42 protein-coding genes, 2 tRNA genes and 3 pseudogenes (1 of these 47 running past the window's edge) are annotated in these 57,671 nt (G+C 37.6%); 35 read left to right on the forward strand and 12 right to left on the reverse strand.

Annotated features, from left to right (window positions below):
- The 3 genes and pseudogenes from ACFIKQ_RS03465 to ACFIKQ_RS03475 all read left to right on the forward strand — a co-directional run.
- On the forward strand, positions 1-192 hold a 192-nt coding region (locus ACFIKQ_RS03465; protein WP_375652813.1), incomplete at its 5' end, for a hypothetical protein.
- A gap of 181 nt (positions 193-373) precedes the next feature.
- Entirely contained in the window at positions 374-523 is a 150-nt protein-coding gene (locus tag ACFIKQ_RS03470) for a hypothetical protein (protein ID WP_375635829.1), read from the forward strand.
- 216 nt (positions 524-739) lie between these two features.
- Positions 740-832 (forward strand): annotated as a pseudogene (locus tag ACFIKQ_RS03475) (type II toxin-antitoxin system YafQ family toxin); the annotation flags it as partial.
- Positions 833-975: 143 nt separating this feature from the next.
- Here the strand turns inward: ACFIKQ_RS03475 and ACFIKQ_RS03480 are convergent.
- Positions 976-1,051, reverse strand: a tRNA-Phe gene (locus ACFIKQ_RS03480).
- Positions 1,052-1,447: 396 nt separating this feature from the next.
- Between ACFIKQ_RS03480 and ACFIKQ_RS03485 the strand changes: the two genes are divergently transcribed.
- The 3 genes from ACFIKQ_RS03485 (at position 1,448) to ACFIKQ_RS03495 (ending at position 5,940) form a co-directional block, all read left to right on the forward strand.
- Positions 1,448-2,611 (forward strand): phosphoserine transaminase, encoded by a 1,164-nt coding sequence (locus tag ACFIKQ_RS03485; RefSeq protein ID WP_375635828.1) that lies wholly within the window; start codon positions 1,448-1,450, stop codon positions 2,609-2,611.
- Positions 2,612-2,987: 376 nt separating this feature from the next.
- The gene (locus tag ACFIKQ_RS03490) at positions 2,988-4,277 is read left to right on the forward strand and encodes an adenylosuccinate synthase (protein ID WP_375635827.1); all 1,290 of its coding nucleotides are present in this window, start codon (positions 2,988-2,990) and stop codon (positions 4,275-4,277) included.
- A 241-nt stretch (positions 4,278-4,518) separates the two neighbouring features.
- On the forward strand, positions 4,519-5,940 hold the full coding sequence (locus ACFIKQ_RS03495; RefSeq protein ID WP_375644544.1) for a hypothetical protein: 1,422 nt from the start codon (positions 4,519-4,521) through the stop codon (positions 5,938-5,940).
- Between the two features lie 191 nt (positions 5,941-6,131).
- Here the strand turns inward: ACFIKQ_RS03495 and rpoH are convergent, their stop codons facing one another.
- From rpoH to ACFIKQ_RS03510, 3 genes are all read right to left on the reverse strand, one after another.
- The gene (gene rpoH, locus ACFIKQ_RS03500; RefSeq protein ID WP_375635825.1) at positions 6,132-7,016 is read right to left on the reverse strand and encodes an RNA polymerase sigma factor RpoH; all 885 of its coding nucleotides are present in this window, start codon (positions 7,014-7,016) and stop codon (positions 6,132-6,134) included.
- Between the two features lie 147 nt (positions 7,017-7,163).
- The gene (locus tag ACFIKQ_RS03505) at positions 7,164-8,168 is read right to left on the reverse strand and encodes an RluA family pseudouridine synthase (RefSeq protein ID WP_375644545.1); all 1,005 of its coding nucleotides are present in this window, start codon (positions 8,166-8,168) and stop codon (positions 7,164-7,166) included.
- Positions 8,169-8,197: 29 nt separating this feature from the next.
- A complete protein-coding gene (locus tag ACFIKQ_RS03510; protein WP_375652814.1) occupies positions 8,198-9,628 on the reverse strand; it encodes an aldehyde dehydrogenase family protein in 1,431 nt (476 codons plus the stop codon).
- Between the two features lie 469 nt (positions 9,629-10,097).
- On the opposite strand from ACFIKQ_RS03510, the gene ACFIKQ_RS03515 reads away from it, so the two are divergent.
- Positions 10,098-12,680 (forward strand): DNA translocase FtsK, encoded by a 2,583-nt coding sequence (locus ACFIKQ_RS03515; protein WP_375652815.1) that lies wholly within the window; start codon positions 10,098-10,100, stop codon positions 12,678-12,680.
- A gap of 1,139 nt (positions 12,681-13,819) precedes the next feature.
- Positions 13,820-15,526, forward strand: coding sequence for an ATP-binding protein (locus ACFIKQ_RS03520; protein WP_375655940.1), 1,707 nt, complete (start codon positions 13,820-13,822; stop codon positions 15,524-15,526).
- Positions 15,527-15,544: 18 nt separating this feature from the next.
- On the opposite strand, the gene mscL is transcribed toward ACFIKQ_RS03520, so the two are convergent.
- Positions 15,545-15,952 (reverse strand): large conductance mechanosensitive channel protein MscL, encoded by a 408-nt coding sequence (gene mscL, locus ACFIKQ_RS03525; protein WP_026500234.1) that lies wholly within the window; start codon positions 15,950-15,952, stop codon positions 15,545-15,547.
- Positions 15,953-17,285: 1,333 nt separating this feature from the next.
- Here mscL and ACFIKQ_RS03530 point away from each other — a divergent pair.
- The 15 genes and pseudogenes from ACFIKQ_RS03530 to ACFIKQ_RS03600 all read left to right on the forward strand — a co-directional run bounded on the left by ACFIKQ_RS03530 (position 17,286) and on the right by ACFIKQ_RS03600 (position 31,669).
- Entirely contained in the window at positions 17,286-18,368 is a 1,083-nt protein-coding gene (locus tag ACFIKQ_RS03530) for a quinone-dependent dihydroorotate dehydrogenase (protein ID WP_375635820.1), read from the forward strand.
- A gap of 138 nt (positions 18,369-18,506) precedes the next feature.
- Positions 18,507-18,583: transfer RNA gene (locus ACFIKQ_RS03535), tRNA-His, on the forward strand.
- A gap of 546 nt (positions 18,584-19,129) precedes the next feature.
- The gene (locus ACFIKQ_RS03540) at positions 19,130-19,444 is read left to right on the forward strand and encodes a hypothetical protein (RefSeq protein ID WP_375655942.1); all 315 of its coding nucleotides are present in this window, start codon (positions 19,130-19,132) and stop codon (positions 19,442-19,444) included.
- A gap of 196 nt (positions 19,445-19,640) precedes the next feature.
- Positions 19,641-20,432: a hypothetical protein gene (locus ACFIKQ_RS03545; RefSeq protein WP_375647172.1), complete on the forward strand. Its 792-nt coding sequence runs from the start codon at positions 19,641-19,643 to the stop codon at positions 20,430-20,432.
- A 291-nt stretch (positions 20,433-20,723) separates the two neighbouring features.
- Positions 20,724-21,557, forward strand: a complete 834-nt coding sequence (locus ACFIKQ_RS03550; protein WP_375655944.1) for a hypothetical protein — start codon at positions 20,724-20,726, stop codon at positions 21,555-21,557.
- Complete coding sequence (locus ACFIKQ_RS03555) at positions 21,550-22,437, forward strand: hypothetical protein (protein WP_375655946.1); 888 nt, start codon at positions 21,550-21,552, stop codon at positions 22,435-22,437. Before ACFIKQ_RS03550 ends, ACFIKQ_RS03555 begins: the two co-directional genes overlap by 8 nt.
- Positions 22,438-22,439: 2 nt before the next feature.
- A complete protein-coding gene (locus ACFIKQ_RS03560) occupies positions 22,440-23,354 on the forward strand; it encodes a hypothetical protein (RefSeq protein ID WP_375635815.1) in 915 nt (304 codons plus the stop codon).
- A 272-nt stretch (positions 23,355-23,626) separates the two neighbouring features.
- On the forward strand, positions 23,627-25,129 hold the full coding sequence (locus ACFIKQ_RS03565; protein WP_375655947.1) for a DEAD/DEAH box helicase family protein: 1,503 nt from the start codon (positions 23,627-23,629) through the stop codon (positions 25,127-25,129).
- 896 nt (positions 25,130-26,025) lie between these two features.
- Positions 26,026-26,832 (forward strand): hypothetical protein, encoded by an 807-nt coding sequence (locus ACFIKQ_RS03570; RefSeq protein WP_375656039.1) that lies wholly within the window; start codon positions 26,026-26,028, stop codon positions 26,830-26,832.
- A gap of 558 nt (positions 26,833-27,390) precedes the next feature.
- Complete coding sequence (locus ACFIKQ_RS03575) at positions 27,391-28,650, forward strand: MATE family efflux transporter (RefSeq protein WP_375655949.1); 1,260 nt, start codon at positions 27,391-27,393, stop codon at positions 28,648-28,650.
- The gene (locus ACFIKQ_RS03580) at positions 28,647-28,787 is read left to right on the forward strand and encodes a hypothetical protein (RefSeq protein ID WP_375655951.1); all 141 of its coding nucleotides are present in this window, start codon (positions 28,647-28,649) and stop codon (positions 28,785-28,787) included. Before ACFIKQ_RS03575 ends, ACFIKQ_RS03580 begins: the two co-directional genes overlap by 4 nt.
- Before the next feature lie 385 nt (positions 28,788-29,172).
- Positions 29,173-29,319 carry a hypothetical protein gene (locus tag ACFIKQ_RS03585; protein ID WP_375655953.1) on the forward strand — a complete coding sequence of 49 codons (147 nt, stop codon included), beginning with the start codon at positions 29,173-29,175 and terminating at the stop codon, positions 29,317-29,319.
- A 286-nt stretch (positions 29,320-29,605) separates the two neighbouring features.
- Positions 29,606-30,856 carry an MFS transporter gene (locus ACFIKQ_RS03590; RefSeq protein ID WP_375655955.1) on the forward strand — a complete coding sequence of 417 codons (1,251 nt, stop codon included), beginning with the start codon at positions 29,606-29,608 and terminating at the stop codon, positions 30,854-30,856.
- Positions 30,857-30,993: 137 nt separating this feature from the next.
- Positions 30,994-31,152: a hypothetical protein gene (locus ACFIKQ_RS03595; protein ID WP_375638737.1), complete on the forward strand. Its 159-nt coding sequence runs from the start codon at positions 30,994-30,996 to the stop codon at positions 31,150-31,152.
- Between the two features lie 239 nt (positions 31,153-31,391).
- Positions 31,392-31,669 (forward strand): annotated as a pseudogene (locus ACFIKQ_RS03600) (hypothetical protein).
- Positions 31,670-31,696: 27 nt separating this feature from the next.
- Here ACFIKQ_RS03600 and ACFIKQ_RS03605 read toward each other — a convergent pair.
- Entirely contained in the window at positions 31,697-31,876 is a 180-nt protein-coding gene (locus ACFIKQ_RS03605) for a hypothetical protein (RefSeq protein ID WP_375628256.1), read from the reverse strand.
- Positions 31,877-32,452: 576 nt separating this feature from the next.
- On the opposite strand from ACFIKQ_RS03605, the gene ACFIKQ_RS03610 reads away from it, so the two are divergent.
- The gene (locus tag ACFIKQ_RS03610; RefSeq protein ID WP_274532013.1) at positions 32,453-32,578 is read left to right on the forward strand and encodes a hypothetical protein; all 126 of its coding nucleotides are present in this window, start codon (positions 32,453-32,455) and stop codon (positions 32,576-32,578) included.
- Positions 32,579-32,626: 48 nt separating this feature from the next.
- On the opposite strand, the gene ACFIKQ_RS03615 is transcribed toward ACFIKQ_RS03610, so the two are convergent.
- On the reverse strand, positions 32,627-33,847 hold the full coding sequence (locus tag ACFIKQ_RS03615; protein ID WP_375655957.1) for an MFS transporter: 1,221 nt from the start codon (positions 33,845-33,847) through the stop codon (positions 32,627-32,629).
- A gap of 10 nt (positions 33,848-33,857) precedes the next feature.
- Positions 33,858-35,279 (reverse strand): coproporphyrinogen-III oxidase family protein, encoded by a 1,422-nt coding sequence (locus tag ACFIKQ_RS03620; protein ID WP_375635804.1) that lies wholly within the window; start codon positions 35,277-35,279, stop codon positions 33,858-33,860.
- Positions 35,280-35,617: 338 nt separating this feature from the next.
- On the opposite strand from ACFIKQ_RS03620, the gene ACFIKQ_RS03625 reads away from it, so the two are divergent.
- The 6 genes from ACFIKQ_RS03625 (at position 35,618) to edd (ending at position 44,163) form a co-directional block, all read left to right on the forward strand.
- Positions 35,618-36,313, forward strand: a complete 696-nt coding sequence (locus ACFIKQ_RS03625; RefSeq protein WP_375655959.1) for a hypothetical protein — start codon at positions 35,618-35,620, stop codon at positions 36,311-36,313.
- An 891-nt stretch (positions 36,314-37,204) separates the two neighbouring features.
- Positions 37,205-38,632, forward strand: coding sequence for a glutamine synthetase family protein (locus ACFIKQ_RS03630; protein WP_375635802.1), 1,428 nt, complete (start codon positions 37,205-37,207; stop codon positions 38,630-38,632).
- 11 nt (positions 38,633-38,643) lie between these two features.
- Positions 38,644-39,927, forward strand: a complete 1,284-nt coding sequence (locus ACFIKQ_RS03635) for an NAD(P)/FAD-dependent oxidoreductase (RefSeq protein WP_375656040.1) — start codon at positions 38,644-38,646, stop codon at positions 39,925-39,927.
- Between the two features lie 120 nt (positions 39,928-40,047).
- Positions 40,048-41,520 carry a glucose-6-phosphate dehydrogenase gene (gene zwf, locus ACFIKQ_RS03640; RefSeq protein WP_375655961.1) on the forward strand — a complete coding sequence of 491 codons (1,473 nt, stop codon included), beginning with the start codon at positions 40,048-40,050 and terminating at the stop codon, positions 41,518-41,520.
- A 10-nt stretch (positions 41,521-41,530) separates the two neighbouring features.
- Positions 41,531-42,283 (forward strand): 6-phosphogluconolactonase, encoded by a 753-nt coding sequence (gene pgl / locus ACFIKQ_RS03645; RefSeq protein WP_012754781.1) that lies wholly within the window; start codon positions 41,531-41,533, stop codon positions 42,281-42,283.
- Between the two features lie 56 nt (positions 42,284-42,339).
- On the forward strand, positions 42,340-44,163 hold the full coding sequence (edd, locus tag ACFIKQ_RS03650; RefSeq protein WP_375635800.1) for a phosphogluconate dehydratase: 1,824 nt from the start codon (positions 42,340-42,342) through the stop codon (positions 44,161-44,163).
- A gap of 66 nt (positions 44,164-44,229) precedes the next feature.
- Here the strand turns inward: edd and folD are convergent, their stop codons facing one another.
- Positions 44,230-45,129 (reverse strand): bifunctional methylenetetrahydrofolate dehydrogenase/methenyltetrahydrofolate cyclohydrolase FolD, encoded by a 900-nt coding sequence (gene folD, locus ACFIKQ_RS03655; RefSeq protein WP_375635799.1) that lies wholly within the window; start codon positions 45,127-45,129, stop codon positions 44,230-44,232.
- 316 nt (positions 45,130-45,445) lie between these two features.
- Here folD and ACFIKQ_RS03660 point away from each other — a divergent pair, with 316 nt between their 5' ends.
- Complete coding sequence (locus ACFIKQ_RS03660; protein ID WP_375655963.1) at positions 45,446-47,326, forward strand: AsmA family protein; 1,881 nt, start codon at positions 45,446-45,448, stop codon at positions 47,324-47,326.
- 313 nt (positions 47,327-47,639) lie between these two features.
- Here ACFIKQ_RS03660 and ACFIKQ_RS03665 read toward each other — a convergent pair whose 3' ends face one another.
- Positions 47,640-47,783 (reverse strand): hypothetical protein, encoded by a 144-nt coding sequence (locus tag ACFIKQ_RS03665; RefSeq protein WP_012754785.1) that lies wholly within the window; start codon positions 47,781-47,783, stop codon positions 47,640-47,642.
- 235 nt (positions 47,784-48,018) lie between these two features.
- Here ACFIKQ_RS03665 and ACFIKQ_RS03670 point away from each other — a divergent pair, with 235 nt between their 5' ends.
- Together ACFIKQ_RS03670 and ACFIKQ_RS03675 are read left to right on the forward strand one after the other, a co-directional pair.
- On the forward strand, positions 48,019-48,762 hold the full coding sequence (locus ACFIKQ_RS03670; protein WP_375655965.1) for a 16S rRNA (uracil(1498)-N(3))-methyltransferase: 744 nt from the start codon (positions 48,019-48,021) through the stop codon (positions 48,760-48,762).
- 68 nt (positions 48,763-48,830) lie between these two features.
- Positions 48,831-50,204 (forward strand): glutamate--cysteine ligase, encoded by a 1,374-nt coding sequence (locus ACFIKQ_RS03675; RefSeq protein WP_375655967.1) that lies wholly within the window; start codon positions 48,831-48,833, stop codon positions 50,202-50,204.
- 2,461 nt (positions 50,205-52,665) lie between these two features.
- Here the strand turns inward: ACFIKQ_RS03675 and ACFIKQ_RS03680 are convergent.
- Positions 52,666-53,844, reverse strand: a pseudogene (locus ACFIKQ_RS03680) (type ISP restriction/modification enzyme); the annotation flags it as partial.
- Positions 53,845-54,577: 733 nt separating this feature from the next.
- Here ACFIKQ_RS03680 and ACFIKQ_RS03685 point away from each other — a divergent pair.
- Positions 54,578-55,933, forward strand: a complete 1,356-nt coding sequence (locus ACFIKQ_RS03685) for an L-cystine transporter (RefSeq protein WP_375655969.1) — start codon at positions 54,578-54,580, stop codon at positions 55,931-55,933.
- A gap of 7 nt (positions 55,934-55,940) precedes the next feature.
- On the opposite strand, the gene ACFIKQ_RS03690 is transcribed toward ACFIKQ_RS03685, so the two are convergent.
- Positions 55,941-56,819, reverse strand: coding sequence for a methyltransferase (locus ACFIKQ_RS03690; protein ID WP_375655971.1), 879 nt, complete (start codon positions 56,817-56,819; stop codon positions 55,941-55,943).
- 197 nt (positions 56,820-57,016) lie between these two features.
- Here ACFIKQ_RS03690 and ACFIKQ_RS03695 point away from each other — a divergent pair, with 197 nt between their 5' ends.
- Positions 57,017-57,671, forward strand: the 5' portion of a protein-coding gene (locus ACFIKQ_RS03695) for a ComF family protein (RefSeq protein WP_012754790.1). The gene runs 131 nt beyond the window's last position; 655 of the gene's 786 nt are visible here — the first part of the coding sequence; it begins with the start codon at positions 57,017-57,019; its stop codon lies off the right edge, out of view.

The following is a 57,671-nucleotide window of genomic DNA, read 5'->3' on the forward strand; positions in this document are numbered from 1 at the left end:
AAAGGTCTTACAGAAAAAGAACAACAGCTCCTTCATGAGATGATAGAGACCTATCAAGGCTTAAAGATGATGTCACGCATCATGAAATTGATTGCCTTCATTGTCTTTGTGTTTATTATCGATTTTGCCCGCTTTATGGATACTCTAGAAAGTATCTTCTCACACCTCAAAAAGTGGCTAACAAAAAGTTGAAAAACTTTTTCTTTAAGAAAAGAAATTAATATTAATGATAAGTAACACTATGTTTAACTAAGTTAAATGTTTTAACTAAGCTAAATAATGTTAATCATTAAAATTCTTAAAGAGGAAATATTATGAGTGAAAAAAGTGACTTATAGCAGCTAAAGTAGATATGAATCTAAAAAGCGCATTTATGGCTATAGCTGAAATAAAACACCGTCCAGCATCTCAAATTTTACGTGATCTTATTTGTGTGTACGTTGAAAATAATAAGATACTCAATAAAGAAACGCTTGAAATTTTTCATAAAAGCGATAGCAATGAAGATGTTTTTTTATGCTGAAAATATTGCTGATTTGATTAAGCAACTGGATATCTGATTATGCGTTCAGTGAGTTATTCAGGAAAGTTTAAAAAGGATGTAAAATGAGCAAAAAAGCGTGGAAAAGATATGCGAAAGTTCACAGGAGTGATGCAACTTCTAATTCATAAGAAGCAATTGCTATCTATTTTAAATGATCATACATTACAAGGAAACTAGAAGCCTCGTCGAGATCTTCATATAGAACCCGATTGGTTATTAATTTATATAGTTGATGAAAAGCGTATCCATTTTGATAGGACAGGTACGCATTCAGATTTACTTAATTAAGAAGTTGATTATGCCCTTTAAAAAACTGATTCGCAATAATTGAGAAGCATGTCACAAAATCCTATTCCCTAACCTTTATTTACGAATCCATCATGTTTTAAAAATATAATAAAACAAGATACTAAATAAGGAAAAATAAAAAGTGGTGCCCAGACGCGGATTCGAACCACGGACACGCGGATTTTCAGTCCGCTGCTCTACCAACTGAGCTATCTGGGCATGCTTCATAAAAAATATAAAGCGCTTGCGGTTATAACATTAAAATTTTCTCTGTCCAGTCATCAAAAGAAAAATAATTGATTTTTTAATAAGTTTATCTCCCTATTCTAGAGAGTTATCAATGAATCTTTATCATAAAATAAATTTGATAGGCATATTGGACGTGTTAGTGTATTGTTAGTAGAATAATGTCTTATCGTGGTGATGATACAAAAAATTAAAAGAATCAATCGAGAAGCATGATTAAGAAAGTTTTTTTAATAAAGTTTCAGTGAATTTTAAGCATACGAAATAATAGAAAATATTTTTGACTTTTTTCTAAAAAGATTATTGATTAGTCTTTATAATAATTTGTTTTTCTTTATAAAGAAAAACACATCTAAAAGGGGAGAAATAATGATAATGTTACAAAAACCAAGCAGTCGTCCCAATAATACTAATTTTTCTTCAGGTCCTTGTAGCAAACGGCCTGGTTGGACTCTTGATGTTCTTAAAAATGCATTAGTTGGGCGTTCACATAGATCTAGAGAAGCAGAATTAAAACTTGCTGAAGTTATTAATTTAACCCGTGAGATTCTTGAGGTTCCTTCTGATCATCGTATAGGAATTATGCCAGGTTCAGATACCGGTGCTGTTGAGGCTGCTCTATGGTCTCTATTAGGTGAGCGTGGCATTGATATGGCGGCGTGGGAAAGTTTTGGATTTGGGTGGAATAAAGATGTTGTCGAGCAATTAAAGCTTTCTGATGTGCGTCGTTTTGAAGCTCCTTATGGTGAAATACCAGATTTAACACAACTTGACTTTGATCGTGATGTTGTTTTTACATGGAATGGGACGACTTCTGGTGTGCGTATTCCTAATGCAGATTTCATTCCCCATAAGCGGGCTGGATTGACCATTTGTGATGCAACATCTGCAGCTTTTGCGCAATATCTTGATTTTTCAAAATTAGATGTTGTTACTTTTTCATGGCAGAAAGTTTTGGGAGGTGAGGCTGCGCATGGTATGGTGATTTTAAGTCCTCGTGCTGTTGAGAGGCTTGAGAATTATGTTCCAGCTTGGCCTATGCCTCAACTTTTCTATATGACAAAAAATGGAAAATTGAACGAAGATATTTTTAAAGGAAAGATAATCAATACACCTTCTATGCTTTGTGTTGAGGATTTTCTTGATGGGTTGAAGTGGGCAAAATCTCTAGGAGGTGCAGCGGCATTAAGAGCACGGGTGGAGAAAAACTTTTCTGTACTTGATGCTTTTGTTCGCAAAACACCATGGCTAGAATATTTGGCAAAAGATCCTGAAGTGCGTTCTAACACCGCTATTTGTTTAGATATTGTGGATCCAGTGATTACTGCTTTGGATACGGAAAAGCGAGTATCTTTCATAAAAGCGGTTGTGAAACGTCTTGATGAAGAAGGAGTTGCTTATGATATTGGTTCGTATCGCGATGCTCCTCCGGGGCTTCGAATTTGGGCGGGTATAACAATTGAGGCTTCCGATCTTGAAATTTTAACACAATGGCTTGAGTGGGCGTTCCAATTTGAAAAAGCACAGCTTTAAATAATTACTGGTGATTTTCACAGGGTGTTTTTAAACAGAAAAAGGATACGAGAGATTATGATGATCTTTCGTATTCTTGTATCAGACAAACAGCCTCTAAATATTACATGAATTGTAAAAGATTAAGAGGAGGAATAAATGCTCTGTCAGGTGTTGGATACGCACAAATTAAAATCTCTATTTTTTTACTTTTTGTAGCAAAAATGACAGATTTAAAATATTTTGATATTTGCTTATCGTTAAAATTTGAAAATTTAATAACTTGAAGATTGAGAAAAATCTGAAATGAGGAGTCGCACTTGCTCTAAGGTTTCGTTATAAAGAAGTGTTTGTTTTTGAATGCTGGTTTTTTTGACTAAACACGACGGAGAAAGTTATGGCCAATGTAGTTGTTGTCGGTACACAATGGGGTGATGAAGGCAAAGGTAAAATTGTAGATTGGTTGTCTGAGCGAGCAGATATCGTGGTGAGATATCAGGGGGGGCATAATGCTGGCCACACATTGGTTATTGATGGAGTTAGTTATAAATTATCACTTTTACCATCGGGTCTAGTTCGTGGGAAGTTATCAATTATTGGGAATGGTGTTGTAGTTGATCCCCATCATTTTGTAGCAGAGTTAAAAAAGCTACGTGATCAGGGCGTGAAAATCACACCGGAAATTTTACGTATTGCTGAAAATGCTCCTTTGATTCTTTCTTTGCATCGTGATCTTGATGCAATTCGAGAAAGCGGTTTATCTGGTTTAAAGATTGGTACAACAAAGCGTGGTATTGGACCGGCTTATGAAGATAAGGTGGGACGTCGTGCTATCCGAGTGATGGATTTAGCAGAAAAAGATACACTTATGGCTAAGATTGAGCGGCTTTTGAGGCATCATAATGCTTTGCGTCGTGGGATGGGTGTTGTAGAGATTGATTCTCAAGCGCTTTATGATGAATTGATGCAAGTTGCGGATAAAGTTTTGCCCTTTATGGATTGTACGTGGCGTCTTTTAGATGAAGGTTATCGAGGAGGGAAACACATTCTTTTTGAAGGTGCGCAAGGTGCTTTACTCGATAATGATTTTGGGACTTATCCGTACGTAACATCATCGAATACGGTTGCTGGGCAGGCATGTACAGGTTCAGGGATGGGACCTAGTGCAATTCATTATGTTTTGGGTATTACAAAAGCGTATACCACACGTGTTGGAGAAGGACCTTTTCCTACAGAGCAGATAAATGATATTGGTGAATTTCTGGGAGTGCGTGGGCATGAATTTGGTGTTGTAACGGGTCGAAAGCGTCGATGTGGTTGGTTTGATGCTGTCTTAGTCCGTCAGATGGTAGTAGTTTGCGGTGTTCAAGGTATAGCATTGACAAAACTTGATGTTTTGGATGGTTTGGATGAAATAAAAGTTTGTATTGGTTACGAGCTTGATGGTAGAAGGATTGATTATTTACCTTCTTCCATGGGAGCCCAAGCCCGTGTGAAGCCTATTTATGAAACATTAGAAGGTTGGAAGGAAAAAACAGCCCATGCATTGAGGTGGGAAGATTTACCAATGCAAGCTGTTAAATATATACGCTATATTGAAGAACTGATTAACACAAAAGTGGCTTTATTATCTACGAGTCCAGAACGTGAAGATACTATTCTTATTACAGATCCTTTTGCAAATTGATTATTATTTTTAGGTTTCCATATAGATCTTTTGTTCACTTCTATATCTTTTAACAAAAAGAGTTTTTAAGAGTGCGTGAAAGAAAGGTGTAAAATGACATTGTTTATTTTTCATATTCATTTTACACTATGACAATAGTTGTACCAATATAAATGACAATAAACTTATGAGCCTAAAATAAAGCCGTTTTAGCCTGAGTGCTAGGGTTTCTTTGCTTAGTTTAAGAGAGATTATAGAGGAAATGGTAGATTTCGTTGGAATCTTAAAAAAGGCAATTAATGCACAAAATAATGTTACACCACAAGTGCGTAAGCGGATTTATAAACGGGCTATCGAAACACTAGAATATCAATTTGTAACAGCAAAAATACCACAAGCAATAGCAGATGAACAAAGAAAGATTCTTCAGAGTGCTATTGCAACTGTTGAAGAAGAATATTTAGCAGTTGAAAAGAAGTTGCTTTCTTCAGTTATTGGGTGGGATTCCACAAATATAAATGAAGATAAGAAATATACAAAAAAAACTATATTACAAAAGAATAATGAATTTTCAGTGGTAGACATAAAAAGAAAGCAGGATTTTGTTACACATCCAAAGGATAGCAAGTTATTTGATGAGCCTTGGGTATCAGATATACCAGATGCAGAGCCTGTTAATATGGAGGCTGATGTACCTTCTCAGCATGTTAATAGCTGTGAGTTAAAGATTTCTTCGTCGCAAGAAGATAATCCTCATATTGTTTCGCATATTTTTTCTCAGGCTTTACGTCGTGCTAATAAATCATTGGTGCAAAGGCGTATTGTGATAAGTGCTGTTTCTATTGTTAGTTTTGCTGTTTTTACTATTGGTATTTTTTTTATTGGTGGGCGTGTATTTGTATCAAATGATCATCAAGTGTTAGGAGAAAATCTTCAAGTTTCTCACGAAGTACCAAAGGCACTTTCGGTTAAGAGAAAGTTAACACAACGTTTATTAGAGGATGGGAGTGAAATTGATGTCGGTTTAAAACAAGCGACAGATTCTTCGGATGAAGAAGGAGTTTCAACCGTTGTTTCCAGCAATTTGCAATCGCTTGATAAATTAGGTGAAGCTGTTTTTTATCAAGCACGTACAAATTATGATGCAGAAAAGATAGCAACCGGAAGTGTTCGCTGGACGCTTATAAAGGAGTCTTATGTGAAGGGGGCTCCAGAAGAAACAGCCATACAAGGTGATATAACAATTCCTGATGAAGGGCTATCATTACGGTTAATTTTACGTCGCAATACCGATCGGTCATTTCCTGCTGCATATATTATGGATCTTATTTTTATTCTTTCTGATAAATTCTCAGGTAAAGCTATAAGCAGTGTTCAAGCATTAACCTTTAAAGCAAGTGAACAATCTATTGGGCAGCCTTTAGTAAGAACTATTTCTACAAAAATTAACGATGATTTTTTTCTTGTTGCATTGAGTGGTAATCATCCATTTCTTGATCGAAATTTGCAATTGATGCGAGAATTAGATTGGGTGCGTTTAGTGTTAACGGATAAAAACGGACGTATAAATGAATTAACTTTTGCAAAAGGGCCAACAGGTGAGTCTATTTTCAATAAAGTTATTGGACAATGGCTTGCACAACAAGATAAGTTAACAGTTCTTGATCAGAAAAATAAAACATAGATGCAAATAAAATAAAAGGTTATTTCTCGATATTGATTTTTATTAGTTATATCAAACACGCTCAATAAAATTGTATACTATAACTCAAAGGATTCTACAGACTAATTTACAAGTACAAAGCCAACATACGCTTTTCTCATTTCTACTTTAAAAATGCGCAAACAATTGGCTTCATACCTAATTCTAGAGTCTTATATTTGACTTTGAGATAAAGCGGAATCTCTGATAGAATTTTGCACTTTTTCAAATGCACGCATTTCAATTTGCCTTACTCGTTCTCGACTAATGTTAAATTCACCAGAGAGTTCTTCTAGAGTTAATGGTATATCGTTTAAACGACGTGCTTTGAATATACGTTTTTCACGTTCATTGAGATTGTCCATGGCATTTATAAGCATGGAACGACGATTCTCCAATTCACTTTTTTCAATTAAAACTTGTTCTTGATCGTTAGATTCATCCACCAACCAATCTTGCAACTCGCTGTTTTCCCCTTCTTTTGTACGAAGGGGTGCGTTGAGTGAAGTGTCACCACCAAGTCGGCGGTTCATTGATATAACTTCATCTTCTGAGACATTCAACTGAGTTGCAATTTCTTTTACTTGTTCTGCATTGAGATCACCGTTATCAAGTGCTTGAAGTTTACTTTTTAATTTACGAAGGTTAAAAAACAAGCGCTTTTGATTAGCTGTTGTCCCCATCTTCACCAAACTCCAAGACCGCAATACATATTCTTGGATTGATGCTTTAATCCACCATATTGCATAGGTTGCAAGACGAAAACCACGTTCTGGCTCAAAACGCTTAACAGCTTGCATGAGTCCAACATTGCCTTCTGAAATGACTTCCCCAATGGGGAGTCCATAGCCGCGATATCCCATCGCGATTTTAGCTACAAGACGCAAATGACTGGTTACTAGCCTATGCGCTGCTTTTAAATCATTATGCTCACGGTAACGTTGAGCTAACATATATTCTTCTTTTGGATCAAGCATTGGAAAACGACGTACTTCTTCCAAATAACGGTTTAATCCGCCATCGCTTGTGGTTACTGATAACAAATTCATATGGGCCATAATAGCACCCTCCTTTTGTCTGAATTCCCTGATAAGGCAAATTCTATGTTTCAGATAGTAATACCTGTGCACATTCACTTTAGCATATTTTTCAATTTTGTTCAAAAAAAGATATTTTATTGTGAAATCTTGAGAAGGAGAAAAGTTTCAATTCATTTTTTTAAAATGCTTAATAAGTTTAGCCATATCTTGAGGTAGTGGTGCGGAAAACGACATAACTTTACCGGTAGAAGGGTGTTCAAAAGTGAGACTTGCGGCATGAAGTGCCTGTCTGTTGAATTGATCGATTGCATTTCTAATAGTGGGGTTGAATGCGTTTGATTTTGTTTTAAAAGCGTTTCCATAAACTGTATCGCCTATGAGTGGATGCCCAATATGAGCCATATGAACACGGATTTGATGGGTGCGTCCAGTTTCCAAGCGACATTCCAGAAGGCTAGCAAAAGATGTTGAGTCTGCATGAGAGCCATATTTTTCTAGCAAAGAAAAATGTGTAACAGCATGACGAGCATAAGGGTTTTGCTTATGGATAACAGCTTGCTTTGTTCGGTTGTGGGGCGAACGGCCAAGTGATGCATCAATTGTCCAAACATTGCGGTGAGGTGTCCCCCAAATCAAGGCATGATAGCGTCGGTCTAATGCACAGGTACGTCCATGATCAGAAAATTGAGCACTGAGACTTTTATGAGCCAGATCATTTTTTGCAACAACCATAACACCACTTGTATTTTTATCGAGACGATGGACAATGCCGGGGCGTTTAACACCACCTATACCAGATAAACTATTACCGCAGTGATAGATAAGGGCATTAACCAACGTACCGGTCCAATTTCCATTGCCAGGATGAACAACAAGACCTGCTGGTTTGTTAATAACAATGATATGATCATCTTCAAAAAGGATGTCCAATGCAATAGCTTCAGCACTAGGTTCTGCATCACGAAGGTCAGGCATTGCCAATTCAATTATTTGCTTAGGTCTTAATTTTGTTTTTGGTTCTTTTATGAATTGACCATCAATTTTAAGATAGCCTTCACGGATGAGGGTTTGCAAACGTGAACGTGAGAACACATTATGATATTGTTTTGCTAGCCACTGATCAAGACGTTGCCCAAGAGCACCTTCATCCGTTATTTTTTGTATTACCATACGATTCCTATTAAGTTTTTAATAAGATTTTACCAGTACGAAATTGCTTTACTATCGAGGAATTCTTTAATTCCCCAATGTCCCCCTTCACGGGCGCGTCCAGAAAATTTTACACCTCCAAAATAGCTTCCACTGGGTAATCCATGTCCGTTAACTTCTACCATACCAGAGCGTACTTGTGCCGCAATACGACGACATTTGTTGCGATCTTGTGATTGAATATAGTTTGTAAGACCATACTCAGTGTCATTCGTTAAAGCGACAGCTTCTTCTTCTGTATTAAAAGCAAGAATCGAGAGAACTGGACCAAAGATTTCTTCTTTGAAAATACGCATATGAGGTTTTACATCAGCAAAGACTGTTGGACGGACATAATAACCGCGTTCAATTCCTCTTGGTAAACCAGTTCCGCCTGCAACAAGAGTTGCACCATCATCAATTCCCGATTGGATAAGATCTTGAATTTTATCATATTGTTTTTTTGAAACGACGGGACCAATATGATTTCCTTCTTGGCAATTTGGTCCTACTTTTGTTGTTTCTGCAATATCTTTAGCTATTTTTATGGCTTTGTCATAGATGCTTTGTTCCACAAGCATACGAGTCGGTGCATTACAGCTTTGTCCACTATTATAAAAGCAATGTCGCACACCACGTTGAATAGCATCTGAGTCGGCATCAGAAAAGATAATATTCGCTCCTTTTCCCCCAAGTTCTAGACAGACTCTTTTTAAAGTAGCGCTAGCATTTTTAGAAATATCTTTTCCTGCTCTAGTTGAACCAGTAAAGCTAATCATTTCTAGATCTGGATGTGCTGAGAGGTAAGAGCCGACAGTTTCACCATCACCATTGATTAAATTAAAAACACCGGCAGGGAGCGCGGCTTCATCTAAAAATTCAGCAAAAAGCATAGCAGAAAGAGGCGCAATTTCAGAGGGCTTTAATACCATGGTACAGCCAGCCAAGAGAGCAGGGATAACTTTAAGAGTTACTTGATTCATGGGCCAATTCCATGGCGTAATTAATCCTACGACGCCGATAGGGTCGTAGTGAAGAATTGCTTGCTCATTTCCCTTTATTAAAGTTTCTTGGAACGAGAACTCTTTATAAGCTTCGATAAAATTGCGAATGTGGGAACTGCCAGTTGCGGTTTGCGCATTAAGTGCCATATCAATCGGTGCTCCCATTTCCATTGAAATGGTTTTTGCCATGTCTTTAGAACGTTTTTCATAGATATTTAGAATTTTTTCAACGAACCCAAGACGCTCACTTGGTGACGTTGTTTTCCATTTTTGAAACGCTTCTTTAGCCGCGTTAATTGCTTTATCGGCATCTTCTGTACTTCCAAGGCTAATGACAGCACAAGCCTCTTCTGTTGATGGATTAATGACGTCAAAATCGTGAGGAGTGCTTGGGTCATCCCATAGACCATTGATATAAAATTTCCGTTTATTAAACATAATTCACTCCCTTTTTTTTATTTGTGTTTATTTAATTATGATTATCTTAGTCTAAGCCGTTTTAAACGAGGATAACAAGGGTAATCTTATAAAAACGCGAGAAATTAGATTGTATCATGATAATTGAGCATGGAGAATTCAACAGAGCAATGCTTATATACCCATTTGTATTATTGGGACTAATTGCTTTTATGAAATGGGAGAGAAAGAGAGCTATAGACAATTTTCTTGAAGCTTTTTTATCATGAAGTTTTCTTTAAAACAAATGAAATACGAGCTCTATGACACCATAAACTAGGCAATTTATATCGTAAATACGCAGAAGGGAGATTATGAATATGCATTATGGCATTATTTTTTTCATTAAAAAGTAACCATCAGCAAAAGGTTATTAACCTTCGTATGATAGTTTCTACGAATTCTTTTTGAAAAGGTTATTTTTCTCATTGCTATAAATTTGTTGGGTGCCATGCATAATTCGAAAACAAAATCTATTTCTACGTCTTCTTTTTCTGATGATGGTACGAAAGGTGCATCAAGAGAAGATTTATCTGTTAAGATTACTGAGATATTTCCTTATCCGGAAGTATGGAAAAAGGCATTTACCCTCGGAAAAAATGTCCGTTTCACGCGAACCCCAGAAGTTGAGATTTTGCGTCGTCGTATAGAAACAGATCCAGTTTTTGCAAAGCAGTTTAAAATTTTTACGAAGCAAGATCAAAAAAAAATTACAGATACAGATACAGATATTGTACGTTGTAACAAGAAAACAACAAGCGTTTCATCGACAAAAAAAGTCATTAATCCTCAATCAATAGAAAATAAAACGTCGGTTTGTCATTCAACAGTTTTGAAGCAGTTGTCACGACAAGTTACTCGTATACCATCAGAAAATATCCCTCTTGAGGAGGGTAAACAAGAGCATAAATTACAAGTAGAAAATGTGCTACAAAAAATGAATCCTGCTTGGCATCTTTCCGATGATGCATTTTTTGAATGCGTATCTTTGATATTTGAACATATGGATACTCAAACTTCAAAAGAGGATCAAACATCGATTGACACGACAAATAAAATTACATCCGATATTCCTTCTGTCTTTGATGAGTCAATAACTGCTCTTTACCGTGTTCTCGAATACCGCTTTCCGCAACTCTATGATTCCATTACATCGGAATCTCCAGCGGAAAGGATGCGAGGCGTTGAGCAAATTTCTGATTTAATGCATACAAATAATGATATTACTAAAGAATGTCATTCTAAGCTTTCTGTTGAAGATTCCGCTCATACGTTAAGTAATGCAAGGGCGTTAAACGATATTGAGGCACTAAGCGACGCTGAATCTAGTATAGAGACGAAAAAAACCAATAATATTGTCGATTGCATAACAAAGAATGTCACACCAAATTTAAAAGATTTGTCTGTGATGCAAGCAAACGGTAAAACGAAAATATTGCAATCTGCCCGCGTGCCATTAAGCAATTATGATTCTGCTTTTATGCAAAATATTCAATCTATTTACAGTGATGCTTATGAGTTTCCTCCGATCAATTTATTACAGGAACCTGTTTTTCATGAAGGTACGATGATTCCTCAGGAAACATTGGAACGCGGTGCTGGGTTTTTGGAAAGTGTTTTGGAAGATTTTGGCATTAAGGGTGAAGTTATCCATGTACATCCAGGGCCAGTGGTTACAATGTATGAATTTGAGCCTGCTGCGGGTGTAAAGTCATCGCGCGTTATTAATCTTTCTGATGATATTGCGCGTTCTATGTCTGCTATTTCTACACGCGTTGCTGTTATTCCTGGACGGAATGTTATAGGGATTGAGTTACCCAATGCGGTTCGTGAAACCGTTTATCTACGGGAATTAATTCAAACACGTTCTTTTCGTGAAAGTGAATTTAAACTTGCTCTTGCTTTGGGGAAAGGGATTAGTGGTGAGCCGGTCATTGTAGAATTAGCAAAAATGCCTCATTTATTGGTTGCAGGAACAACAGGATCAGGCAAGTCTGTAGCAATTAATACAATGATTTTGTCGATTCTTTATCGTATGACACCAAAACAGTGTCGTTTGATCATGGTTGATCCTAAAATGCTAGAGCTCTCTGTTTATGATGGCATTCCACATCTTTTAACACCTGTTGTAACAGATCCTAAAAAAGCGGTAACAGCTTTAAAATGGGCGGTTCGTGAAATGGAAGAGCGTTATCGCAAAATGGCTAAGTTAGGTGTACGTAATATCGATGGTTTTAATGCACGCGTTGCACTTGCGGCTCAAAAAGGTGAAACGATCATGTGTACTGTACAGTCGGGTTTTGATAAGGAAACAGGGGAAATGCTTTATCATGAAGAAGCCATGGATCTTACGCAGCTTCCTTATATTGTTGTGATTGTTGATGAGATGGCTGATCTCATGATGGTGGCAGGGAAAGAAATAGAGAATGCCATTCAGCGCTTAGCACAAATGGCGCGTGCGGCTGGTATTCATCTTATTATGGCAACGCAGCGCCCTTCTGTTGATGTTATCACAGGGACAATTAAAGCGAACTTTCCTACCCGCATTTCTTTTCAAGTGACATCAAAAATTGACAGTCGTACGATCCTAGGTGAACAAGGTGCTGAAACGCTTTTAGGTCAAGGAGATATGCTTCATATGGCAGGTGGGGGGCGTATTGTACGCGTTCATGGACCTTTTGTCTCTGATGAAGAAGTTGAATCCATTGTTGCACATCTTAAACTGCAAGGAAAACCTGATTATTTAGCCACCGTCACGGATAATGAAGACGATAACAAAGAGGATGCTTCTGCCGATTCAACGGTTGAAGTTTCTGAGGAAGAAAATTTTGATGAAGAGGGAGAGGAGCTTTATAATCAAGCTGTAAAGATTGTTATGCGTGATAAAAAATGTTCAACATCTTATATTCAGCGCCGACTTTCAATCGGCTATAATAAAGCAGCTTCTCTTGTTGAACGGATGGAAGAAAAAGGCATTGTTGGAGCCGCTAATCATGTGGGAAAACGTGAAATTTTACTCAATGCAGGGAAATAAAAAAGCACATTAAAATGTGCGATTTAAAATATGCGATTTTTAAAATGTTTGACAGTTATTATTTAAATAGCGAATGCTTGTTTTATTTTTTCAAAGCAGATGTGACCATGTATTTATTTTTATAATAATATTAAAAAATTGAGTGGAGAGTAATAAAGCAAAAGCGATCTTTTGACTGCTGATACCAAAAGGGGAGATATTTTTAACATTTCTAGATGATCTGGAATGTAAAGAAATTAAACAAATCTTTATATGAGAACAGATAATTTTTGTTTTCTCTTCTATAGCGGTTCTGATGAAAGAAAGGTCTTTTGGGAATTATGGAGAGCATCATAAGAAGAGTATCCAATATGCAAGTTCTGTTGCATTGGGTGCTTTAAAGCACTATACTAAATTTGTCATCATTTGATATTATTGGCACAAGAAAGGTGTTCTTACGAGAAACTTTATGTGAAAAAGAAATTTTTATTTCTATTTTTATAATGCAATTTATTGATTTATAATGATAATTTATCATTGTAAATATTGAATAAAAATTTCAAATATCGTAAATTTTTTTCATTTCAAATCTGTTTCTGTTGAAACAAATAAAACGATTTTCTTGCGTATCATAATAATGTAGGGGTAAAAAAGTAAAAAAAGAAATAAAAATGCCGCTTATGAACGCCTTCAAATGCCAAGAACTATTGGTAACAACATTAGGGGTTAAAATTAGTATAATGATGGTTTTAACCAGCTATTTTATAAGCATAAAAATGTAATGTACAATGCCTTGCTATCTGTTATGGGGGACTTTACATTATACCATTTACGGATGCCGTCGTAAAATAAGCTTGGGGAGCTTGGGAGATATCTTTTTAAAACAGGCACATGAATGCGCAAAATAAGTGTATTCTTTTTGAGTACTATTTATGCGAGGGAGATGTTACCATTATTGTAACAAGATTTGTTACAATAATGGGTGAATAAGCAACAGGAGTTGGAGGATTCTTTTTATTCTTGTTTTGTTGATGAAACAGTCAAAATTTTGCTACAGACAATTGATATGAGATATCAAGTTATTTTAACCAGAACAGGTAATTGTAAACAAATTAGCATTATTCATTTGAGAGTAAATCCAACACTTTTTATTTTTAGTTATGCCATTAAAAGCAGATGAATTGAAGTTAAATACAAATGAATTAAAATGTCAGCAAGAAGCTTTTCGTTTTACACCAGAGCTTTTGCCTCGGCCTTTTACGTGGGAAATCGATCATAATGGTTTATTTTGTGAAGTCTCAAAAGAGCTAGCTGAAGTTGTTGGTCCTCTCTCTTCCTCTATTTTAGGATGTAGCTTTCGTGAGCTTGCTCATCAATTTAATGATGATCGATATCTGGTTCTCAGTCATTTTATTGAAGCTGCTATGCCTTGGAGTAAAGAGATTGTTCAATGGCCTGTTGATGGTTGCTTACAATGGCTTGATGTTGAGTTGTCGGCTTTGCCAATTTTTGATGTTAAAAAGCAGCTTAAGGGGTTTCGTGGCTTTGGTATTTTAAAAATACGAAAAAAAGTCCAAGAAAAAAGAGATGAAAAGCTGGAAACAGAAATGCCATGTCTTACGGAGATAGAACGTTCAGCTTTTCATGAAATTGCAGAGAAATTACGTGATGAATTGAATTCATCGGTAAAAGAAAAAAAATTAGTTGAAGAAACAGCTATTCAGTTACCATATACACAAACATTGCCGGTAAATGCTATAGAACAAGCTCTCGTAAAAGAGCCCGCAGCAGTTTTATCATTGTTGGATACAGCAACAGATGGTGTTTTATGGTTGGATGAAGAGGGCTTTATTCAATCAGCAAGTAGGGCAGCCTTAGCATTGATGGGTTATGAAATAAATGAACTACGAGGACAGCCACTCTCTTCATTATTTACTTTGCAAAGCCGATTTTTCGTTGAAAAATATTTTAAATCAATCCGTGTGGAGGGGAAAAATCAGGTTTTAAATCGCAGAGAAACAGCTGATTTAATGACGAAAAATCATAAAAATATAACCGTTTTGATAACGATTGTATTTTTGGCACAGCAAGGCAATTATGCTGTTATGTTGCGGGATAGGACACAAACAGTTCCATCAGGAGGAAAAAAAGCAGAAGAGGATAAAATTGTTGGGGTTGTTCATGAAATACGAACACCTTTGAATGCTCTTATTGGTTTTGCAGAAATTATGAGAGAAGGCCGTTTTGGTTCGATAGAAAATGAGCGCTATCGTGGATATTTACGCGATATTATTTCCTCTGGAAAACATATATTATTGCTGATTAATCAATTACTAGAGTGCTCGAAGATAAATTATTCTGGTTCCAATAACCAGATTGATTCTTCCATTATTTCTGAAACATTTGATGTGATATCTTGTTTACGTGCGACGATAGCTTTTCTTGAAACTCAAGCCAATCAGAACGGCATTATCATGCGTATTGTTGCTCCACCTCATGTTCCATTTATTCCTGTATCACAACAAGTGTTTCGCCAGATTATATGGAATCTTCTTTCCAATGCTATTCGTTTTACACCTTTGGGTGGACAGATCATTGTTCACGTTTCTTATAGAAAAGAACGTGTAAAAATTTCAGTGAGTGATAATGGTATAGGGATGAACGAAGAAGAGATTGTACAGGCACTGAAACCTTATGGTCAAGTAGAGCGCAAAGATGGCCGATCTGGTGATAGCGCTTTTATAGGAACAGGCTTAGGCCTCCCAATGTGTAAAGCAATGGTGGAAGAAAGAGGAGGACAATTTTTATTGTTCTCAAAACCCAATCATGGAACAACTGTGGAAATGTTTTTTCCTCGTGTTCCATGATGTAAATCTTTCATAAAATTATTTTTTCTTAGCCAAAAGATCTCTAATTTCTGTTAAAAGTTGTTCTTCTGAAGACGTTTTTTTGGGGCTTTCTTCTTCTTTTCTACGGATTTTATTCATAGCTTTAACGAATAAAAAAAGAACCCAAGCAATAATGAGAAAATTGATAAGTAAAGTAATAAAGTGTCCATAGCTAATGGTTGCTCCAGCTGCTTTGGCGGCACTCAATGTTGCTTGTTTTTCGCCAGCAAGTTGAATAAACATATTAGAAAAATCAATTCCACCTGTAATCAGTCCAATGATTGGCATAAAAATATCATTGACAATTGAGTTGACCAAGCTACCAAAAGCGCCCCCTATAATCACACCGATAGCAAGATCAATCATATTACCTTTTAGGGCAAATTCTTTGAATTCTTTCAGCATTGCGTTTTCCCCTTTATGTAAGCGATATACGGTAATTTACTTACCGCTTTTGATGAAAAAGGAAAGGGCAGATTTTATTTTTAGGATTATATTACAATATTAATATTATTTTCAAAGAACTTTATAAGGCTTAATAAAGAGCATTAGGGCTCTATTTGAATGTACATAGAACATTTCTGAGAGAAAAGCTTTTTTGATAAAAACTATATCTGCTTTTTTCAACAGAAAGTAGAAAACCGTAGCTTAATTTATATAATTGCCTCAAGATTTTTATGATAATATTAAAAAGAAAGATTTTTACAGAATACCACAAAATGAGCAGCGTTGAAAGTTGAGCTATCAGGACGCTTCTCAGATGAAGTGCATATATTGGTATAACGTATTGTTATAAAAAGAGAATTTGGAAATAAAAAATATATTTCAGCACTGATGGAAGAAATAGATAGATGAGGCAGGAGAAAACTTATAATTTAATTCCTCTTAATTCAGTAAGCGATAATAGCAATTAGGAGGAGGGCATTATGGCTTATCTAAAAGCTATTTTTACTGGGGTGCACGAGCTAAAATGGCGATAATTCTGATGGAAGAAACACATTTCATCTACTGGAAGATTGTATTAGTTTATAAATAGCAGAGCTCTAGGGTTTGCAAGATCATTTTGGTTTGGAAATCGTTGGTATGATAGGTGGGAGTTCAATGATCAACTGTCATTACTTAAACTATATTTTAGACAGAGCACTTATAGATGCAAAATTGTATTTAGCGCATCAGAAATGGCAAAGCAAACAATGCAGTTTCTTCAAAAATTTATCAATAGAGTACAAATGATTGAATATCCTGTTGCTAATAAATAGCGCAACAATAGTATGAATTTAGATAATTTTATGAACCATGTATTCTATAAATGCTAGGAAAAAATAGCTTTATAGAGCAAGCTCTGTTTCTATTGGAAACAATATTACACAAAGGAACTTTGGGAATAGGGATAATTTGCGTGCATTTTTAAGAGAATTATGAGCTTGTCTGCATGAGATGTCACAAAACCATGGCTATAGTGAAGAGCCATTGATGTTTCAATTCATGCTGCATTTTATAAGATTAGGATTCACGTTTTAATCTTTGAAAAATGCCGAAAAAGAGAAACGTTTTTTGAGAATAAAAAGTTTTTTACACAGTATACATTAATATAAACATGTATGGCTATTATGTGATGAATTTTCTTCTAGAAGGGGAATATTATTTGGATAATATGCTCTCTTTGATTGGTGATCTTTTGTGTTAAAAGATATAGGTGAGGTGCGATGGATTATTTTTATGTTGTGGAGAAGGATTGATGAGTTTGTTTCGTTGTATTGGCCGTTCTGCCTTATTTATGTTGGATCCAGAGCAAGCACACTGTTTAGCGATTCTCGGGCTGAAAAGTGGATTAAATGGCTGTCAAAAGGTTATCGATAAACGTTTGTGTGTAACTGTTGCTGGGCTTGAGTTTGAAAATTTTATTGGTCTCGCAGCGGGGTTTGATAAAAATGCAGAGGTTGTGGATGGTATTTTTCGTTTAGGATTTGGTTTTACTGAAATTGGGACAGTGACACCAAAGCCTCAGATTGGAAATCCTAAACCACGGCTTTTTCGTTTAAAAGAAGATGAAGCGATTATTAATAGAATGGGCTTTAATAATGACGGACATCAAGTTGTTTACAACAGATTGCGCGCGTGTAAAAAAACTGGTGTTGTAGGAGTTAACATTGGAGCTAATAAGGATACGGTCGATAAGATTGATGATTATACTGTTGGTATTGCTCATTTTTATGATGTTGCTGATTATTTTACGGTTAATATTTCTTCTCCTAATACACCAGGTTTACGTGATTTACAGTCCCGTGACAGTTTGCATCTTTTGTTGAGTGCAGTTTCGCAAGCGCGAAAGGAGCAAGAGAAAAAGCATGGATTTTCCATTCCCATTTTTTTAAAAATTGCTCCAGATTTATCAGAGAAAGAATTGGATGATATTGCAGAAGAAATAAAACTTTCTGATTTTGATGGACTGATTGTTTCCAATACAACTCTTTCACGCCAAGGTCTTAGCAATAGTCACCTCAGTAATGAAGAGGGGGGGCTTTCTGGACGTCCACTTTTTGAGCGTTCTACTATTGTGCTTGCAAAAATGCGTCAAAAATTAGGGAAGGAGATTGCAATTATTGGTGTTGGCGGTGTAAAGGACGCACAAACCGCTTTGGAAAAAGTAAAAGCTGGTGCAGATTTAATTCAATTATATAGTGGGATGGTTTATGAAGGTCCAAATCTTGCTATAACTATTCTGCAAGAGATTTTGCAGATGATGCAACAAGACGGTGTTGATAACATAAAAGGCTATCGTGATCACAGTCTTGAGCGTTGGGCAAAATTTCCTTTGTAAAAACGCTTTTTTCTTCACAAAAAATTGCGAGATTTTTTTAAAGGGGCTTGCAAACTTTGTTGATTTTCCTTATGTCACATAAGCATAAGAATAAATGTTTACGAAATCGTGAACAGTTATGATACATTTTCTTTTTATGCGGTTGTAGCTCAGTTGGTTAGAGCGCTGGTTTGTGGCACCAGAGGTCGTAGGTTCAAATCCCACCAACCGTACCATTTATCTTGTTACAACTTTTCTAATTCTTATTTTTGGCGTTTTGTGAGGCGGTTAAAAGCCGTGCTTGGCGGGCTTTTTTGCGTGTGAGCCGTCACGGAGCAGAGACCTTGCGCGGATGATTTTCCTCAAATTTTGCCCAAAACGGAATGATACGATCAATAATCGCTTGAAATATAAACGGGTTAACTAAATCTATAATTCTGATTGCAATTGCAACAATAAATATCTCTATCAGTATATTTATATACTTCTAGTATATTTTGTAAACTAAGAGAATCTTATTCGACTTTCATTATTATTGCTCATAATATAAACCATTAAGTTTAAACACATAAAATAAGTAAGCAATAAATTTACTAAAATATGCCATATTTTTGACACAGTTCCCTTGATTTTGTCAACTATATATTATAAATGCGAACTTGCATGAAAATGCATTCATATCTCCAGGGGTGTTTCGGTGGTTAATTATGGGTAAGCCATTTTGGCGCGGGGACATAAGTAACCTTGGGGGATTTATTTATACACTAAATTGGAGAAAATAAATGGGAAGTTCAAGTCGTTCGCACGATTATTGCAGTGCCGATAATTTTAGTAGCAAATATAACTCTGGTACTGCGTTTGGTAGCAAGCATGGTGGTAAGGTTGGCTTTCTGGGTGGTCTTGCCTTAGGAGCAGGGGTTGGGCGTAATCCTTATGCTGCCATGACCTCAGCAAGCTTTGGGCAAATTGTAGGCAATGAATTCGGAGGCACCATAGGTGGTTATCTTGGTTATGGTGTGGCTGCTGCCCAGTGTGGCACACAGTTTTTGGGTCAATCTTTTGCTAATTCAGGTGGTGGGATGTTGATGCACTTTTGATGTAGTTCTTTGGGTTATCCTAAAGCCTAGAATGGTGGTACTGTAAAAGGTGCCGCCTTTATGTTTGGAATATTACACAGGAGGAGCTATGGGCGCGTTTGGTTTAGTGCTCGCTTATTTTTGTCTGTGGTTTGGCATGTATCTATTCTTCAAAACTATTGCTATTAATGGAAAAAGCATGTTATACAAAGGGAGCATGGTTGCATTCATAGTGGCGGCATTGGTTGTTCCTCCCATCATATATATCTTTGAGTATATAGACGATGTGTCGATAACATCTTCTCATGTTGCTATAATTATGTTCTTTCTTTCTTTTTGCATTGAATTTATACCCAATATAGTAAACAATATAAAATGCTTTAGTTTGGCCATTATCGCAAGTTGCCCCATTTTTTTCATCGCAGCTGGTTTTATTGTTGTGAGTGATGACCTTCTGTTAGATTTTTTTGATCTGCAGCTTTCGAGCTATATTTATCTGCTTTTCATTATTCCGTTGATGATAGGGGGGGCTCGCTATGTCCTAATTGCTAAAGCTTTGAAGGAAAAATCTATGTCAGTGCTAGATTTAAGCATTTGCATTGGCTGTGGGTTTGCCATAGGCGTCTTTTTTGTGTCATCACTGCTTTTATCAGACCTTCGAGAAATCTATCAACAGATAGGTTTTGCAAACAGGGAGGCAGTGAAAAAAATGTTTGATTATGCGGTGTTTGGTTTTGCTATTCTAACGGGCCAAGTTTTTTTGACATTTTTGATGGTTCTCTTTGTTACTACAAAGAAATATTATTGGTTGGTCCTTGATGTTCTTGCAGAGCTGTTTTTTAGCCTCTTTGTTTCTTATTATGTAGCGTTTGTTCATACAGATGATGACTATAGAATGGTTAGAAATTGGATTTGTTTGATGTTTGTTGTTTATGTGTACGCGCGTTACATTAAATCAAAGAATGTGAAGCTTAGCGTGATTAACCCGTTTAAAAAGAAAACTGAGTGAGAAGACAGGAGGCTATAGTTCTTTGGGTTATCCTAAAGCCTAGAGCAGCCAACCCAGGAGGGGCAGTTTCTGGAGCAATAGTAGGCGGGGTCCCGTGGCGCAGCCGCGGGTATTGCTAAAGCTGGTTGGGATTGTGCTCGCTCTAAGTGGTGAAATTGTTGTTTGACTTGGCTTTTTTAACAAGGTAAAGGCCTTGCTAAGGGGTACACTATCAGCCTCTTAGCAGGGAGTTTTTCTCCCGCAATAATATCTTGGTATGCTTGGGAGGGCAAGGCGCTTTAAGGAAATTATATGTCTGACTTAATTTTTGGAATGCTGCTTAGTTTTGGGATAAGTTCCAGCCCTCGTCTCCTTAAAAACAATGGCTTGTTGGGCGAGCGCGTCATTTTGGGGGGGCTAGCTGGCCTTTCCTGCGCTATCATCTTCGCTTATCCACATAGTGAAAGTGGGCTTACAGACTTATCTTTGCTTTTGGTATGTTATCTTGGCATGCTTTTAATTCTGTACGAGCACTACTTATATAAATATTTAGTTCTTGGATTCTGTGGTGCAGTTGCTGCCTTGTGTATTGGGGCAGGTTTTGTATATTTGAGCTCTTTGTTGCCATTGCCTGCTTTGTCTGCTGCTAATAATAGCCAGCAGCAGGTGGTGCATTACACGAGTTTGGTTGCTGCAAACTATCCCTTTTTTATCCTTTTGATATCAGTTTTAACTGCGGAGCTTTTGCGTTTGTGGTTGCTTCGCGTATATAAGTCAGAATTAGCTGCGCGTGAGGTCCTTTATTTTGGGCTGGGCTGGGGTGTTCTAGACTTATGCTATAAGACCCTCCCAGCTCTTTTTCTTTACTTGAATTACCGTGTTGATAGGGCGCCACAAATGGTGGGCTATGTCGCATTTGAATCTTGTCCACAAGCGATCAGCTATCTTATTGCCGCGGGCATGATTGTATTGATGCATGTTGTAAATACGCGTTTTATGTATCTTGGTTTCCAAGATAAGCGCAAGGTCTATTCCTATCTGCCTTTTGTAATTCATTTTGCGGTTGGTCTTTTGTTTATGTTTGACATTTCTTCAGGCTATGCAATATTAATAAATTCTATTTTTGAGGCTTGCAATAATGCTTGACAAATTGACATTATCTGTTATTGGCGCCGTTTTTTGTCTGGTGCTGATTATTTTCCCTTTGATGAAGAAAAAAACATTGGTTGAACATTTGGTTTTCTTGCTCGTTGTTTTGTGTCTTGTTTTTCTTTATGTTTATGGCGCTACGAGTTATTTTCCTTATTATGTTTTGGCGCTTTCGCTTATATTGGGGTACCGCTGGTTACTCTCTTTGGTTAAAATGTTTAAAGGCACGAAGGCGATTATTGGGGCAAGCGCTGGTTGTTATGTGCTTTTGATTTTTTTTCTATACGGCTTTATGCGTATGATAGGCAGTTTGATTTTTGATTTTTCTGCTTATAGTACGCCTAATATTGTTTTTGCTGTTGGTCTATTCCCTATAGGCATGGCGATTATGCAGTTTTTTTTGCTCTCTCATTGGGTGGCAGAAGATAATGGCAATGGTGTAGAGGCAGCACTGGGCGTGGGAATGGGGATTTGGGGGGCTGCTATAGGGCTTGCACTGCTTACATCTCTACCAGAAGCTGTGAAAATCCTAAAAGGGGCTTTTAGTCTTGATAGGGACGCCTTACTTTCTTTACTTGAGACGGTAATATATTATACGTTTATTATAGGTCTGAATCTTTTATCAACTTTTTTAATGCTTGTGGTTTGCCTTGACAAGAAATGGCGTTTTTTTGTTCTTATCCTGCTTTTACAATGCTTGGCGGCTTGGGCGCGCTTTTCATGGCGGGCCGCTGAGCCAGAACTTCTTGCAATTGGGCATTATACAATCGCTACTATTCTTATGTTTGCTCTTATGCGGCAAATTTATGATTTTGTGCAAGACAGATTATCCATGAAGAAAAATAGCAGTTACGCTTTAGTAAATGAGGGGGCATAATAATGTTGGTTTTATTTATTACTTCGCTTCTCGCAGGCCTTATTTATGGCGCTGTCATTTATAATTTTTTTCGCTCTACATTTAGTTGGATAAATGTGCTGTTGAGCGGCATAGTTTTTGGGGTGATTGTTCTGTTAGTATGGCGTTACTCGGAAACAGAACATAAACTTGATGCCTTACGTTTACTGCAAGTGCTTGGCGTTGTTTTTCTTCTATGTGTGTTTCATCATTTTCTGAAGTTCAAATTGGTTGTCGCTGGTGCTGTGGGATGGTTTGTTGCTAGCTGCATTGCTGGCGGGTTTATTGCTTTTTGGGAGCAATCTGTAATAAAAACGCTTTATATGATGAGTATTGTTGAAACCAAGAGTCGTGCAGAGCAGGGGCTGGCGCTTGTTTTTTTATTTTTAACATTTTCGGTTTTTTTTGTTGTAGCAGAAGAAGCTATGCGTCGTTGGTTAGTTACTAAGTTTTATCGGTGCTCGCCTAGTTTGTTGTGGCGTTTGCCGCTGAATATTGGCATAGGCTGGGGTTTATGCGAATTAGTTCATAAGGCGCTAGGGCCTTTCCTTGTTTATAATGGTTGGCCTATTCGATCTAGCTTATTAGCCAATGAGTATGTAATTTTTTATTCCTGGACGCAAGCGAGTATTTTTTTGTGTGCTTTGATAAGCGTCATACTCATGCATATTTTCAATACATGCTTGGCGTATCGTGGTGTTGTTACGCGCTCTAAATTTTATGCGTGTGCGCCTTTTTTTGTCCACGCTATTGTTAACTGTTTCGGTGCAACAGTGCTGGTTACAGAGAAGGTTTGGTTTAATGTTGGGGGCAGCTTGTTTATTCTACTTTGTGTGATGTTGTTCGTATATTTTGAAAGCAAAAATCCTTTAATACAAAACATAAAATTGCGCGCTTAAAGTGTTGTAGAGTGATGAATAACTTTGCGTACTCTAAGTATGGCTAGAGAGCCTGATACGCGCTTTCTGTTCTGCAAAAAAATAGAGAAGGTTAGCACCGACGTAACGCGTCCAGTACCAAGAGCGACGTCATTTCTGCACTAATTGGGGGGAGGGTGTGCCACTGGCCACGCGCATATGGGAGTTTGCAAATATGCTATCATGTAACTTTCTAGTGTTCTCCTTTCTATTATCCTCCATGAGATTGAAGATGGGAATCTTGAGGCGGCGATATGAAACTTAAATTTAAACAACAAGAATTTCAAAATGATGCGGTTAAAAGCGTCATTGATTTGTTTAAAGGCCAACCACAACGGAATTCTTCTATTTTCTTGCATTCAGAACAAGGACAATTAGCGTTAAATGAATTTGGTTATGGTAATCAATTATTAATTAGTGATGAAAGCATATTAGCAAATTTACAAGAGGTGCAACAGAACAATAAACTCTTGGCGAGTAAGACGCTAGAGCAAAAGCAGTTTTCTATTGAGATGGAAACGGGAACAGGCAAAACTTATGTTTACAGCAAGACGATTTTTGAGTTAAATCAACGCTATGGCTTTACCAAATTTATTATTGTCGTACCAAGTGTTGCTATTCGCGAAGGGGTATATAAATCACTTCAGGTAACAAGGGAGCATTTTCAAGCAGAGTTTGATAATCTGCCCTATCGTTATTTTATTTATAATTCAAAAGATCTTTCGCAAATTCGCCAATTTGCAAGCTCTACCAATATTGAAATTATGATTATCAATATTGATGCATTTAAAAAAGCAGAAAATATTATCAACCTTCCGCAAGATAGACTGAATGGCGAAAGTGCTATGCGCTATATCCAAGACACAAATCCGATTGTGATCATAGATGAACCGCAATCGGTGGATAATACAGCAAAAGCGAAGGAGGCTATTGCAAGCCTTAACCCGCTTTGTGTTTTTCGCTATAGTGCCACGCATAAAGATGAGATTAATCTTTTATATCGTTTAACACCTGTTGATGCTTATCAAAAAGGACTGGTAAAGCAAATTTGTGTCTCTTCTAATCAGATAGAGCAAGATTTTAACCGTCCCTATATTGCCTTGAAATCCGTATCACACAAACATGGCTTTAAGGCGCGCTTAGAGTTGGATATTGCGGGAAAGAATGGCACTGTGAGCCGCAAAACAGTTACAGTGAGACAAGGCGATGATCTGTATCGTGTTACGGGCGGGCGTGAGTTTTATAGGGGTTATATTGTTTCGGGTATCAATTGCATGGCGGGGGATGAAGCCGTTGAGTTTTCTGATACTGAAATTGTTAAATTTGGCCACGCGCTTGGTGATGTGAATACAATAGAGCTTAAACGCGCGCAAATTTATCGCACTATAGAAACACATTTAGATAAAGAATTGCGGCTTGTGCCTTTAGGGATTAAAGTTTTATCACTTTTTTTATTGATGAGGTGGCTAAATATCGTAGCAATGATGAAGAGCCAGCACTTTATGAGCGTATGTTTGAAGAATGTTATGAAGAGCTGTTGGCGAAAAAGAAATATGCCTTCTTGCGAACTAAGTTTGCGCAAAATGTTCGAAACGTGCACGGCGGTTATTTCTCGCAAGACAAGAAAGGCGTGTATAAGGATACAAAGGGCGACAGCCAAGCTGATGATGACACTTATAACACGATTATGCGCGATAAGGAGTGGTTATTATCTTTTGCATGCCCCTTGCGTTTTATCTTTTCGCATTCGGCCTTGAGAGAAGGCTGGGATAATCCGAATGTGTTTCAAGTGTGTATGTTGATTGAGCAAAAATCGAATTTTACTGCACGGCAAAAGATTGGTCGCGGTTTGCGTTTGTGCGTAAATCAACAAGGTGAACAGGTAGAAGATAAAGATATAAATGTGCTGCATGTCATGGTGAATGAAAGCTTTGCTGAGTTTGTGAGTACATTGCAAAAAGAATTAGAGGCGGATATTGGTTATAAACTTGGTACATTGCAGATGGAGCAGTTGGTTGGCCGTATTTATGAAGATGTAAAATATGTAGCCGCTAAAGTGGAAGTGCCACAAGCACAAAAAATTGTTAAAATACTTGTTGCAAAAGATTTTATTGATGAGGCGGGTGTCATTAAAGTAGATCAGGATTTAGTGGCGAGCGAATTTGAAGCTATAGGGGCGGAGGAAATGCCACGCGAATTGCGTCAAGAAATTGTGAAAAAAACTGATGCGGGCGCGCTTATTAATGTTGAGACGCTGCAAGATCTGATTTATATGACAGCTGTGACGGAAACAAAGATTCTGTCTTCGCAAGAGGCTGCTGATATATTGGTTGAGTTGCGTGAAAAAGCCTTGCTTACATCAGCAGGAAAAATCACAGATACATTAAAAGCGCAATGGGCGACTGGGGCGTTGGGTTTAAGTGAACGTTTTAGTAAAGGGCAAAAGCAGGCTGTGCTGCAGGCGCTAGAGGCGATCCAAGCCATGCCGATTATTCTTAATGCTGCGCGCGAGGTGCGGGTTAAGCTTAAAAAGCAAACAGTGGCTTCACCCGAGTTTTTGTCCTTGTGGGAGAAGATCAATAAAAAAACCACTTATCGTGCAAAGCTTGATCGTACAGAGTTTGTTGCCAAAGCAGTGGATGCAGTGAAAAAAATGGCGCCAGTTGCGCCCGCGCATTTGGTTTATCAGACAGCAGAGATAGAACTGGATAGTGCTGGTGTGACCTATGAAGAGCAGTTATTAAAGCAGAGTACGCTTGATTATAGTTTGTGTGCACTGCCGAACATTGTACATTATCTGACCTTAAAGTTGAAATTAACCGCAAAGACAATTATTGGTATTTTGACAAAGAGTGGTCGTGAGCATGAGTTTGTGAAAAATCCACAAGCTTTTTTAGAGCGCATAGAAGAAATACTCAATAAAACCCATGTTAATCTTACAATTGATGGCATTAAATATTTAAAGCTGGTCGGGAAAGAATATAGTGTGCAAGAGCTTTTTACCAGTGAAGAACTTGTGGCAAATTTAGAGCGTACAGCTGTTGTGAGTGAGAAGAGTGTGTATGATCATGTGGTTTATGAAAGCAGTGTGGAGAAAGAGTTTGCACAAAGTCTTGAAAAAGATCCTGAAGTCAGATTGTTTTTTAAACTGCCAAGAAGTTTTAAAATAGCCACTCCCATTGGTTCTTATACGCCTGATTGGGCGGTCTTTTTAGAGCGGGATGGCGAACAAAAGCTTTACTTCGTGCTGGAAACAAAAGGGGCAAACAGCGAGTTTGATTTGCGCCTTAAAGAAATGCTGAAAATTAAATGCGGCAAAGCGCATTTTGCTGCACTGCAAACGAGCGTTGCATTTAACGACCAGCCGGTGACAAGTTGGCGTGAATGTAAGCGTGGGATGTCGGCGACGGAAGGGGGTGGCAAGGGCGCCAAAAGTACTGAACTCGTTGCCGCGGAATGAAGTGGGGAGAATAAGTGGCCTGTGGCTAATGCGTTATATTTTTTTGAAATAAATTTTACGAATTTAAAAGTGTGAAGGACTTGATAGGATCTATTTTAAAAGCAACAAAAAGCAATAATAAGATAGATTAATATTCGTGGAGAGTGTTTATGGAAGTTGCAATTACCTAAGCTTTGTTGTCTGACGCGTCAGAAATCAGCCCTTTTCTGGTTGAGACTTGGCATGATATTTATGATGCGGTGCTTGGGGGCATAATGTTGTACAAAAAATGCATGGCATGAAGTCCAAAAAACGAACAAAGGTGCATTGCGCTTCTCCTTTAAGAACTGGGCATCTCCTCTTAGCTTAATGAGTTCTCATTATGCATCCTTTACACAAGATTTGCGGTGGAAAGACTTGACGGAAAAAATCAATCAGTTTTGTTTAAAAGATCTAGGCTTAATACGCCCTTCAATATGGAAGGGTATTTCCCAATGTTTGTTGTGATGAAGCAATTGCTCTCTCTTGGCATGCCACTGGCTGTTGGGTTTATCTCTCAAATGATGATTTCCTTCACAGATGCAGCCGCTTGTAGCACATTTAGGCGTTCAAGCCTTGAGTGGTACAATGTTGGCTCTGAGTATGTTTAGTTTTGTTATGTTGTTGGGACTAGGGATTATTACCGCGGTTACACCAAAACTTGCGGAAAGCTTTCGCAAACAAGATAGATATGCATTGAAGGCATGGTTTGATCAAGGAATATGGCTTTCCCTTTTGATTGGAATGGTGAGTGCTATTATTTTACTCAATACGAGGAATATTTTGTGTCTTCTTGGTCAAGATGAGGCAATTGCTCATATAGCGCAGGAATATAACAGGGGCGCTGCGATAGGAGTGGTGTTTTTTTATCTTTATGTGAATAGCCGCGGATTATTGTCCGCAATTGGTAATCCCAAGCCCTTAACTTGGATTATGCTTACTGCTATCCTCGTGAATTTTCTTATCTCTTGGCTGCTTATTTTTGGTATAGGTCCTGAAAGCGGCTTCGGTGTCTTTGGTGCTGGAATTGCGAGTAGTTTGATCCGTATTTTGATTGTTATTGCAGTGGCAATAATTCTATCTCGCAATTCTACTTTTCATTCCTTCCACTTTAATTATTTGAGACCAAAGTTAGAGATTTCACGAATAATACAATTGCTGCGCGTAGGGCTCCCCATTGGTGTACGTATTTTTATTGCGGAAGGCTTTCCTTCGGTCATTGCCTTCATGATTACGGCTTATGGGGTTCAAGCTTTGGCTGCTCATACGATAGGAATGCGTCTCGATATGCTTATTTCTGTGGTAGCTTTGGGAATTTCCAGCGCAGCCGCAACAATAGCAGCGTGGTATAGAGCAGATGGGAATCATATGACTCTAAAACATTTGCGTATGAGTGTTACAGTTTTTACTGTCGCTTATGTTTTGTTTTTATCAGGGGTTGTTTATTTCTCTTATGAATTTATTCTTACAACCATCTTTGATATTTCTTCAGTCCGCGTTATTGTTTTTTCTTGGGAGTTGCTTCCGTTTGTTTTATTGTCTTTTGCTTTTGGCACTTTAGGAGCTATGCTCAATGGCATACTTGTGGGCTTGCTTGATACGTTTTGGTCAACCATTGTTGTAACAATAAGTTATTGGGGGATAGGCTTATTTGGGGGCGCGCTCATGGCACATTTTTTAAAATATGGCTTTATTGGTTATTGGTTTGGCATGATTAGTGCCAGCTTAATTGTTTCTATCTTTAATTATATGCGTGTGGGTTATTTAATAAAACGCAACCCTATGTTTGGGGCGGAGTGAGTGTTATAAAAGCACTGCAATGTCAAGTTGCTTCGGCTAAAGATGATTTTGAGGATGAATTCCATACATGGAGACTTAACAGCAAAGATGTACAGGCTCGTTGTGAATGTCTTGCTGATGGAATGTATAGATTTTAAATAATAAGGGTGTAGAATATGATCAAAGATGATAGGAAATACCGTTTCGTGTAGGTTGAGTGAGCGGCTGGATTTATTACCGAAGCCACTGCATATTTTTCGTGTTTTTGGCTCTAATGCAGAGGATAAAATAATCGCTGAATGTGCGCATCGTAATAAGATTGATTCCACATCTGTAAAATTATGTCGGAAAAAGCAAACAAATGGCTTGCGGTAGTCAACGAGAAAAGTGTTTATGATCATGTGATTTGTGAGAATCGTATTGAGAAAGAGTTTGTGCAAAATCTCGATAATGACCCTGATGTAAGATTATTTTTTAATTGCCAAGGAGTTTTAAAATTGCAACGCTAATTGGCTCTTACACCAGATTGGGCGGTATTAGAGCATGAGAGCGAACAAAACGCATTTTGCGACGCTTGAAATGGGTTTTGAGTGTGGTGCACAGCCAGTGACAAATTGGCGTGAATATAAGCGTACTTTGCCCGAAGCGGCGCATGAGTTTCCAAGTGCTGCGGTGGTTGTTGCAGAATGATTGGTGCATGAAATACTTAACGTGAGCGCGGGGAGGACAGCCAAACTTTTTATATCAAGATAATAAATTGACAAAAGGTGGCTACAATCCACACTTCTAATATAGGAGGTAAAGTTATGAAAACTAAAAATATGTATAAACAACTGAAAAAATCAAATTAAGCGGGGTGATGTTACTGTGCTCAAAGCCGGAGCAAGTGAGCAGAAAATGGCTGCTCGAAGCTCCCTTCTGAATTGAGGTTTTAGAATATATAAAGCTGGCAGCTTTATAGCCTTTGGATATATTAATGACGATAAATTATGAAGTTAAAAAGTTGCTCTATGGCTGTGCGGCAATGAGTGGGGTTCGGCTGATTACAGGTTCCTTCCATGCTTTTTTTTTCTTGTCTATGGGCGTTAGCATAACACAGTTAGCTTTATTGCAAATTGTGTTTAGCGTAGCTATTTGTATTTTTGAAGTGCCTTGTGGGATTTTAGGAGATAAAATCGGCGTTAAACAAAATGTTATCTTATCATGTTTCTTTTTTTCGCTCTTCTTCTTTTTATGTATCTACGCGCCTAATCTTTCTGTCTTAATTCCGGCAGAAATTATTTATGCTTTAGGCTTTGCTTTATGTTCTGGCGCTGATAGCACATGGATTAAAGGCTTAATCGACGGCGGTGGTTACAAGGGTCGTTTGATTTACCACCAAGTAAACGCCTATAAGCGGGAACTAACGGCATTCATGAATACGGTTGCTGGTGCGCTAGGTGTTCTTATTGTTTTGTGTATGGATAATTATCAGTCGGCATATTATTTTTGTTCTTTCGGATTTCTCGTACTTGTATTCTTGTTTAGTCGGGTGACGGGGATAGGTATTGCATCCGTTTCGGATAGTCAGCCAATAGACTCAGGTTCTTTGTTGCATGCAACAGAAGCTTTTGCTTATTTAGTTACCTCAAAAATCGGGTTATATTATATATTGATATGTGGTTTTATTGTTGCCGCATTGCAGCCAATATTTCATTTTTGGCAACCTTTTATTTTGGGACAAACAGGAGTATTAGACAATGCAACAGGAAAGACTAAAATTCTTATTCTTGGCCTGTGCTTTGTGTCTTATACTCTCGTAAAATACTTATTTAATCGCTTTGTAATTAAATATCTTATGCAAAAATACGCTCCTATGGCGATAACTTTGTACTCACTAGTCCTGAGTGCTGTTGTTATGCTTGCTCTGCTTCTCGTTGCAAACAGTTGGGCCCCCATTATTTTATTCACCGTATTTCACAGTTTTTTTTCTGTCCCCGTAACGCAGTTTGAAGCAGAATTTTTTAAACATATTCAACAAAAGAATGCAAATACGGTTTTATCCATTGTTAGTTTTCTTGCACGTATTTTTGGTATTTTAGCGCTTGTGCTGATTGGTTGGTTGGCGAACAATGTTTGTATAGAAGCAGCTTTTTGTTTCACCTTGCTTTGTATATGTTTAATTATCCCGCTTAATTTGGCCTGGCTTTATGCTGATAAAAAGTTAATAAAAGACGAGAAGGTTTGAAAGTGAAGATACTGTTAAATAGGGACTTGCCTATGACTTACATAAAGACACAGGAAAAAATAGTGTGTGGGTCATCTTATATGGATTGAGTCGAAATTAATAGCTGTCCATCGTTTTTAGTAGAGATGCTTACCGATTTGAATGCGCCAAATGATTGTGCGGCTATTAGCCAGAAATATCGCGAACGAGCATATCAAGAAGCTTGTGATATTGATGTTTTGCTAAATAGTGGGCGCGTATTAGATTTTGCAAAAAACGCAAGCTTTTTTAGAGTGCGCGGAGGAAATCCTCGATAAAGCGTATGTCAATTTTACTATTGCTGGTATTAAATATTTAAAACTAGCTGGCCAAGACTATAGTGTGCAAGAATGTTTTGCAAGTAGCTAACTTTTGGCGAATTTAGAGCGTACAGCTCTGGTGAGTGAGAAGAGTGTAATGATCATGTGGTTTATAATTGAGAAAGAATTTGCGCAAAATTAATGATAATGCCTCCGAAGTAAAATTATTTTTTTAATTGCCAAGGAGCTTTAAAATCATGACGCTCATAGGCTCTTACACGCCGGATTTTGGGGTGTTTAAGAGTGAGAAGGCGCGCAAAAGCTTTATTTTGTACTGGAAACAAAAGGAACGAATAGCGAGTTTGATTTGTGCCTTAAAGAAATGCTGAAGATTAAATGCGGCAAGGCGCATTTTATCGCCCTTGAGACTGGTGTGGTGTTTGACGAGGCTCTGGTAATGAGTTGGCGCGATTCTAAGCGGGGGATGGTGGTAGAGAAAGTGGGGGGCTGTGGTAGGAGCGGGCGGCACGAATGACGCTGTCTTTAGTTGCGTACCGCCAAGCTAATTTTGTGCTTTGCGAAATTCGCCAAGGCTTTTGGACGTACCCCGTTTACCGCGTAATAAAATCTTATGAATATCATGCAGAAGGCGCGCAGAAATGGGTGATTGCGTGTCTAGCTTCCCAATGCCGTAATTAAGTACAGCCACATAATGAGATAGCTCTTCAATATCATCAGTCACACTGATACTTTTTCTTTATTTTCAAACAATAATAGGTCAGATGGTAACGATTATGTCCTTTCTATCTGAGAAAAGAGTAGCACCGCTTGCGTATATGCACGAGTAAAAGTCAATCAACATTGGTCTGAGGTAAAACCGCCAATTATTTCTAATACACCTAAGGATTTCATAGCTTGCTCTAACGGTTTATATAAAGCCGCCCTTTTAAAAGGTGAATTGGGTGGTAAATTTATTGGGATATAGGCTTTATGAATCTCTTGAACTAAGCTTTCTACTATGCAGGTCCTAAGGCGTGATTGCATATATGGTCGCATCTGTTGCTGCGTTTTGTAGACAGAGATCTTAAATTAGGAAAGGAGGGCTGCTCTTTTAATTACAAAGGAAGAATACGGCGCGTAAGTGCAGCAAAATGTATTTTGAGGAGCAGTAAAGGGGTGAGGCATTTGATGTCCAGCGGGTGACAGATTAATTGGAGTATAAGTGGGTATTGCTAGGGCGGAGTTTTTAGTTAAGAATTGTGCTCCGTACGCTATAAGCTCTCTGCATCCTTCATATAGGCGTTGAGATCATCGCCCAATGCAACGTAAAAGGGGCTATTTTGCCTTTAACGCTTGTTTAGCTGCTTCCATTATTGCCTCTGGCTCTATTAGCCATTACGGTTATAATTTCCTCGTCCAAAGAACAGGTCAATCGATTGCGTAATAGGGTATGTGTGCCTTTTTTGACCGTGTCTTTTTTAAAAGGCAGCTGTTACCTCGTGGCAGGGTTGGGTGTGTCTATATGATCAGCCTGCCAAAGAAATGGAAGCGTTATCGCGATAGCCACCAATAGTAGTCCAGCGATAAAGGCGGCAGCAAACTGCAATGATATAAAAGAACCAAAGACGCCGACCAAAAAGCTTCCGACCGGCATTCCAGCATAGCCGATCACCCGAAAAGCAGAATTAGCTCGCCCGAGAAGTTGTTTTGGTGTGAGGCGCTGCCTGAAGGCGGTAACACCAATAAACCATAAGCTTGCTCCAACGCCAGCGATAAAGGTGACGCCCCATACGACGACAGCACTTTTTGAAAAGGCTGGAACCAGCAGCAAGATAACCGTCCCTAAACCGTCAGTGAGAACAGCTAGGCGCACCGGTGCATAGCGTATATGTGGTGCAAATAGGGCACCTGCCATTGTACCAAGCGCGTAGGCTGCAAACATCACGCCATATTGGCTGCTATGTAGGCCCAGATACCGACCGTCGGTAACGAAGAAGATGAACGAGGTTAGGAATGCTCCAAATACTACCGATAGAAAGAATGTGAGTAATGTAAGGGAGGTAAGATGCCGATTTGAAAAAATAAAACGAAAGCCGGCAATGATATAACGAAAAGTGATGTTTTCTTTATCAGGTGTTGGCGATGTCGGAACAGTATGGCGAGCGGTAAAAATCAATGTGATAAAAAGCACGATTAACAGGCCAAGAAATAGCAGTGTGCTATGCGCTAAAATGCTGCTTGTTATGACAGGGGCAAGAAAATAGGAGACCCCGAAATCTAAAAACAAGACAATTGAGTAGAAGGTCATCAATCGCTCTCCCTCCATGATAAGTGGTGGAATCGTCATTATATAAGCTTCGGCAGAAACGACGATGAATCCAGCAATGGTTGCATAGAAGAAAATTTGTTCGGCTGGAGCAATCTGTATCATGAGCAGTACGAACAGTACAATATGCAGTAGCATGAAGATGAGGAGAGCCGAGGTGGCAAGTTTTATTTTGTCGCAGCGATCAAGTAAAGTGCCTGCAAGGATTCCGAAAATTGGCCACGCTAATGAGAAGAGACCTTGCGCCCAACTTACTCCGACTACGCCATATCCAGATTGTCTTGCTAATAGCGGGATGGCAGTGCGCAAAGCACCGCTGAGTAAGGCGAGCAGACTAACGGTTAGGCAAAAATAGCGTATGTTCTTATTGGCAAAAGGAGTGAACATTCTTTTCTCCTTAAGATGCCACACAGATTTCCGCAGGTCCATCAAGTACGGCGGTTGTATTCAGCATGTTTGAGACATAGCCGTCCAAGATATTCCCATCTGCCTGAGGTAGAAGAAAATACATAAGGTTGGAATACCATTGCCAACCACGCTGAGTCAGCTGGAGATTGTTATCACTTTCTGCGATGAGACCTGCACCTATGAGCTGTTGTAGGTTATTGTAAACGAAAGAGGGGAGTGCGGTCCAGTCAATTCTTTCTTTTTTGGCATAACCGTTATAAGGTAGCCGCATACACAAAGCCTTGGAGGCTTGTTGCTCCGCTGATACCCAATTGTAGTATACTTTGGATTTGCCTTTAAGTTGTATGTCGGTAATGTATCCGCTTCGACAGGGATTGGTTCGTGTGACGAGTGAGCCGAGAACCGACAGTGCTGACGCCCCGAAGCCAACCACATAATCGTCATGATAACCATGCAAATATTTGTGATAGCGGAAATAATTAGCTGAACTCGTTTTAGCGAGCGTTAGAGGAGTGTTATTGGCAATTTTGATATAGGAATGCCCATTACACGGCGCATAGCTGCAGCTGCGCATAACGATGTCGCTAAATAAGCGAAGCATCTGTCGATGCTGTAGGCTGGATGGCTTTAGCCCTTTTTGTGCGTAAGACTTATGCAGTTGCGACGTGATAGCCAGATTGTTGATTGCATAGAGGTTGATTGTTTCAGGATGAATCTCGCTGGCTTGCTTCAAATCGTATAATAGTTTTTCGGCTTGCTGGCTGTGCATGCCATATAGTAGGTCGAAACCGACATGTCCAATGATCTCTTGTGACCAAGCCACGGTATTGTTGATTTGTTCACGTGTTGAGGTGAGGTTAAACAATGATCGGAAACGCTCAATGAAACTCTGTATACCGAAGCTGATCCGGTTAACGCCGATCTCACGGGCAGCATAAAGTTTATCACGTGTGACGCTCTTCGGTTCGCTTTCCAGTGTAAACTCGGTTAAGGAAGAGAGCTCAAATTCGCCATGCAATACTTTTCCGATGTGTCGGATATTATCTGCGGACAAAAGCGACGGTGTGCCGCCCCCTATATAGATGCTGCGGATGGGCCCTCTAAGCGAGCGAATGAAATTTCCTTTGGTTCTGATCTCTGTGGTAAGCGCTGACATATAAGATTCGATTTGCTTAACGTGCTTGTAGGCCCCTTTCTGAAAGGGACAGAAGGAACAGATGGTTTCGCAAAAGGGAATATGCAAATAAAGAGAAATGGTACGCGCTTGTGGAATCTGCTTACTTTGCGCTAGTTTATTAAAGTCTATGTAATCGTAAAATTCATTTAAAATAGTGCGAAATAACGGATATGTGAAGTCGTAAATCGGCTTGAGTTGATCGAACTTCACAAAAGGATGATCCACGAGTTGCATAGCTTACCTCCCCCAATTTCTTAACTTGCACTATATTATTGACGGGCGACTGGTGATCCAATCACCCGAGTGTATTACCAAAGATTTTCACGGAACATAATGAATCCTCCTTTTGTAGAAGTTATATGTATAATACATATAACTTATTATATGAACAGGCTCGCTTGTTTAAGAGGCAATCTAAAGATAAAAATATAAAAGAACTTTCTCTTGCAGCCTTATGGTCTGATATTGTAATTGGTATCCTGTTTTACGTGGTCGGGCTATGAATGCCTAGGGCGAGAAAAAGCAGGGTATTTTAATGGACGTGCGGGGCATCATTGTTATGTTGCTGGGACTTGGAATTTGCGTCTGATTATGAAATATCATTAGCGCAAAAAGATGGTTTTAAAGGTAGAGATATATTTTTTAATACCCCTGTAAAACTTCGAGAAGAGATAGAATTATCTATTAGAAAACATATAAATGTCCAGTGTGATAATATTATCGAATTACATGACATCATCACTCTTGCCCGCCATTTTGACATATTGCCTAAAATCTCATTGAGATTGTGCCATGTACTGGCAAACGGGGATAGATTGCGTTTTGGTATGACTGCGGCGGAGTTACTTGCCGCATTATCTTTGCTAGAATCCAATAGGATTAGGCTTAATGGGGTGCCTTTGCATGTGGGCTCTCATTTGAATTCGACTGAGTTAATAGTATCCACCTTAACTAAGGCTGGAAAGGATATTTACGCATTGAAGGATCAAAAAAGTTTTATCAGTCTAGGCGGGGGATATCCGACTTCCACAGCGTTCTGCGATGCCGTGACGGTCAATGACGAATACCCTCGTAAAATTTATGAGGCATTATCACAATTGGGTTGTGATTTATATAAGCTTACGGTAATTATTGAACCTAGGCGTATTATATCTGAAGATCATGGTTATTTATTTTCAAATATTAGCTCTATAAAAGAGCAGAATGGTACGAACTTAATTACAATCTGGGCTCTGGGGATGTGTACTCAATCTACACAGTATCACTAGATCATAAGTCAAAGTATGTGAAAGCAACTGATACAAAAAAGATTTTACGATGGTGGAAGATCGACGATGAAAGACGTTAGTTCAAAGGAACTTGATATTATTGTGTTCTCATATCCTGATTTTTTGGCTTTTTAGATATAAATAACAAACCTCCTAGTGGGCTGGAGACTATCAAATGTTGGATCCCGCATGGCGCAATTAGCAAAAAATCCTATCTATTGGATTTGGTATGCTCTACTGTATTTTCAGCCCTAAATATTGTGTGCGAAGTGCAATGTCAAGCGGTGGGAATTGATATAAGTGCAGAGTCTATAAGTATCCGCTCAGAACAAGGTTGATAGCTCTATTATGCAGGGGATGGTTAAGTTTCATGTCGGAAATGCTAAGCGTATGTCTTGTCCTGAAAATACATTTACGCATATTACGGCGGGGTGAGTGTTTGTAAGCACTAGCTGTAAAGGCTACTCACCATCCTAGGGTGTTTACTTCTATGTGGATAACAATAGAGTTACAAAACTTGCTTCATATTAAAAGAAAAGTTTCTTTTCTTTTAATTAAGCATTACTACAACCAAAAGGAAATTAAATATCTCGCCTTTATTATTCTCGCCAATGTTTGCTTATATATGATTATTTGAATCGGAATTAGGTTACGTACAATATGGTATTTCTCGCTGTTTTATATAAGAAGAAGGTTCGCACCGATGTATCGCGTGCAATATCAACTTTTTCACTATGGTGATAGGATAGCTTGTTGAGCGTAAAGTTCTTTTACCTTGATAGATCTTATAGTATTCTTCAAAAATATCAGTTGATAATTTTTTTTCGTGTCGTTTATGCAGGGGCTGATACTATAAGAATAGAACTTGATTGTTTGTAAAGTTGGTATGTTATGGCTGTAAAAAATGGTAAACAAACGAAAAGTAAAAATTTTAAACCTGTCTCTCGTTTTCTCAAAAGTTTACGTGGTGTGCGCAATTGGGAACAAGTTTCACAATGGCTTGCTTTCCGTAAGGTAGAGGATATTGAATGTATTACGCCTGATCAAGCAGGGGTACCACGGGGCAAGATGATGCTTTCTAAAAAATTTACATCGGAAACATCATTGGCATTGCCTTCAGCAGTTTTTATGGCAACAATTTCAGGGGATTATCCTGAAGATGGTCATGGTTTTGAATATCCTAAAGCAGATGGTGATTTACGCCTTGAGCCTGATCTTTCTACGTTAAGCATTGTTCCATGGGAAGATGCTCCCACAGCACAGGTGATTTGTGATCTTGTGTATCAAAATGGTCAGGTTGTGGATTACACACCACGCAATGTTTTACGAACGGTAGTTCATTTTTACACAAAAATGGGTTTAAGCCCTGTTGTTTCACCAGAAATTGAGTTTTATTTGGTACAAAAAAATCCCGATCCTGATTATCCGTTAGTTCCACCGGTTGGTCGTTCTGGGCGTTCAATTGGTGGTGGACAGGGGTATTCCATTGCCGGTGTGAATGAATTTGATGATTTGATTGATGATATTTATCATTTTTCAGAGGCACAAGGATTGGAAATTGATACCCTCATTCATGAAGAAGGAGCAGGTCAGTTTGAAATCAATTTACGTCATGGTGATCCTATTGAATTAGCGGATCAAGTTTTTATGTTTAAACGAACAATTCGTGAAGCTGCACTAAAACATAATATGTATGCAACTTTTATGGCAAAACCCATTCAAGGGCAGCCGGGTTCTGCTATGCATATTCACCAATCGGTTGTTGATAAGAAAACCGGTATGAATATTTTTACACAGGAAAATGGTGAAGAAAGTATCTGTTTTCGCCATTTTATTGGTGGATTGCAAAAACATATGCCAGGGGTACTTGTGATGCTTGCGCCTTATGTGAATTCTTATCGACGTCTTGTCCCTGATAATTCGGCTCCTGTTAATTTGAGATGGGGATATGATAATCGTACTACAGCTTTTCGAGTTCCCCGTTCTGCTCCTCAAGCGCGGCGTGTTGAGAATAGACTTCCTTCATCAGATGCGAATCCCTATTTAGCCCTTGCAGCTTCTCTAGCGTGTGGTCTTATTGGTTTGCAACAAAAAATTGAGCCGGATGAGCCAGCAACAAATAATGTAAACGCTGATAATATTGAGTTACCGCGTGGACTCATTGAGGCAGTCAATTTGTTTGAACAAGATACAGCGATACGTGCTATTTTAGGGGATGTGTTTGTCAGTACTTATGCTGCAATCAAACGACAAGAGTTTGAAACTTTCATGGAAGTAATTAGTCCGTGGGAGCGTGAATATCTTCTGCTGAATGTTTAAATTTTATGACGATGATTGATTATAATTCAATTTCTCCAGGAATTTCTTGGTATGAAGATACTTTAAAAGAACGTCCCTCTTATCCTTCTTTTTGTGAAAACAGACAGTGTGATGTGGTCATTATTGGAGGCGGATTTACGGGTCTGTCGGCTGCTTATCATTTAGTCAAGGCTGGAGTAGATGTTGTTTTATTTGAAGCATCACGTTTTGGTGATGGTGCTTCAGGGCGCAATGGTGGACAGCTGGGAACAGGGCAACGGCAATGGGTAGAAACATTAGAAAAAAAGTATGGTTTTGAGCGAAGTAAGGCTCTGTTTGATTTAGCAGAAGAAGCTAAAAGAGATATTTTATCTTTATGCGCGATGCCTAATTGTTCGTGTGATTTGATAGGAGGACAGCTTTCTGTGACACATAAAAGGCGTGAGCTTCTCTCTTATCAACGGCATATTGAGGTGATGCAGCGTTATGGCTATCATGCGCTTACTTTTATGGATAGGGCAGAAACATCTAGGCGACTTGGATCGTCTTTTTATTGTGGTGGTATTTATGATGCGGATACCGGCCATATAAATCCCTTAAAATTGATTATTGGATTGGCAAAAAAAGCTAAAGATGTTGGTGCTAAGCTTTATGAGAAGTCACAAGTAACGACCGTAAGGCGCACGGGAGCCCATTGGAAAGTGATAACAGAAAAAGGCAGTGTAACAGCAGAGCATGTGTTACTTGCAACAAATGGGTATAAACTTGGTCTGGAGCGTTTTATTGAAAAAAATATTGTTTCTATTCGTTCTTATATTGGAGCAACGGACCCATTACCAAAGCACAGTTCAATTCTCGCAGGCGGGGAATCGGTTGATGATTCCCGTTTTATGGTTCGCTATTTTCGCAAAAGCGTTGATAATCGTCTCTTATTTGGTGGCGTAGAAAGTTATGATAATAAACATCCTTTAAATTTAGATGAACGTATAAAACGGCAAATTGCTGAAGTTTATCCTCAATTACACTCTATCAATTTAAGCCATTGTTGGGGAGCAACGGTTGCCATTACAATTGAGCGCATGCCCTATGTTCGACAACTTTTCTCAAGGATGACTTATTGTGGTGGTTATTCAGGGCATGGCGTTATGCTGGCTCCTTTCATAGGAAAATTATACGCAGAATGGTTGACTGGAAAATATGAACGTTTTTCCTATTTCCAAGACTTGAAGATTTCATCTTTTCCGGGGGGAAGAGTTTTGCGTTATCCGCTTATATTTTTAGCAATGCGTTGGTTTTCTTTAATGGATCGTTTTTGATGGAAACATTGCTTGAAATGAAGCAAATTAATGGCTTCTTTAGTATCTGTTTGCTTTAATGAGCGAAGCTTTTATAAGTGATATGGGATTTCATAATCGAATAGAAAAATAAACAAGTTCATGGTACATAAAATTATTCCAGTTTCTTCTTTTGATTGTATTGTTTTTGGTGGCAATGGTGATTTGGCGTCGCGCAAGCTTTTGCCGGCTTTGTATCATTGTCAGTGTGTTGGTCAATTCAGTGAGCCAACACGTATTATTGGGGCTTCCCGCACTCCCTTAAGTCATGAAGAATATCAAAATTTTGTCCGCACTTCTTTAGAAAAACATATCCATCCAAAAGATCTCAATTCAACAGAACTCAATCGTTTTCTTGCACGTTTAAGCTATGTTTCTGTTGATGCTTCCTCAAATCGAGGGTGGGAGGATTTAGCTCTCCTTCTGTCACGAGATTCAGCGAATATTCGAGCTTTTTATTTGGCTGTTAGTTCGTCACTTTTTGCTGATATTGCGATGAAGTTGGGAAAAAATGATTTGGTGACACCACAAACACGGATTATCATTGAAAAACCAATTGGTTGCGATGTAAAAACAGCTGTTTCACTTAATGATGCATTTGCAAGCGTCTTTAATGAAGAGCAGATCTTTCGTATTGATCATTATCTTGGGAAGGAAACTGTTCAAAATTTAATGGCATTGCGGTTTGTTAATACACTTTATGAACCGCTATGGAACTCCAACTATATTGATCATGTTCAAATAACCGTTGCTGAATCTTTAGGGTTAGAGGGGCGTACAGAATATTATGAAAGCACTGGTGCTCTACGGGATATGGTCCAAAACCATATGCTGCAATTACTTTGTTTGGTTGCGATGGAAATACCATTTACCAACAGTGCTAATGCTGTGCGCGATGAAAAACTTAAAATTTTACATTCTTTAACACCGCTTGATGTACATAATGTAAGACAGCATACTGTACGTGGGCAGTATCTTTCTGGTCTATCAAATGGTATATCTGTAGAGTCTTATTTCGATGATCTGGGAAGAGTGAGTAAGAGTGAAACATTTGTAGCGCTTAAGGTTAAGATTGATAACTGGCGTTGGGCTAATACGCCTTTTTATTTACGAACAGGTAAGCGCATGTTCACGCGAATGTCTGAAATTGTTGTGGTTTTTAAACCTATTCCTCATAATATTTTTAATGTGGATTTAGATGAAATTTTTTCTAATCGGCTTGTGATTCGTCTCCAACCTGATGAGGGTGTGAAACAATGGTTGATGATTAAGGATCCAAGTTACGGCGGTATGCGGTTTCGTCACATTCCATTAGATATGAGTTTTGCTTCCGCATTTTCTGAACGTAATCCTGATGCTTATGAACGTTTATTAATGGATGTTATTCGTGGAGATCAAACGCTGTTTATGCGTCGTGATGAAGTTGAGGCTGCTTGGCGTTGGATTGATCCAATCATTAAGGGATGGGAAGCAATAAAACAGCCGTTTCACAGTTATAGCGCTGGTTCGTGGGGGCCATCTGCTTCGACGATTCTCATGGAACGTGATGGGCGTATATGGAACAATTTAGTTTAGAGCAATAAGTATGTATAGAATGAATATTGACCGTTTAGATTTTGAAACCCCTCAGACTTTAGCCTTGGCATTAGCAGATCGAGTAGCCGCAGAACTTAGTGTATCTGTTCTTGAGCGTAAGAGAGCAGTTTTAGCGGTGTCTGGTGGTAAAACACCAGAATTGTTTTTTCATTATTTGTCAAAAGCGGATATTGATTGGCAAAATATCATTATCACTTTGGTCGATGAACGTTTCGTTCCTACACACGATGAACGTTCAAATGAGCATATGGTACGGTGTCATTTGTTACAAAATTTTGCCGAAAAAGCGCGTTTTGTAGGGCTTTATCATAAAGCGATTACTGCTGAACTTGCTGCTTTTTCAGCGGCGAGTCGTATTAATACTTTGCCTAAACCCTTTGATGTTGTTGTTTTAGGAATGGGGGGTGATGGACATACGGCTTCTTTTTTTCCTGATGCTGATCGTTTAAAGCAAGCGCTTGATCTGCGAACACAAGCACTTGTTCTGCCCCTTCATGCTAAGAGTGCTGTTGAGCCAAGACTCTCACTAACTTTGCCAGTTATTATGCAGTCTCGTTGTATTATTCTCCATATCGAAGGTTTTCAGAAACGCGATTGTTTTGAAAAAGCTTGTCAGGATGGATCTGAAATAGAAATGCCTATTCGGGCAGTTTTGCGTAATTCCCCTCATCTTGTGCAGGTTTATTGGTCGCCTGCAGATAATGAAATAAGTGAATTAGAATATGAGAGACAAGGTGAATAAAAACGTAATCTCTCTCAATGAATGAGGGGAAGCAACAATGAAAGAGGGAGGGGAATATGGCACTTTCCAAGACAATTGCCACAGTTACACGAAGGATTTATGAACGTTCTCGATCAACACGAGAAATTTACTTAGATCGTATTACGAAAGCACAAGTTCATCGCCCCAAACGAAGTTTTTTAGGATGTGCCAATCAGGCTCATGGTTTTGCTGCTTGTGGTGCAATAGATAAAGAGCGTTTGAAGGGAAATATCGTTGGGAATATTGGCATTATCACGGCATATAACGATTTACTTTCAGCTCATCAACCTTTTGAAAAATTTCCTCACTTAATTAAAGAGTCGGCCCGTATGGTTGGTGGTGTTGCACAGGTTGCAGGTGGTGTTCCCGCGATGTGCGATGGTGTTACGCAGGGAAATGCGGGGATGGAGCTTTCCCTTTTTTCGCGTGAAGTAATTGCAATGGCGACAGCTATAAGCTTATCACACGATGTCTTTGATGCAGCATTGTATCTTGGGGTGTGTGATAAAATTGTACCAGGTTTATTGATTGGTGCACTAACATTTGGTCATTTACCAGGAATTTTTATACCAGCTGGTCCTATGACAAGTGGTCAAGGTAATGATGAAAAAGCGAAGATACGTCAACTTTACGCGGAAAATAAAATAGATCGCCAAACACTTCTAGCATCAGAAGCACGTTCTTATCATGGACCAGGAACATGTACATTTTATGGAACAGCTAACTCTAATCAGGTGATACTGGAGATGATGGGGCTTCATATGCCGGGAGCTTCTTTTGTTAATGCGAATACACCGTTGCGTGATGCTTTAACAAAAGAAGCCACGAAACGTGTACTTGAAATGACAGATCTTGGTGATCATTATAGGCCACTTGGTATGATCATTGATGAGCGTTCTTTTGTAAATGCCATTGTAGGATTAAATGCAACAGGAGGTTCTACCAATCATACGATTCATTTGATTGCTATAGCTGCTGTTTGCGGTATTAAATTGACATGGCATGATATTGCAGAAATTTCATCCGCTGTGCCTCTTTTAGCGCGCATTTATCCTAATGGTTTAGCGGATATCAATCATTTTTATGCTGCTGGGGGGATGGGATTTATTATTCGCGAGCTTATCGAGGCAGGTTTAGTACATGAAGATGTTTCTACGGTTTTTGGTAAAGATCTCACTGCTTATGCAATTGAAGCAAAGCTTTCTGCTGATGGTCATGTGGTGCGTGAAGCGGCTCTCAAGGAAAGTGGTGATCATAAGGTGTTAGCAGGGTGGAGAAAGCCATTTCAGCCTGACGGTGGTCTTCGTGTTTTATCGGGAGATTTGGGAACAGCTATTATAAAAGTTTCCTCTGTTAAACCAGAGTATTGGCAGATTAAAGCACCAGTCTTTGTTTTTAATGATCAAGAGGAACTACAAAAATCTTTTAAATCTGGAGTGTTGTATGATAAAGATTTTATCGCCGTCATTCGCTATCAAGGACCAAAAGCCAATGGTATGCCAGAGCTTCATAAATTAACGACCATTTTAGGCGTTTTACAAGATCGCGGTCAAAAGGTAGCATTGATAACCGATGGGCGTATGTCAGGGGCGTCAGGAAAAATTCCTGCTGCCATTCATGTGACACCGGAAGCAATGGATAATGGCCCCATTGCACGTTTGCAGGATGGTGATATTGTTTTTCTTGATGCTCATGAGGGTAAACTAACTCTTTTGGAGGATTTAGCAAAATTTAACGCGCGAAAAATCATACCTCCTGATCTTTCAAAAAACGAACATGGTGTTGGACGCGAACTTTTTCATGTTTTTCGTCAATCCGTTAATCGTGCAGATCAAGGGGCATCTGTTTTTATGACATGAAAAATGCAAAAATAAACAAGCTTAATCATGTACAATAAAACCATATACAAGGAATTGTTACAATTCTTAGAATTTTGGTATAGGCAGATTGTGTGATCGCGCGGCGGCTTTGAGTGTATTAACCATAAGCATGGCAATTGTCATTGGTCCAACGCCTCCTGGAACAGGGGTAATCGCAGCAGCTTTTTCTTTTACGTTTTCAAAATCGACATCACCAACAAGACGTGTTTTCCCTACACCTTTTTCTGGTGCAGCAACGCGGTTAATACCAACATCAATAACAATTGCACCATTTTTTATCCAGTCTTTTTTAATCATTTGTGGGCGGCCTACAGCTGCGACTAAAATATCAGCGCTTCGACACACATCATCAAGGTCACGGGTACGACTATGGGCAATTGTCACAGTGGCATTGGCTGCTGTTAAAAGGGCAGCCATAGGTTTTCCAACAATATTAGAGCGTCCAACAACGACAGCATCAAGTCCAGATAAATCTTGCCCACAGTGTCGTTCAATCATCATCATGGCACCAGCTGGTGTGCAGGGAATAATCGCATCTTCAAGTGCATTTGCCGCGAGTTTTCCTACATTAATATAATGAAAACCATCAACATCTTTTTGGAAAGCAACGGCTTGTGTTATGCGATTTGTATTCATATGAGCAGGGAGAGGCAACTGTACCAAAATACCATGAATTTTTGGATCAGAATTTAATGTTGCAATAAGTTGAAGGAGTTCTTTTTCTTGCGTTTCTTTAGAAACGACATGTTTGATTGAAAGAAACCCACATTCTTCGGCTTTTTTATTTTTTGAGGTGACATATACTTGACTTGCGGGATCATCTCCAACGATAATAACAGCGATACTAGGTTGTATATTATAGTGATGGCGGAGCTTTATTGTTTCGGCCTTAACTTTCGCAATAATCTCTTCAGCAAGTTTTTTTCCATCGATAATATTATTCATTCAGAGATCCTTTCGGTAAGGCTGTTTGTTTTTTTGTAAAGCATTTTCTAATAATACGATAGAGTTTTATAGCAATATTCATGTGAGAACAGTAAGAATGGTTTTATAATGTTGTGGATTTATAGTTTTGAAGACTTTTAAATAATTGCTTTATAAAGAAGCAGCAACATTGCTGTTTGAATAAATTTTGGATAAAGAACAAAAATAATGAAGATACAAAGTGGATATAGTGAATTATAGGGTTATAAAAACTTTTTATAATCATTTAAGTTTGTTTTTAATCTGTTATAGGGGGGGATAAATATAGAGGGATATTGTGCGCATCAGAATAATAAAATTTTTGAGCGGAATTTTTATTACAATTATCTTTTTATTTGGAGTGGGGATTCTCGTTTTACCTTATCTTATCTCTACAGATGCGATTCGTATTCGTTTAGCGCAGGATTTGAGTGTATGGACCGGTTACAATGTGCAATTGCGTGATCCACCGCGGTTACATCTTTTCCCTTATCCTAAAGCATTTCTTTCTGGCGTTACTTTAACATCAAAAATGGATGATGTTGCGCCATTAATGGAAGCTGAATCAATAGAAGTTGATCTTTCTGTCGTCGATCTTCTTTGGGGACATGTTTCTTTTTCAGAGACGCGGATTATGCGTCCTCAATTTGTTATGGAAAAGCCTGTTAAAACAATAGCAGATTTTTTTGATCGGTTTTCTCGCTCACAAGGTGCATTAGGGTTGGCAATACGCAATACGCGTGAAATATTAAAACATAATCCTGAACATCCAGAGATAGAGCACCTTTTAAAACAACCTTTTGGGCGGATTGTCATTAAAAATGGTGTTCTTGTGTATCACGATAGTTTTTCGGGGATGGCAGAAAAAATAACAGGATTAAATGCGACTTTACATTGGCCGGAATCGACTCAGGAAGTACGGTTACGTGCAGATGCGCGTTGGCGCGGAGAATTTACAAAGTTATCAATTGATGCTTCTCAAGCATTGCTGCTTCTTGCAGGAGGAAAAAGTCATATTAGGGCAAGTCTCAATTCTGTACGTGGGGGAATAACTTTTACAGGAAAGGCTCGGTTATCTGAATATTATATTTTTGACGGAAAAGTATCGATGCGTTCTCCGGGATGGAATCAGACATTGTCTTGGGTTGGTGGAAATCAGTTTTGGGGACATAAATTTAAAATACCCATTGTATGGGAATCTCATTTTTTAGCGCAGCCAATGCATATTCAAATGAACAATGTTACATTTACGATGGGGAAAGCCAATGCGCGAGGAGCTTTAAAACTCGATTTTCAAGATTATGTACCAAATGTTATGGGCTCGTTAGCCTTTGATAACCTAGATCTTAGCCTCTTGGGTTCAATGTTTTTTTCAGGTAAAAAGAAAAATTCCTTCTTTGATATGACAATTTTTGATCGTATTGGCGTGGATATACGACTTTCTGCGCCACAAGCTAAAATAGGAAATATTTCCCTCACAAATTTAGCTGCTGCAATACAAATAAGAAATGGGCATGGTATTTTTGATCTTGGACATGCGAATATTTTTGGTGGATCCGTGCAAAGTAATATTGAAGTTACGCCAGCTGGACAGAAAGTGCGTATAGGAGGAAATATTTCAGGTGCTTCTATTGATATGCAGGAGACTTTAGAAACCTTGGGATTGATTCCATTTATACAAAGCAAAACGAATTTTACTGCAACGATACGAACACTTGCTAATTCTTGGCGAGAAATTTTTACGCAAATGCAGGGTGAATTAACACTGAAGATGTCTTCTGGTCGGCTCTTAGGATATGATTTGAATGAATTACAAACAAGACTTTTAAATAAACAACAATTTCTTTTAATGACTAATGATACTTTTTCAACAACATTTGATCACTGGGATATTCAGACAAGCTTTTCAGAAGGTATGATGAAGGTGACAGAGTCATTAATGCGTACAGCAGACTTGAGCTTATCCATTCAAGGAACCGTTGCAACTGATATCGCGCAAGGGAAGCAGAATGAATTGATATTACAGGCACAACTACGCAAAAACTATAGATCAGAAACTTTATGTAAAGATGTCCAATGTCTCGCTAATAGCCTTGCATGGCCTTTTACATTTTCTCTACGCTCTAAAGGGCAAAACCATGGTAATTTTTGGGTTACAAAAGACATTGACGCAGATTGAGAATTGTTTTTTATCTATATAGCACTCTATCTTATAATAGTAATTCGTCTTTTTGCAACTTAAAATTGTCTTTTAATTTAAATCAGAGGTCCCACTCTATCGGAAGATTTTCTCATTTTAAATCCGTTCGTGGTGAAGCAGTAAAAATCGTTCTCTCCGTCATAAGTGTGGTTGATATAGATAAATGATTGAAGAGAGGAATAAAAATCCTTCTTATGGAATCTTTCAAATACAAGAAATTCATAATATTGATGCAAATCTTATAAAAATTTCTAAAAAACATTAAATTTTTAAGGGGGATGTCGGCCAGTGCTTACTGAATCCCAGAAGAAATACCATAACCATCTTTGGTAATTGTATGCTTCCCATCTGCTCCAACAGAACCAATTCCCACTGTAATCAAAATAAAGGCTAAGAGGGTTGTAATCGTAATAATTGTAGCTTTTTTAGCAGACATATTTTTCCTCCACGGATGCATCAATGACTGAATGCAAAGATGAATGGTGCATTATTTAAACTTTTATGAAAGTAGAATCACTTAAGGATCTATAAGTTCCTATTATTATCTCATAAAGCTAAAAAAACTCTATATTTCTTTAATATATTATAGTTCTATAGATATAATTTTTTCTTTTTGCTATATATTTTTCTTTATTTTTTCGATGACGATAGTGAGCATTGGCAAAATTTTTATGCGCATAAATTATAAACTTAAAAGATTATTTATACGACAGATATTGGCTTTGAATGAAGAAATAAAGATAGAGGGGGCACAAGCTTCTTATCTTGTGCACGTTCTGCGTATGAAAGAAGGAGCAGAAATTTTACTTTTTAATGGACAGGATGGTGAGTGGCTTGCTAAACTTATCATTGTTAAGAAAAAATTTGTTGTGGTTCAACTTATCCATCAAGAAAGATTACAAACGACGCATTCCAATCTTATTTATTGCTTTGCTCCACTCAAAAACGCTCGGTTGGATTATATGGTGCAGAAAGCTGTTGAAATGGGGGTATCGACTTTGCAGCCTGTTATAACGCATCATACGCAGGTTACGCGTATCAATATGGCGCGTATGGAAGCCAATGTTATTGAAGCTTCTGAACAGTGTGGCATTTTATCTCTCCCTGAATGCGTATCTGCTCTATCATTAGCAGAACTTTTAGTACGGTGGGATGAGACACAGCCTTTATTTTTTTGTGATGAAGAGCATAAATCGCATAATCCATTACCTTCTTTTAAAAAGCGTGACGTTACAACACCTGGTATTCTTATTGGACCAGAAGGTGGCTTTAGTGAAGAAGAGCGGAGCTTTTTAAAAAAACATCCTTTTGTGGTTCCAATATCATTAGGTCCGCGTATTTTACGCGCTGACACTGCCGCTGTTGCTGCTTTGGCTCTTCTTAATGCTACCGTGGGGGATTGGGCAATGGATTGAGAAATCTGTAAAATCATTCTAAACAGTTCATTTAAGATGATGATACCAATGATAGGATACGATAAGTTATGGCGCTTGATATAACTGATGAAAGTGAAATTTATAACTTAGATTCCTTGGTTAGCTATTTCCAAGGGGGGTATAAAGCAGAAGATGATTGGCGTATCGGTACAGAACATGAAAAGTTTCCGTTTTATAAAGATGGTTTTCACCCTGTTCCTTATGAAGGAGAGAGGGGAATCCAAGCGCTTTTAGAGAGGATGCAAAGCGCCTTAGGATGGAAACCTATTTTAGATGAAGAGAATATTATTGGGCTTGTAGGATCAGTTGATCAGGGAGCCATTTCTTTGGAACCTGGAGGACAATTTGAATTATCTGGTGCACCATTAAAATCAGTAGGCCATACATATCACGAGTTGATGGAGCATTTAACTCTTCTCAAAAAAATTGCAGAACCATTGGGTATAGGTTTTCTAGGTCTTGGAGCTAGTCCAAAGTGGACTTTAGCTGAAACGCCGCGAATGCCTAAATCACGTTATCAGATTATGACTGATTATATGCCTAAAGTGGGGCATAATGGTCTTAATATGATGTATCGCACATCAACAGTTCAGGTTAATCTTGATTTTTCATCTGAAAGTGATATGCGGCGAAAAATGCAAGTATCTATGAAGTTACAGTCCATTGCAACAGCATTATTTGCAAGTTCACCTTTTACAGAAGGACGCCCAAATGGCTTTTTGTCGTGGCGTTCTGAAATTTGGCGTAATACGGATAATCAGAGGACAGGCGTTCTTCCCTTTATATTTTCTGAGCGTTTTGGTTTTGCTGATTATGTTGAATGGGCTCTTGATGTTCCAATGTATTTTGTTGTGCGTGATGGTCGTTATTATGATTGTACACATATAACATTTCGTCAGTTTATGAATGGAGCATTAAAAGGACAAGTTGCAAATTCAATTCCAAACATGGGAGATTGGATTAATCACTTATCAACGTTATTTCCTGAAGTCCGCTTAAAAAGATTTTTAGAAATGAGAGGAGCTGATTGCGGTTCTTGGAAGCGCATTTGTGCGTTGTCGGCTTTTTGGGTCGGGCTTCTTTATGATAGGGAAGCACTTAATGAGGCAGAAGCTTTGACAAAAGATTGGTGTTTTGAAGAAGTTTTAGATGTGCGCCAACGCGTTCCTAAAGAAGGGTTAAAAACTCCTTTTCGTCAAACTATTCTTTTAGAGTTAGCACGACAAGCTCTTTCTATTGCCCGCAAAGGCTTAAAAAATCGCAAACAGTATGATACGAATGGTTTTGATGAAACAAATTTTCTTAATCCTTTAGAAGAGGTTGTTGCAATGGGACAAACAGATGCTGAAAAATTTTTGTCTTATTACTATTCTATTTGGAATGAATCTGTAGAACCTTTATTTTTAGAATGTGCCTATTAAATTTGAAGAAAAGAGACTTCCTACTTTTTAAAAAATGCATATCACCGTGGTGGCTCATTCACTCATTTGCTCTAGAGAGCATATCCTGCCTTTCTTTTAACATTTCTCATAAAGGGTACAATACAAAAATCTCTTGGGCAGTGTGATTTTTATACCCAATAATATCACGATATTTCCGTAATCTTAATGTTGTACCTTTGTGCTAAAGATAGCTCATAAAAGATATACTTAAGCTTATTATCAAACATTTTTTATTCACATAGCTCATCCCACTTATGAATAGGTCTGAAAATAATATTTTTCACTTTTAAAAGGGATAAAAAATATAATTTGCGTTTAATAGTCCGTTATTATAATTCAATGTACGATGCTTATATGAAAGAGCATTTTATTATACAAAAATTACGATATCAATCGTTCAGTAAGCTAAAAAGACAGTAGAAAAAATGCCGATAGATCTGTGTATGTATAACTCAAATTTATTTTTATATAAAAAAGAAATATATTATGTAAAGAGATAGAAATAGAGATTATAATATATAGAATTAAGGTGTTAATTACATCATTAAATATTAATAAATTGAATTTTTATGCATGAGAAAAACAGCATTTGAGATATTTTTCTTTACAGTTATTATTCTCACTCCATGTATTTGATTATATTATATCAATATGTGTTATTCTGTTGTTACAAGAGTAAAGTATGGAATAAAAATAAAAAGTTTCAGTTTTTGCAGAGTCGGGCAACAAAAACTTTTTTGTTAGCTAAACATATCTAGTGCGCTTTTAAATTTTTCTTCTTCCATTTTTTAGTAGCTAGATCTCAAGGGGATTCTTATACCTTTTTGTACCATTATACGATATAGTTATACAGTCAGCATGAAGGCAATAGATGTATTTCTAAAACGGGTAGGAAAATTACAGGGTATCATTTTCTCTATACAGATAATTTATTCTTTTGCTATTTCCTTTTTGTAGCGATATTCTGAATTTCTATAGTTGTTATTTGAGGTATGACTGATAAAGTTCGTTGTACGGATTCAGATCATTCACTTTGGTATATCCAAGTGATATTAATACAGCAAACAAAATGATCAATAGAGAAGATAAAACAATAAATGTTACGGTACGTTTCATGAGTGATTTAACTCCTTATCTTCGATAAATAGGCCGGTATTGAATAGGGGCTATTACGACGGTTGATATCATTTAATTTGGTTATATCAATGGTATATGTGATATTTTTGTTGGTATTGTGTTTCAAATTATATTGAATGATATGTAGATTACGAGTGGCGTTGCATTTCCCATAAAAGGGTATTGTATGGCATAGCTACACCCGACAAAGTACTCATATACTAACAAAAGCATAAAAGACAATCAGTATTTTAAAGGTATGGAAAAGGCTTTTTCGTAACATATAAACTAATATATCTAGAATTTATGTAACACGATACGTATTTATTGTAAATAAATATTTTACAATTTTATATTTTTTAAATATATTATGTGTAAATATTGTTTATATGCTTATTACTTGATTATTTTTTATTATGTATTTTAAAGATATATTGCGGAATTTATTAAACAATTGCGTTATTTATTATCTATAACATTAATAATATTTATAAACGCTCTCATCATGCGTATTTTTAGCTTTATAACGTATCAGTTTTTTACTAAATGATTTTAATGATTTTTGTAGATTTTGTTTATAAGGGGCTCTAATTTGAACAACTTTAATAGGCACCGCGCTCTTTATAACCAACGCGTTCATTTGCATTGTGATTATGAAAACTTGCTTTTTTCACGCATGCTCTATAGCTATTATATTTTTATAGTCATGGCACCATTTTTCATTTTCATAAGATAAATGATAAAGATGATAAAGATGATAATGCGCTTTATTGCCTTTTATAAAAACATCTAAAGAGAGACTGATAATTATAGAGGTCAGCAAACTCCCTTTTAATAGACTTTTGTCATTTTTGTCAGTTTTCTGTCAGTAAATTGAACCGACAAAATAGATCATTTTAGTGAGTGATTAAATCTTATGAAAAGCATGTGATTCTTTAAAGCCATTTCAAAAGATAGGTTCTAGTCATAAAAAATGCTATTAAGACCATTATGGTTATTAGTTTTGAGATTTTTGAAGATTTTTAGGATTTTAGACACCTTCAAAATCTATAAGTAAAATGAATACATAAAGCTCTTTTTCAACAGAGTTTTTCAAAACAATAAAGCTATCATTTTAGATTACGATATAATCTTTTAAAAGCAATCCAAATAACAGTGTTTAAAAGTGCAAAGCTTCTTTTTTAGAATAACGCATGATAAGCTATCCTTTTAAGATTGTAGGTAATAAACTTAATAAGATGATTAAAGTTATAGACTGCCGTTTTAAAGCAATACACAAGAGACCTTTATGAGGTGTGTTAACCTCATAAGTCTATTCGGTTTCTCACACTTCTAATTTTGGTAGTTTCTTAATAATTTTCATTGTTTCTAAATTTATAGTATGATCCTTTGAAACAACTCTAATGGATAAGCAGGGTTACTAATGGTTCCAAGAGCATAGCGATTGGCATCATTAACAATGCCACTCTTTTTATCTGTCTTTACACATTGACGCTCCATAACCCATTCAAGAGTGGGGTTGCCATTAACGATATACTCATAAGCTTCAAGAAGGATGTCTGTCATGATGATATTGCTGTTGTAAATAAAGTAGATTTATCCTTTTCCTTACTATTTTTAATTTTTGCGAATTTCATTTCTGTCACGTAATAAAACTTTTCGGGATTAGAGATGTCAGTCAGTTTTGGATTACCCTTTTTTAAAGGTCACAAGATAAGGCTCCACACTTTCATAATTCATGTGCAAGTGATCAAATTCACACTCTGTTGTCACAATATCCAGAAATCTTCAGCGCTTTTTACACAAGGGATACGAGGCAATTCTTTGCATAAATTTTTCATAAATTATGAGCATAGCGAGTACGGTAATCTTTTGAATGCAATAATCCGTAAGCGTAATAGAATAGATCATCTTTAGTTATGGTCTCACTAGGATAAGCAGCTTTAAATGCGCTAATCCTTTATCAGTGATGGCATCACGCCTCTGTAAACCAGATGTTTTTCTTTCCTTTATTGAATTTGTAAACAAATGGGATTGTTTCTCATCATGATCAGTTATAGAAGATTCAACATTTTTATAAAGATACCGTGGAAAGCATTGGCCTGTATCTATTGCATCTAGATTAGGTAAATTCTTAGCTATTAACACAGAAAAACCGCTTCGTGCTCCTATGCTTGTAATTTCTATGACTCTATTTTCTACTGCTTGCCCCATAGGGAATACATGTGGTATCTGATAAACTCCGTCATTGAAGATACGATTATAATAAAGCCATAGTCGTGTAAAAGAACGATACGAATTTTGCATGAGGCATGTCTTTTCAAATTCAAAAACCCTTCCTCTTATTAGTTCTTGCTTAACATTATAACTACAACTTTATATCTAAAGTGATAAAATTATCTACGGCACGTACACGTGTTGTTCGATCAGCATATAGATATGTATCGTTAAAACGTTTTACTGCGCTATTATAAAAAGCAATCATATTATTTATATTTTCTGCCCAAGCTCCGTCCTCCAATGTTGCGACAGCTCTTGCATTAAGACGTTTCATAAGAGGTATTTCTACTCCTTTCTTATACATTTTTTATCCACACGCCAGCCCTGCTTGTGACGTGCAAGAAAATGATTTTGATTGATTCAAGATAAACAGGTTTGAAATGAGAGAATCTTACGTTATTCGAGACTCTCATTTAATATGCAAAATAGTAAATTATTTATTATAAATCAATGTATTGTCGTTCAATAGGCATTGTGACTTTCAAAGTCTTTTTTATGACTATAAAAAGAATTTCGAAAAATAAAAAAGCGTTCATTGAAAGCAAAGAAAGAATCTATGAAAGGTATTTTCTAGAAAAATCATGAATGTTCGATTGTTAATTCATCCTTTCTTGAAAAGCTCGCTTCAGTTCAAATAGCAAAAGAGAGAGGTAAGGATATTGATAGGATAAGATATGCTGGAATTGTTCAGTATTAAGATGCAATGAATGTTGTTTATATTTCTCTTTTTTAACTATTTTATGAGAGCATAAATTTAAAGAATAGGAAAATAATTTTATTTATTTTCTTTAAACAGTTATTAGTAGATAAAAAATTCTCTTTTAATCTATAAATTAAAAAAATAATGATTTTGTAAAAGCCTGGTAAGCTTTATGTTAATTTTAAATATCATGCATTGATTTTGAATTATGCAGATTATTGACGTCAATCATAACAATAGTAAGTGAGCATAGACAATGACATTTAATTTTTTCGTCAATTTATTTCTATTTGTTATTTTTTTATTGTTTGTTTCTCAAAGTAAGAGAATGCAATGGAGTCTTTCACTACGTGTTATGCTAGGGCTTATCCTTGGCTTGATTTTTGGAAGTGTTTTGCAGTTTATTTATGGAGAGGGTGAAAGCACTTTATTGAAATCCGTTGAATGGTTTAACATTGTTGGTGAGGGCTATATCTTATTGTTGCAAATGATTGTTATGCCACTGGTTTTTATCTCTATTGTTTCAGCAGTTGCTCATTTACATTCTGTTTATGCTGTTGGAAAGATGAGTATAATAACAATTTCAATATTGCTTTTTACAACGGCTCTTTCAGCATTGGTTGGTGTTTTTGTGATTAATTTTTTTGGATTAACAGCCGATGGTTTAGTGCATGAAGGGCAAAATGTTTCTGCTATTCTTGAAGGTCATATTTCTAAACTTGGAAATATGAATATACCAAAGATGATTTTGTCTATGATTCCTAAAAATCCATTTGCTGAGTTGAGTGGGGCTAAACGTACGTCAATTATCAGTGTTGTTATTTTTGCGTCATTTTTAGGTGCAGCGGTTCTTCTTTTAAAGAAAGATGAGCCAGAAAAAGGAGAAAAAGCGCTTTTATTTATTCAAGTGGGACAAGCTTGGATTATGCGGTTAGTCCGTATTGTGATTGCTTTGACGCCTTATGGTATTTTTGCACTTATGACGAAAGTAGGAGCAATATCGCGTATTGCAGATATTTTAAATTTACTGGTTTTTGTCATTGCCTCTTATGTCGGTATTATTTTAATTTTTGGAATTCATGGTGTATTGCTTGGTATTTCTGGGGTTAATCCCTTTCGTTTTTTCAAAAAGGTTTTACCTGTTTTAACATTTGCTTTTAGCAGTCGTTCAAGTGCTGCAAGTATTCCTTTGAATATTGAAGCGCAAACACAGTGGATAGGTGTACCACAACCCATTGCGAGTTTTGCAGCTTCTTTTGGGGCAACAATTGGACAAAATGGTTGTGCTGGTCTTTATCCAGCGATGCTTGCGACCATGATTGCACCATCTATGGGTATTAACCCTCTTGATCCTACTTGGATTGCTACGCTTATTGGGGTTGTGACATTGAGTTCTATTGGTGTTGCTGGTGTGGGGGGAGGCGCTATTTTCGCTGCATTGATTGTGTTACCAATTATGGGGCTTCCTGTTACTTTGGTTGCTGTACTTATCTCTATCGAACCGCTAATTGATATGGGACGGACCGCTCTAAACGTGAGCGATTCAATGATAGCTGGAACGATCACCAGTCAAATGTTACAGACAACAGATAAAAGTATTTTTAAAAAATGATTTTAGGTTATGTTTTTTGGGGTTGTAAAACATCTGTAAGAGATATTTGCGCTGAACTAGGTTGTAAGGGTTTTTGTTGATTGGGATGAGGAGCCCAACCAGAGAGCCAAATGAAAGAAAAATGTGCACGAATACGTCCATCAGGATCACTAAATCGTTGTGCATAGATTTCAGCTGCGCGGAGAAAAAAACGTTTGGATACAGGGCGTCGTGAACGATTGATGAGTGCATTTTGCATTCCCATAGCTTTAAGATCGTGCATAAGGTCAAACATTGTATTATAACGTATTGTGATATCTTCAACGTCTGCTACAGGCAGGGCAAAGCCAACACGCTGTAAAAGAGCGCCTGCATCACGAATGTCGGCAAAAGGATAGATCCTAGGGCTTGCTCCACCATAAATTTCACTTTCAGCTTGCAGAAGGCTTTCGCGCAATTCTCTTAATGTACCAGCTCCTGCCATAACAGCAAGAAATAAGCCATCTGGTTTAAGGGTGTTTTTTATCTGGCTTAGAACACCAGGGGTATCATTGGTCAATTGTAATGAAAGAAGTGAAACAATAAGGTCACAGTAACTTTGAGGTAAATCAAGAAATTCCCGATGACGTAAATGAAATTTTTTATCATGGCTTTGATAAAGCGTATTGGTCTCAATACGTTCTATGGAACAAACTTTTCCAGATTTCATTAAAGCTTGCGCAGCAAGGTCTGTATGGCTGTGTAAATCGAGAGCTAATGTAAAGAGGCGATCAACAGTGCTAAGACGTTTATAGAGATCTTCTGCCATGTGAGAGAGTAAAAAGTCGTATCCTTTTTTTGCTTTTTGAAAGGCACGTTTTCGGAATTGTTCAATGCGGTTATGATCAAAAATTAAAGGATGCGACATATTGTGGAACACTTTCGATCTATGAAAGAATATATTTTGAAAAGGTTCATTATTTGTGCAAGCTCTGTCAAGTTTATAATATAAAAGAAAAATAAATTTATAGAAGGTAAGAATTTTTAAAGGAATTAAAATTATAAATTGAGGAAATACAAAGGAACTTTTGTTCTGAGGGAAACTTGTAAAAGCCTAAATTTATAATGTTGTATTTTCGAGAAGCGGCGTTAAGTAGTGGGGATATACTAAGTAAGTTCATTGAACGCTTGAAAACGGTGCTTTATCCACCAATTTGTCCTGGATGTAAGCAAAATGTTTCTACTTATGGCACGATTTGCTCCGAATGTTGGAAAGACCTTCAATTTATCACTAAACCTTATTGTCCTGTTATGGGGACTCCCTTTGTTTGTGATATGGGGGATGGTTTTCTCAGTGGTGAAGCGCTTCGTAATTCTCATCCTTTTTCACGTGTCCGTTCTGCTATTGTTCATAAAGGGCTTGCACGAGCTTTAGTAACGCGCTTAAAATATGGTGATCATATAGAATTGGCATCATTTATGGCCAACTGGATGATGTTTGCTGGACGCGAGGTTATTGATGATTGTGATGTTATTATTCCCATTCCATTGCATTTTCGTCGTTTTTGGGAGAGACGTTATAATCAATCTGCTGAGCTTGCGCGTTATATTGCAGCATCACAAAAAAAGCTTTTAAAACCGAGTTGGCTTGTTCGTTGTCGGCATACCCGTCCGCAGGTTAGTCTTTCTTCGAGAGAGAGAAAACTTAACGTAAAAAATGCTTTTAAGGTTTCGCATAAGGTTAAAAAATATCTCAAAGGATGTTCTGTTTTGCTGATTG

This window comes from Bartonella sp. MR63HLJHH (genome assembly GCF_042194155.1).
Classification (GTDB): domain Bacteria; phylum Pseudomonadota; class Alphaproteobacteria; order Rhizobiales; family Rhizobiaceae; genus Bartonella; species Bartonella grahamii.

Bases quoted from the DNA above. Each gene is read 5' to 3' on its own strand.
- ACFIKQ_RS03470 (WP_375635829.1), top strand. From the start codon at position 374: ATGGCTATAGCTGAAATAAAACACCGTCCAGCATCTCAAATTTTACGT.
- ACFIKQ_RS03485 (WP_375635828.1), top strand. From the start codon at position 1,448: ATGATAATGTTACAAAAACCAAGCAGTCGTCCCAATAATACTAATTTT.
- ACFIKQ_RS03490 (WP_375635827.1), top strand. From the start codon at position 2,988: ATGGCCAATGTAGTTGTTGTCGGTACACAATGGGGTGATGAAGGCAAA.
- ACFIKQ_RS03495 (WP_375644544.1), top strand. From the start codon at position 4,519: ATGGTAGATTTCGTTGGAATCTTAAAAAAGGCAATTAATGCACAAAAT.
- rpoH (WP_375635825.1), bottom strand. From the start codon at position 7,016: ATGGCCCATATGAATTTGTTATCAGTAACCACAAGCGATGGCGGATTA.
- ACFIKQ_RS03505 (WP_375644545.1), bottom strand. From the start codon at position 8,168: ATGGTAATACAAAAAATAACGGATGAAGGTGCTCTTGGGCAACGTCTT.
- ACFIKQ_RS03510 (WP_375652814.1), bottom strand. From the start codon at position 9,628: ATGTTTAATAAACGGAAATTTTATATCAATGGTCTATGGGATGACCCA.
- ACFIKQ_RS03515 (WP_375652815.1), top strand. From the start codon at position 10,098: ATGCATAATTCGAAAACAAAATCTATTTCTACGTCTTCTTTTTCTGAT.
- ACFIKQ_RS03520 (WP_375655940.1), top strand. From the start codon at position 13,820: ATGCCATTAAAAGCAGATGAATTGAAGTTAAATACAAATGAATTAAAA.
- mscL (WP_026500234.1), bottom strand. From the start codon at position 15,952: ATGCTGAAAGAATTCAAAGAATTTGCCCTAAAAGGTAATATGATTGAT.
- ACFIKQ_RS03530 (WP_375635820.1), top strand. From the start codon at position 17,286: ATGAGTTTGTTTCGTTGTATTGGCCGTTCTGCCTTATTTATGTTGGAT.
- ACFIKQ_RS03540 (WP_375655942.1), top strand. From the start codon at position 19,130: ATGGGAAGTTCAAGTCGTTCGCACGATTATTGCAGTGCCGATAATTTT.
- ACFIKQ_RS03545 (WP_375647172.1), top strand. From the start codon at position 19,641: ATGGTTGCATTCATAGTGGCGGCATTGGTTGTTCCTCCCATCATATAT.
- ACFIKQ_RS03550 (WP_375655944.1), top strand. From the start codon at position 20,724: ATGTCTGACTTAATTTTTGGAATGCTGCTTAGTTTTGGGATAAGTTCC.
- ACFIKQ_RS03555 (WP_375655946.1), top strand. From the start codon at position 21,550: ATGCTTGACAAATTGACATTATCTGTTATTGGCGCCGTTTTTTGTCTG.
- ACFIKQ_RS03560 (WP_375635815.1), top strand. From the start codon at position 22,440: ATGTTGGTTTTATTTATTACTTCGCTTCTCGCAGGCCTTATTTATGGC.
- ACFIKQ_RS03565 (WP_375655947.1), top strand. From the start codon at position 23,627: ATGAAACTTAAATTTAAACAACAAGAATTTCAAAATGATGCGGTTAAA.
- ACFIKQ_RS03570 (WP_375656039.1), top strand. From the start codon at position 26,026: ATGGCGCCAGTTGCGCCCGCGCATTTGGTTTATCAGACAGCAGAGATA.
- ACFIKQ_RS03575 (WP_375655949.1), top strand. From the start codon at position 27,391: ATGCAGCCGCTTGTAGCACATTTAGGCGTTCAAGCCTTGAGTGGTACA.
- ACFIKQ_RS03585 (WP_375655953.1), top strand. From the start codon at position 29,173: ATGAGAGCGAACAAAACGCATTTTGCGACGCTTGAAATGGGTTTTGAG.
- ACFIKQ_RS03590 (WP_375655955.1), top strand. From the start codon at position 29,606: ATGACGATAAATTATGAAGTTAAAAAGTTGCTCTATGGCTGTGCGGCA.
- ACFIKQ_RS03610 (WP_274532013.1), top strand. From the start codon at position 32,453: ATGCAACGTAAAAGGGGCTATTTTGCCTTTAACGCTTGTTTAGCTGCT.
- ACFIKQ_RS03615 (WP_375655957.1), bottom strand. From the start codon at position 33,847: ATGTTCACTCCTTTTGCCAATAAGAACATACGCTATTTTTGCCTAACC.
- ACFIKQ_RS03620 (WP_375635804.1), bottom strand. From the start codon at position 35,279: ATGCAACTCGTGGATCATCCTTTTGTGAAGTTCGATCAACTCAAGCCG.
- ACFIKQ_RS03630 (WP_375635802.1), top strand. From the start codon at position 37,205: ATGGCTGTAAAAAATGGTAAACAAACGAAAAGTAAAAATTTTAAACCT.
- ACFIKQ_RS03635 (WP_375656040.1), top strand. From the start codon at position 38,644: ATGATTGATTATAATTCAATTTCTCCAGGAATTTCTTGGTATGAAGAT.
- zwf (WP_375655961.1), top strand. From the start codon at position 40,048: ATGGTACATAAAATTATTCCAGTTTCTTCTTTTGATTGTATTGTTTTT.
- pgl (WP_012754781.1), top strand. From the start codon at position 41,531: ATGTATAGAATGAATATTGACCGTTTAGATTTTGAAACCCCTCAGACT.
- edd (WP_375635800.1), top strand. From the start codon at position 42,340: ATGGCACTTTCCAAGACAATTGCCACAGTTACACGAAGGATTTATGAA.
- folD (WP_375635799.1), bottom strand. From the start codon at position 45,129: ATGAATAATATTATCGATGGAAAAAAACTTGCTGAAGAGATTATTGCG.
- ACFIKQ_RS03665 (WP_012754785.1), bottom strand. From the start codon at position 47,783: ATGTCTGCTAAAAAAGCTACAATTATTACGATTACAACCCTCTTAGCC.
- ACFIKQ_RS03670 (WP_375655965.1), top strand. From the start codon at position 48,019: ATGCGCATAAATTATAAACTTAAAAGATTATTTATACGACAGATATTG.
- ACFIKQ_RS03675 (WP_375655967.1), top strand. From the start codon at position 48,831: ATGGCGCTTGATATAACTGATGAAAGTGAAATTTATAACTTAGATTCC.
- ACFIKQ_RS03685 (WP_375655969.1), top strand. From the start codon at position 54,578: ATGACATTTAATTTTTTCGTCAATTTATTTCTATTTGTTATTTTTTTA.
- ACFIKQ_RS03690 (WP_375655971.1), bottom strand. From the start codon at position 56,819: ATGTCGCATCCTTTAATTTTTGATCATAACCGCATTGAACAATTCCGA.